63 protein-coding genes and 1 other RNA gene (1 of these 64 running past the window's edge) are annotated in these 56090 nt (G+C 43.5%); 38 read left to right on the top strand and 26 right to left on the bottom strand.

All coding sequences use genetic code 11. The features are described from left to right. Together CRENPOLYSF2_RS13580 and CRENPOLYSF2_RS13575 are read left to right on the top strand one after the other, a co-directional pair. A protein-coding gene (locus CRENPOLYSF2_RS13580; protein WP_087144485.1) for a TPM domain-containing protein crosses the window boundary here: on the top strand, positions 1-282 show its 3' end. It extends 570 nt beyond the left edge of the window; 282 of the gene's 852 nt are visible here — the last part of the coding sequence; its start codon lies off the left edge, out of view; it ends in the stop codon at positions 280-282. Beyond that, on the top strand, positions 276-782 hold the full coding sequence (locus CRENPOLYSF2_RS13575) for a TPM domain-containing protein (RefSeq protein WP_087144484.1): 507 nt from the start codon (positions 276-278) through the stop codon (positions 780-782). Before CRENPOLYSF2_RS13580 ends, CRENPOLYSF2_RS13575 begins: the two co-directional genes overlap by 7 nt. Positions 783-887: 105 nt before the next feature. On the opposite strand, the gene CRENPOLYSF2_RS13570 is transcribed toward CRENPOLYSF2_RS13575, so the two are convergent. The 10 genes from CRENPOLYSF2_RS13570 to CRENPOLYSF2_RS13525 all read right to left on the bottom strand — a co-directional run bounded on the left by CRENPOLYSF2_RS13570 (position 888) and on the right by CRENPOLYSF2_RS13525 (position 7229). Continuing rightward, on the bottom strand, positions 888-1553 hold the full coding sequence (locus tag CRENPOLYSF2_RS13570) for a Crp/Fnr family transcriptional regulator (RefSeq protein ID WP_087144483.1): 666 nt from the start codon (positions 1551-1553) through the stop codon (positions 888-890). Positions 1554-1676: 123 nt separating this feature from the next. Beyond that, positions 1677-2081: RNase P RNA component class A (rnpB, locus tag CRENPOLYSF2_RS13565), an RNA gene on the bottom strand. 153 nt (positions 2082-2234) lie between these two features. After that, the gene (locus CRENPOLYSF2_RS13560; protein WP_087144482.1) at positions 2235-2681 is read right to left on the bottom strand and encodes a hypothetical protein; all 447 of its coding nucleotides are present in this window, start codon (positions 2679-2681) and stop codon (positions 2235-2237) included. Between the two features lie 34 nt (positions 2682-2715). Further along, positions 2716-4098, bottom strand: coding sequence for a class II fumarate hydratase (locus CRENPOLYSF2_RS13555; RefSeq protein ID WP_087144481.1), 1383 nt, complete (start codon positions 4096-4098; stop codon positions 2716-2718). Beyond that, on the bottom strand, positions 4091-4342 hold the full coding sequence (locus CRENPOLYSF2_RS13550; protein WP_087144480.1) for a glutaredoxin family protein: 252 nt from the start codon (positions 4340-4342) through the stop codon (positions 4091-4093). Before CRENPOLYSF2_RS13550 ends, CRENPOLYSF2_RS13555 begins: the two co-directional genes overlap by 8 nt. Before the next feature lie 79 nt (positions 4343-4421). Then, positions 4422-4646, bottom strand: a complete 225-nt coding sequence (locus CRENPOLYSF2_RS13545) for a DNA cytosine methyltransferase (RefSeq protein WP_245807998.1) — start codon at positions 4644-4646, stop codon at positions 4422-4424. Positions 4647-4702: 56 nt separating this feature from the next. Beyond that, positions 4703-5143: a hypothetical protein gene (locus CRENPOLYSF2_RS13540; RefSeq protein WP_140396870.1), complete on the bottom strand. Its 441-nt coding sequence runs from the start codon at positions 5141-5143 to the stop codon at positions 4703-4705. Continuing rightward, positions 5122-5538, bottom strand: a complete 417-nt coding sequence (locus CRENPOLYSF2_RS13535; protein ID WP_087144477.1) for a HEPN domain-containing protein — start codon at positions 5536-5538, stop codon at positions 5122-5124. The genes CRENPOLYSF2_RS13540 and CRENPOLYSF2_RS13535 overlap by 22 nt, the downstream gene beginning before the upstream one ends. A gap of 26 nt (positions 5539-5564) precedes the next feature. Next, positions 5565-6663 (bottom strand): peptide chain release factor 2 gene (gene prfB / locus CRENPOLYSF2_RS13530; RefSeq protein ID WP_140396869.1). Its coding sequence is split into 2 segments (ribosomal slippage): positions 5565-6587 and positions 6589-6663, totalling 1098 coding nucleotides; the frame shifts between segments, so codons are not numbered across the junction. Positions 6664-6995: 332 nt separating this feature from the next. Then, a complete protein-coding gene (locus CRENPOLYSF2_RS13525) occupies positions 6996-7229 on the bottom strand; it encodes a hypothetical protein (protein ID WP_087144475.1) in 234 nt (77 codons plus the stop codon). Between the two features lie 444 nt (positions 7230-7673). Between CRENPOLYSF2_RS13525 and CRENPOLYSF2_RS13520 the strand changes: the two genes are divergently transcribed. The 21 genes from CRENPOLYSF2_RS13520 to CRENPOLYSF2_RS13420 all read left to right on the top strand — a co-directional run bounded on the left by CRENPOLYSF2_RS13520 (position 7674) and on the right by CRENPOLYSF2_RS13420 (position 19982). After that, positions 7674-8978, top strand: coding sequence for an NAD(P)/FAD-dependent oxidoreductase (locus CRENPOLYSF2_RS13520; protein ID WP_087144474.1), 1305 nt, complete (start codon positions 7674-7676; stop codon positions 8976-8978). A gap of 32 nt (positions 8979-9010) precedes the next feature. After that, the gene (locus CRENPOLYSF2_RS13515) at positions 9011-9541 is read left to right on the top strand and encodes a YcxB family protein (protein WP_087144473.1); all 531 of its coding nucleotides are present in this window, start codon (positions 9011-9013) and stop codon (positions 9539-9541) included. A 52-nt stretch (positions 9542-9593) separates the two neighbouring features. Next, positions 9594-10559 carry an ABC transporter substrate-binding protein gene (locus CRENPOLYSF2_RS13510; RefSeq protein WP_087144472.1) on the top strand — a complete coding sequence of 322 codons (966 nt, stop codon included), beginning with the start codon at positions 9594-9596 and terminating at the stop codon, positions 10557-10559. Positions 10560-10600: 41 nt separating this feature from the next. Then, positions 10601-10951 (top strand): hypothetical protein, encoded by a 351-nt coding sequence (locus tag CRENPOLYSF2_RS13505; protein ID WP_087144471.1) that lies wholly within the window; start codon positions 10601-10603, stop codon positions 10949-10951. Between the two features lie 2 nt (positions 10952-10953). Then, the gene (locus CRENPOLYSF2_RS13500; protein WP_087144470.1) at positions 10954-11694 is read left to right on the top strand and encodes an ABC transporter permease; all 741 of its coding nucleotides are present in this window, start codon (positions 10954-10956) and stop codon (positions 11692-11694) included. Further along, a complete protein-coding gene (locus CRENPOLYSF2_RS13495) occupies positions 11694-12422 on the top strand; it encodes an ABC transporter ATP-binding protein (protein ID WP_087144469.1) in 729 nt (242 codons plus the stop codon). The genes CRENPOLYSF2_RS13500 and CRENPOLYSF2_RS13495 overlap by 1 nt, the downstream gene beginning before the upstream one ends. Positions 12423-12520: 98 nt before the next feature. After that, entirely contained in the window at positions 12521-12802 is a 282-nt protein-coding gene (locus CRENPOLYSF2_RS13490; protein ID WP_087144468.1) for a hypothetical protein, read from the top strand. A gap of 96 nt (positions 12803-12898) precedes the next feature. Then, complete coding sequence (gene hisB, locus CRENPOLYSF2_RS13485) at positions 12899-13492, top strand: imidazoleglycerol-phosphate dehydratase HisB (protein WP_087144467.1); 594 nt, start codon at positions 12899-12901, stop codon at positions 13490-13492. Positions 13493-13544: 52 nt separating this feature from the next. After that, on the top strand, positions 13545-14186 hold the full coding sequence (gene hisH / locus CRENPOLYSF2_RS13480) for an imidazole glycerol phosphate synthase subunit HisH (protein ID WP_087144466.1): 642 nt from the start codon (positions 13545-13547) through the stop codon (positions 14184-14186). A gap of 29 nt (positions 14187-14215) precedes the next feature. After that, positions 14216-14947, top strand: a complete 732-nt coding sequence (gene hisA / locus CRENPOLYSF2_RS13475) for a 1-(5-phosphoribosyl)-5-[(5-phosphoribosylamino)methylideneamino]imidazole-4-carboxamide isomerase (protein ID WP_087144465.1) — start codon at positions 14216-14218, stop codon at positions 14945-14947. Between the two features lie 6 nt (positions 14948-14953). Beyond that, on the top strand, positions 14954-15418 hold the full coding sequence (locus tag CRENPOLYSF2_RS13470; protein WP_087144464.1) for a HEPN domain-containing protein: 465 nt from the start codon (positions 14954-14956) through the stop codon (positions 15416-15418). Further along, a complete protein-coding gene (locus CRENPOLYSF2_RS13465; RefSeq protein ID WP_140396868.1) occupies positions 15400-15720 on the top strand; it encodes a hypothetical protein in 321 nt (106 codons plus the stop codon). The genes CRENPOLYSF2_RS13470 and CRENPOLYSF2_RS13465 overlap by 19 nt, the downstream gene beginning before the upstream one ends. Positions 15721-15730: 10 nt before the next feature. Beyond that, entirely contained in the window at positions 15731-16507 is a 777-nt protein-coding gene (gene hisF, locus CRENPOLYSF2_RS13460) for an imidazole glycerol phosphate synthase subunit HisF (protein WP_087144462.1), read from the top strand. Between the two features lie 2 nt (positions 16508-16509). Continuing rightward, entirely contained in the window at positions 16510-16779 is a 270-nt protein-coding gene (locus tag CRENPOLYSF2_RS13455) for a DUF4160 domain-containing protein (RefSeq protein WP_087144461.1), read from the top strand. A gap of 3 nt (positions 16780-16782) precedes the next feature. Next, a complete protein-coding gene (locus CRENPOLYSF2_RS13450; RefSeq protein ID WP_087144460.1) occupies positions 16783-17028 on the top strand; it encodes a DUF2442 domain-containing protein in 246 nt (81 codons plus the stop codon). After that, positions 17028-17417 (top strand): phosphoribosyl-AMP cyclohydrolase, encoded by a 390-nt coding sequence (hisI, locus tag CRENPOLYSF2_RS13445; protein ID WP_087144459.1) that lies wholly within the window; start codon positions 17028-17030, stop codon positions 17415-17417. Before CRENPOLYSF2_RS13450 ends, hisI begins: the two co-directional genes overlap by 1 nt. Then, positions 17410-17727 (top strand): phosphoribosyl-ATP diphosphatase, encoded by a 318-nt coding sequence (locus CRENPOLYSF2_RS13440; protein ID WP_087144458.1) that lies wholly within the window; start codon positions 17410-17412, stop codon positions 17725-17727. The genes hisI and CRENPOLYSF2_RS13440 overlap by 8 nt, the downstream gene beginning before the upstream one ends. Before the next feature lie 28 nt (positions 17728-17755). Continuing rightward, positions 17756-17965: a twin-arginine translocase TatA/TatE family subunit gene (gene tatA, locus CRENPOLYSF2_RS13435; protein ID WP_087144457.1), complete on the top strand. Its 210-nt coding sequence runs from the start codon at positions 17756-17758 to the stop codon at positions 17963-17965. A 2-nt stretch (positions 17966-17967) separates the two neighbouring features. Beyond that, complete coding sequence (gene tatB / locus CRENPOLYSF2_RS13430) at positions 17968-18297, top strand: Sec-independent protein translocase protein TatB (RefSeq protein ID WP_336469733.1); 330 nt, start codon at positions 17968-17970, stop codon at positions 18295-18297. Then, on the top strand, positions 18287-19081 hold the full coding sequence (tatC, locus tag CRENPOLYSF2_RS13425; RefSeq protein WP_087144456.1) for a twin-arginine translocase subunit TatC: 795 nt from the start codon (positions 18287-18289) through the stop codon (positions 19079-19081). Before tatB ends, tatC begins: the two co-directional genes overlap by 11 nt. 124 nt (positions 19082-19205) lie before the next feature. Further along, complete coding sequence (locus CRENPOLYSF2_RS13420; RefSeq protein ID WP_087144455.1) at positions 19206-19982, top strand: pentapeptide repeat-containing protein; 777 nt, start codon at positions 19206-19208, stop codon at positions 19980-19982. Between the two features lie 47 nt (positions 19983-20029). On the opposite strand, the gene CRENPOLYSF2_RS13415 is transcribed toward CRENPOLYSF2_RS13420, so the two are convergent. The 4 genes from CRENPOLYSF2_RS13415 to CRENPOLYSF2_RS13400 form a co-directional block, all read right to left on the bottom strand. Further along, complete coding sequence (locus CRENPOLYSF2_RS13415; protein ID WP_087144454.1) at positions 20030-21190, bottom strand: DEAD/DEAH box helicase; 1161 nt, start codon at positions 21188-21190, stop codon at positions 20030-20032. A 257-nt stretch (positions 21191-21447) separates the two neighbouring features. Then, positions 21448-22890 carry a nitrogen regulation protein NR(I) gene (gene ntrC, locus CRENPOLYSF2_RS13410; RefSeq protein ID WP_176371129.1) on the bottom strand — a complete coding sequence of 481 codons (1443 nt, stop codon included), beginning with the start codon at positions 22888-22890 and terminating at the stop codon, positions 21448-21450. Continuing rightward, on the bottom strand, positions 22883-23932 hold the full coding sequence (glnL, locus tag CRENPOLYSF2_RS13405) for a nitrogen regulation protein NR(II) (RefSeq protein WP_087144497.1): 1050 nt from the start codon (positions 23930-23932) through the stop codon (positions 22883-22885). The genes ntrC and glnL overlap by 8 nt, the downstream gene beginning before the upstream one ends. Positions 23933-24222: 290 nt before the next feature. Then, complete coding sequence (locus CRENPOLYSF2_RS13400) at positions 24223-24648, bottom strand: hypothetical protein (protein WP_087144452.1); 426 nt, start codon at positions 24646-24648, stop codon at positions 24223-24225. 293 nt (positions 24649-24941) lie between these two features. On the opposite strand from CRENPOLYSF2_RS13400, the gene amoC reads away from it, so the two are divergent. The 8 genes from amoC (at position 24942) to CRENPOLYSF2_RS13360 (ending at position 32480) form a co-directional block, all read left to right on the top strand. Then, complete coding sequence (amoC, locus tag CRENPOLYSF2_RS13395) at positions 24942-25694, top strand: bacterial ammonia monooxygenase, subunit AmoC (protein WP_087144451.1); 753 nt, start codon at positions 24942-24944, stop codon at positions 25692-25694. Positions 25695-25831: 137 nt separating this feature from the next. Beyond that, positions 25832-26575 (top strand): bacterial ammonia monooxygenase, subunit AmoA, encoded by a 744-nt coding sequence (gene amoA, locus CRENPOLYSF2_RS13390; protein ID WP_087144450.1) that lies wholly within the window; start codon positions 25832-25834, stop codon positions 26573-26575. Between the two features lie 132 nt (positions 26576-26707). Beyond that, positions 26708-27952, top strand: a complete 1245-nt coding sequence (amoB, locus tag CRENPOLYSF2_RS13385; protein WP_087144449.1) for a bacterial ammonia monooxygenase, subunit AmoB — start codon at positions 26708-26710, stop codon at positions 27950-27952. 306 nt (positions 27953-28258) lie between these two features. Next, complete coding sequence (locus tag CRENPOLYSF2_RS13380) at positions 28259-28834, top strand: TerD family protein (protein ID WP_087144448.1); 576 nt, start codon at positions 28259-28261, stop codon at positions 28832-28834. Positions 28835-28890: 56 nt separating this feature from the next. Next, the gene (locus CRENPOLYSF2_RS13375) at positions 28891-29466 is read left to right on the top strand and encodes a TerD family protein (protein WP_087144447.1); all 576 of its coding nucleotides are present in this window, start codon (positions 28891-28893) and stop codon (positions 29464-29466) included. Then, positions 29459-30724, top strand: a complete 1266-nt coding sequence (locus CRENPOLYSF2_RS13370; protein ID WP_245807997.1) for a vWA domain-containing protein — start codon at positions 29459-29461, stop codon at positions 30722-30724. Before CRENPOLYSF2_RS13375 ends, CRENPOLYSF2_RS13370 begins: the two co-directional genes overlap by 8 nt. A gap of 125 nt (positions 30725-30849) precedes the next feature. Next, positions 30850-31449: a TerD family protein gene (locus tag CRENPOLYSF2_RS13365; RefSeq protein WP_087144446.1), complete on the top strand. Its 600-nt coding sequence runs from the start codon at positions 30850-30852 to the stop codon at positions 31447-31449. A 5-nt stretch (positions 31450-31454) separates the two neighbouring features. Next, complete coding sequence (locus tag CRENPOLYSF2_RS13360) at positions 31455-32480, top strand: ATP-grasp domain-containing protein (RefSeq protein ID WP_087144445.1); 1026 nt, start codon at positions 31455-31457, stop codon at positions 32478-32480. Between the two features lie 58 nt (positions 32481-32538). Here the strand turns inward: CRENPOLYSF2_RS13360 and CRENPOLYSF2_RS18610 are convergent, their stop codons facing one another. Continuing rightward, positions 32539-35115 (bottom strand): beta strand repeat-containing protein, encoded by a 2577-nt coding sequence (locus CRENPOLYSF2_RS18610; protein ID WP_140396867.1) that lies wholly within the window; start codon positions 35113-35115, stop codon positions 32539-32541. Between the two features lie 833 nt (positions 35116-35948). Here CRENPOLYSF2_RS18610 and CRENPOLYSF2_RS13350 point away from each other — a divergent pair. Then, complete coding sequence (locus tag CRENPOLYSF2_RS13350; protein ID WP_087144444.1) at positions 35949-37253, top strand: Lcl C-terminal domain-containing protein; 1305 nt, start codon at positions 35949-35951, stop codon at positions 37251-37253. Between the two features lie 59 nt (positions 37254-37312). Here CRENPOLYSF2_RS13350 and greA read toward each other — a convergent pair whose 3' ends face one another. From greA to CRENPOLYSF2_RS13295, 11 genes are all read right to left on the bottom strand, one after another. Beyond that, positions 37313-37789: a transcription elongation factor GreA gene (gene greA, locus CRENPOLYSF2_RS13345; RefSeq protein WP_087144443.1), complete on the bottom strand. Its 477-nt coding sequence runs from the start codon at positions 37787-37789 to the stop codon at positions 37313-37315. Positions 37790-37991: 202 nt separating this feature from the next. Then, the gene (gene carB, locus CRENPOLYSF2_RS13340) at positions 37992-41210 is read right to left on the bottom strand and encodes a carbamoyl-phosphate synthase large subunit (RefSeq protein ID WP_087144442.1); all 3219 of its coding nucleotides are present in this window, start codon (positions 41208-41210) and stop codon (positions 37992-37994) included. A 47-nt stretch (positions 41211-41257) separates the two neighbouring features. Continuing rightward, positions 41258-41623 carry a type II toxin-antitoxin system VapC family toxin gene (locus CRENPOLYSF2_RS13335; RefSeq protein ID WP_087144441.1) on the bottom strand — a complete coding sequence of 122 codons (366 nt, stop codon included), beginning with the start codon at positions 41621-41623 and terminating at the stop codon, positions 41258-41260. Further along, positions 41620-41856 (bottom strand): hypothetical protein, encoded by a 237-nt coding sequence (locus CRENPOLYSF2_RS13330; RefSeq protein ID WP_087144440.1) that lies wholly within the window; start codon positions 41854-41856, stop codon positions 41620-41622. Before CRENPOLYSF2_RS13330 ends, CRENPOLYSF2_RS13335 begins: the two co-directional genes overlap by 4 nt. A gap of 56 nt (positions 41857-41912) precedes the next feature. Then, positions 41913-42485, bottom strand: coding sequence for a Uma2 family endonuclease (locus CRENPOLYSF2_RS13325; protein WP_087144439.1), 573 nt, complete (start codon positions 42483-42485; stop codon positions 41913-41915). Between the two features lie 23 nt (positions 42486-42508). Then, on the bottom strand, positions 42509-43642 hold the full coding sequence (carA, locus tag CRENPOLYSF2_RS13320) for a glutamine-hydrolyzing carbamoyl-phosphate synthase small subunit (RefSeq protein WP_087144495.1): 1134 nt from the start codon (positions 43640-43642) through the stop codon (positions 42509-42511). 139 nt (positions 43643-43781) lie between these two features. After that, positions 43782-44912 (bottom strand): hypothetical protein, encoded by a 1131-nt coding sequence (locus tag CRENPOLYSF2_RS13315; RefSeq protein ID WP_087144438.1) that lies wholly within the window; start codon positions 44910-44912, stop codon positions 43782-43784. A gap of 292 nt (positions 44913-45204) precedes the next feature. After that, the gene (locus CRENPOLYSF2_RS13310; RefSeq protein ID WP_087144437.1) at positions 45205-45951 is read right to left on the bottom strand and encodes an HAD family hydrolase; all 747 of its coding nucleotides are present in this window, start codon (positions 45949-45951) and stop codon (positions 45205-45207) included. After that, entirely contained in the window at positions 45923-47125 is a 1203-nt protein-coding gene (locus CRENPOLYSF2_RS13305) for a phosphoribosyltransferase domain-containing protein (RefSeq protein ID WP_087144436.1), read from the bottom strand. Before CRENPOLYSF2_RS13305 ends, CRENPOLYSF2_RS13310 begins: the two co-directional genes overlap by 29 nt. Before the next feature lie 7 nt (positions 47126-47132). Continuing rightward, entirely contained in the window at positions 47133-48827 is a 1695-nt protein-coding gene (locus tag CRENPOLYSF2_RS13300; protein WP_087144435.1) for a glycoside hydrolase family 17 protein, read from the bottom strand. A 10-nt stretch (positions 48828-48837) separates the two neighbouring features. After that, positions 48838-50502 (bottom strand): alkaline phosphatase, encoded by a 1665-nt coding sequence (locus CRENPOLYSF2_RS13295; protein WP_087144434.1) that lies wholly within the window; start codon positions 50500-50502, stop codon positions 48838-48840. 313 nt (positions 50503-50815) lie between these two features. Between CRENPOLYSF2_RS13295 and CRENPOLYSF2_RS13290 the strand changes: the two genes are divergently transcribed. The 6 genes from CRENPOLYSF2_RS13290 to CRENPOLYSF2_RS13265 all read left to right on the top strand — a co-directional run bounded on the left by CRENPOLYSF2_RS13290 (position 50816) and on the right by CRENPOLYSF2_RS13265 (position 56040). Continuing rightward, a complete protein-coding gene (locus CRENPOLYSF2_RS13290) occupies positions 50816-51334 on the top strand; it encodes a C40 family peptidase (RefSeq protein ID WP_245807996.1) in 519 nt (172 codons plus the stop codon). Between the two features lie 263 nt (positions 51335-51597). Beyond that, positions 51598-53049 carry a magnesium transporter gene (mgtE, locus tag CRENPOLYSF2_RS13285; protein ID WP_087144433.1) on the top strand — a complete coding sequence of 484 codons (1452 nt, stop codon included), beginning with the start codon at positions 51598-51600 and terminating at the stop codon, positions 53047-53049. A 102-nt stretch (positions 53050-53151) separates the two neighbouring features. Then, positions 53152-53973, top strand: coding sequence for an ABC transporter permease subunit (locus CRENPOLYSF2_RS13280; RefSeq protein ID WP_087144432.1), 822 nt, complete (start codon positions 53152-53154; stop codon positions 53971-53973). Beyond that, complete coding sequence (locus CRENPOLYSF2_RS13275; RefSeq protein ID WP_087144431.1) at positions 53970-54887, top strand: ABC transporter ATP-binding protein; 918 nt, start codon at positions 53970-53972, stop codon at positions 54885-54887. The genes CRENPOLYSF2_RS13280 and CRENPOLYSF2_RS13275 overlap by 4 nt, the downstream gene beginning before the upstream one ends. An 8-nt stretch (positions 54888-54895) precedes the next feature. Continuing rightward, on the top strand, positions 54896-55399 hold the full coding sequence (locus CRENPOLYSF2_RS13270; RefSeq protein WP_087144430.1) for a hypothetical protein: 504 nt from the start codon (positions 54896-54898) through the stop codon (positions 55397-55399). Beyond that, positions 55396-56040, top strand: coding sequence for a class I SAM-dependent DNA methyltransferase (locus tag CRENPOLYSF2_RS13265; protein WP_087144429.1), 645 nt, complete (start codon positions 55396-55398; stop codon positions 56038-56040). Before CRENPOLYSF2_RS13270 ends, CRENPOLYSF2_RS13265 begins: the two co-directional genes overlap by 4 nt. Positions 56041-56090: the final 50 nt, after the last annotated feature.

The following is a 56090-nucleotide window of genomic DNA, read 5'->3' as shown; positions in this document are numbered from 1 at the left end:
TCTGTGTTGTCGTCTATTTTTGGTCGCGTCATGGGCGGTACGCTTGCAGGTATTGGTAGTGCTGTATTAGTCTCTGTATTATTTGGCTTGGGTATAGCCGCTGTTATTGTCGGCATTATGGTTTTCTTTATGATAGGTGTCGGTGGTAACGGCGGTGGCTGGTCAAATGGTGGCGGTGGTTTCGGTGGCAATTCTCGCTGGGGCGGCGGTTCTTCTGGTGGTGGCTCTTGGGGCGGTGGTGGCGGTGGTTTTGGTGGCGGCGGAGCGTCAGGCTCATGGTAATTAAACGTTGGTTACGGCATGCGTTTATGCCACCTTGGCGGTGGCGTATTATTTTTCCTAAGGCTGTGCTTAGCGCCATTGAGATGACGATTAGACAGTCAGAAGCGCAGCACCGTGGTGAGATTCGTTTTGCTATTGAAAATGCTCTTGCACCTGGGCTGGTATGGAAAGGCTTATCCGCGCGACAACGCGCTACCGAAGTATTTTCAAATCTACGGGTGTGGGATACAGCAGAAAATTGCGGGGTGTTAATCTACTTAATGCTGGCTGATAAGGAAGTTCATATTATTGCTGATCGTGGCATTACTCAGCAGGTGTTGCAAAACGAGTGGGATGCTATTGCAGAAGGCATGCGCCAGTATTTTTTAAAAGGTGACTTTCAAAGTGGCTCGATTGATGGTATTGAGCAAATTACTTTATTATTAGCGCATCGGTTTCCAGCTGGCGCAGATCACAAATACAACGAATTGCCTGATCGTCCGGTTATTATCAGACAATGATCGAAATAAGGTAGTTTTCACGAAAAAATATCCCAGATAAACTTTCGTGTTTTTTGTGGACAATCCTTTTGGTAAGTTCAGTATTAAAAAATAAGCAGCGCTTGATTACCAAGATGCAGGCAGTTTTTTTTCAATGATCAGGGTTTTTTCTTCAAGAATGATATAGCCGCCTTTGACCAATTCTTGCATAATTTTATTAATCATTTCTCTGGATGAACCGACCATTGTGGCTAATTCATATTGTGTAGGTCGAGCGGTTATAATGTACATATCACCGTACGGGCGAGCCATATCATTTAACACTTTAATGGTTCTTTCGTAAACATTCGATAAGGCTAGTTGTTTTACTTTTTGCGTCAATGCTCTGATTTTTTCCGACAATACCCCCAGTAAGCTAATAGCGACCTCAGGGTGTAGGGTTAGCCACTGAATAAAATCGTGTTTAGAAATAATGCCGCACAGTGTTTTTTCCAAAGCAAGTACAGATGCGGAACGCGGCTCATCACTTAATAAGGCAATTTCACCAAAATAAGAACCGGTTTCTTGAATGAGCAAGGTAACTTCTTTGCTTTTGTTATCTGTACTGAATACACGTACTTTGCCGGACAGAATAATGTACAGAGAATGCGTTTCATCGCCCTCGGTAATAATGACTTCTTGTTTGAGAAATTTTACAGCTTTAGCTTTTGATGCTAAAACCTGTAAGGCATCACTTGGTAATGTTGCGAGGAACGGGATTTTTTTAAGACCTGAATAAACTTCTGATTGCACAAACTCACCTTTTTTACAAAGAAGTAGTATCAATGCTTTATAGATTACAGGGTGTTGTGACGAAAAGCGATATTTTTTGACGCATGCACAGTTTTTAAAATACTGCTGTGGATAGATAAGTTAAGAAAGAGTCAGTCTATAAGCCGGGTTCTGTCGAGAGCAGCCATTCATCTAGGCCGAAAGTCACCTGTCGGCTCAAGCAATCTACCCAGGAACCGCGCGGGCCACGCGTCTGTTCCTCTATTTGATCTTGCTCCAGGTGGGGTTTACCATGCCACCTCTGTTACCAGCTGCGCGGTGCGCTCTTACCGCACCATTTCACCCTTACCCAGCCCCTGAATTATCTCTCTTCTCTACAACCTTACGGTGGTTGATAAGTGAAAAATTCAGAAGCTAGGCGGTATATTTTCTGTGGCACTTGCCGTAGGCTCACGCCTCCCAGGCGTTACCTGGCACCTCGCCCATTGGAGCCCGGACTTTCCTCTACCTTTATCTTGCGATAAAAATAGCGACTGCTCAACCGACTCTTTCTGGGTGGCATTATAGCATGTTTAGCGCAGTGAGCGTGTTGCCAAATATTGGTTAAGTAGACTTTATTATGCTCGACGCGCGTCTGCACCATTTCTGCCGGCAGCTTAGTTGATTATTGGCCTCATTAAATGGATAACCAAAAATAGCAGATTACTCGGTAGGTTTTAAGTTGATACCCTCAAGATGTTGTTCGATATTTTTTCCAGAACATTGCACAGTAGCTTTCACGTTGTTGTTAATTAATACATTGACACCTGCTTCAATGGCGTGTTCAGGGGTAATTCTATCCACACCCCAAAACACACTGTAAGTGGTGTTGCCATTGGGAATGTCTACGGCGTAGGACATGTAGCGTCCAATGCCTGCCCATTGGAAGGTTGATGCCTGCTGACGTAATATTTTAACCTCAATTTCTGGTTTAGCGGGTGGCTTGCCAAAGCTATATGCAATAGTGCTTTTGGTCTCGCAAACTTCGATGGTTTTTGCTTTTGTGGTCATACAGGAAAACACGGTTTTACTACCGTTTGTACATTTAGCGTAGGCACTTTGGGCAGACAACAGCGCCGCCGCAAGGTAAATAAAAACAATACGTTTCATGGTTATCCTTTGTCGTGGTTAGCGCGTTTACAGCTTATTGATTGATGCCACCTTGGGTTAAGTGCGCCGGATTCAATAGTTTTTCTAATTCGGCAATGGATAGTTCGGTCATTTCAGCGGCAACCTCAATAATGGGGCGTTTTTGTTTATAGGCGGCTTTGGCCACTTCAGCCGCTTTGGCATAGCCAATAATAGGATTTAACGCAGTGACCAAGATAGGGTTTTTGGCCAAGGTTTGTTGCAAATTATCTGTTTGCACTGTAAATCCTGCAATGGCCTTATTGGCTAGTGCGGTGCTGACATTAGCCAGAATGTCTATGCTTTGCAAAATATTATAGGCAATTACTGGCAACATCACGTTGAGCTGGAATGTGCCCGATTGTCCCGCGATAGTAATCGTCGCATCGTTGCCGATTACTTGTGCCGCCACCATTGCCACCGCTTCTGGAATTACTGGGTTAACCTTGCCAGGCATAATGCTACTGCCTGGCTGTAAAGCAGGGAGTTCAATTTCTCCTAGGCCTGCTAATGGCCCGCTGTTCATCCAGCGTAAATCATTAGCGATTTTCATCAAACTAACCGCTATTACTTTAAGTTGACCGGATAACTCCACTATTGCATCTTGGGTGCTTAAGCTTTCAAAAAAATTATTATTGGCTTTAAACGGTAAGCCGGTGTCATCACTTAAATAATGGGCGAACAATGTGGCAAATTCAGGATGTGCATTAATGCCTGTACCAACCGCTGTGCCGCCTTGCGCTAATTTATATACTCTGGGTAAGGTGGCATTAATACGGTCTATACTGTTGCGAATTTGTAGCGCCCAGCCAGCTAATTCTTGGCTCATTTGTATTGGCATGGCATCCATTAAATGCGTACGCCCTGTTTTTATCACGTCGTTTAATGATGTCGCTTTGTGTTCAATGATTTCGGCCAGATGTTGTAAAGCAGGCAGCAAGTGTTGATGACATTCCAGTGCTGCACTGACGTGGATGGCCGTTGGGATAACATCGTTACTGCTTTGTCCCATGTTCACATCATCGTTGGCACTGACGGCTTTTCCGGCGATTTGGCTAGCAAGGCTTGCCAGCACTTCGTTGACGTTCATATTGGTGCTAGTACCAGAACCGGTTTGAAATACATCAATAGGAAATTGTTCGGCATGTTGCCCTGCAATGATTTGCTCTGCTGCCTGCATAATGGCATTACCAGTAATGGTATCCAATTCGCTTAAATTTATATTAACACTGGCGGCGGTTTTTTTAATCAGTGCCACCGTTTTAATAAATGCCGGTGGCATGGTTAAGCCACTGATGGGGAAATTTTCAACAGCACGTTGGGTTTGTGCGGCATACAGCGCATCTACCGGCACTTGCAGTTCACCCATGCTGTCTTTTTCTAAACGGAATTTAGTCATTTGCTATTATCTCGGAAATAAATGCCAATACAGTGGCGACATCAAAAGGCCAGCCCAGTTCTTTTTGCGTAACGGGATGGCGTAATACAGGGATGCGGGTTGCGTAAAGGGCTTGCCATTGCGTCTGCTCGGCAATATCAATGTAATCTGTCGTTATATCATATTCAATCTTAGCGCTGGTGAGAATAGCATCCGCCAGTTCGCATAAATGACAGCCAGCAGTACCCAAAAGTTGTAGTTGCATAGCAGTGGTGTTTGGGCATTTTATTAGCATAATTCATTAAGCGCAGACGCGTTGTTTTCTAAGCTATTTAATAATGTAATCAAGCTATTTCCCAACTGCCTTCAATTACACGCCAGTTGGGTCGATTAATTCGTAAAGTAGCACACGCTTGCTTATCAATTTCATTCAGCATAACGGCCTTGAAACCCGCCTTCTCCAGACCTAATGCAAGTCCACCTGCACCGGCAAACAATTCTACAGAAACATAATTTTTCTGAGGAGCTGTACTTTTAGCGCGGATTTGAATTGATTTATGGCAACTCAAAATCGGAATAAATCAACATCACTGATAAAACGTAGGCCGTAATGTCCTCTACTCATCTAAGCCACAGCTGTATTTTCTGGTGTCAATAGCGTCCAATCCATTCGATAAAGGTACATATCTTCAATAGATACATCACCAATAATATTCCTACCTAACCGGTTATTTTCAAGTAAGGCTTTCCCTAAATTACTGTGCTGTATTGCCCGAATAATACGATTATTAGTATTAACTACTTGAATGTCATGTAAAGAAATGATCTCTTCATTAGGGTTGGCGGAGTCATTAACATCATTAATCCGCTTGTAGTACTTTCTAGGTCCTTCGCTTTCAATAAGTGATGAAACTATCGTCAATGCCCAGGTCTTTTCTTCGGCATCTAATAACCAAAAAGCCGCCGCTACCTGTGCATCCGCTTCATCTAATCGTTTGATTAACGCAGCACCCGCCAACAGCATCTCGTTAGAAAACCATTGCGTTATAAATAATTCTTTAGCCACGGTAGTATTCCTGATTCATTATCGGTAATGGCATTAAAGAGGTCGTAAGCCTCTTGTTCGCCAATAGTGCATTCATAGCGAGACTCTTCTGACCACCTATTAACAACCGCCCAGTTCAGTTTTACGTCGCTACTGAGATTCTCTTGTTCAGTGAGTTTTTGCTTCAAACCCGCTGTAATAAGCAACTTGTTAAGATTATGCGTGTAACTGTCATTGGCCAGCTGTTTATTTGGAAAATCAAATTCTTTAACGTGTTTAGCAATACACGCCTTTAATGTACATTCCAGCGCGTAGCCTGCCAAATAATACGCACCCTGATAACAATCCGTAGCCAAAAGAATCTCGGCTTCTTTAATTCTGATAGCTGCTAAATGTTCAAGTTCATTTTTGTTCATTAGACGATTATATTCACAAGAATAACTTACAGGCCGCTCTTCAAACTTGCTTCAATAAACTGATCCAAATCCCCATCCAACACTGCCTGCGTATTGCCGGTTTCCACGCCGGTACGTAAATCCTTAATACGCGATTGATCCAATACATAAGACCGAATTTGGCTACCCCAGCCAATATCAGACTTGGTATCTTCCAACGCCTGTGCGGTTTCACTGCGTTTGCGTATTTCCAGTTCATACAATTTGGCTTTCAACTGTTTCATCGCGGTATCGCGGTTTTTATGCTGTGAACGATCACTTTGGCATTGCACGACAATGCCAGTCGGGTTATGCGTCATGCGCACCGCCGATTCCGTCTTGTTAACGTGCTGGCCACCGGCACCACTGGCACGGTAAACATCAATACGAATATCCGCAGGGTTAATGTCAATATCAATATCATCATCAATCTCAGGCGATACAAACACCGATGCAAACGAGGTATGACGGCGATTGCCGGAATCAAACGGTGACTTTCTCACCAAACGGTGAACACCGGTTTCGGTACGTAACCAGCCATAGGCATACTCACCTTCAAAGCGGATAGTAGCGCTTTTAATACCGGCCACATCGCCATCAGATTCTTCGATTAACTCAGTTTTAAAGCCACGACTTTCACCCCAACGCAAATACATGCGCTCAATCATTGAAGCCCAATCTTGCGCCTCGGTGCCGCCAGAGCCGGATTGAATATCCAAAAATGCGTTGTTGGCATCCATTTGGCCAGAAAACATACGCCGAAATTCCAGATCGGCCACGCGCTTCTCAAAATGTTCCAGATCATCAACGACTGTGTTGACAGTATCTTCATCCTCTTCTTCCACTGCCATTGCAAGCAGTTCTTCCGCATCGGCAAGACCGCGATCCATATCGTTAATTGTGTTGACCACAATTTCTAACTGACCACGCTCTTTACCCAAGGTTAAGGCTTGTTCAGGGTTATCCCAGATTTTAGGGTTTTCCAGCTCGCGTAATACTTCTATTAAACGTTCGCTTTTGTTGTCGAAGTCAAAGATACCCCCTCAGCGCATCGCTGCGGCTTTTAAGATCGGCAATTTTGTTTTTAATCGGATTTATTTCTTGCATGGGCGTTAAAATTCGTGGGCGTGCGTGGATAAAATAAAGCCTACGATTATAAACGATAAGATTATCTGAGGATAAAGAACTTAAAATCAGTGACGGGACGATTCAGTTATTCGGTGGGTAGGCAGTACAAAACCACTTGTTCTACAGCAGGGAAATTCGGTTAGACTGATATAGGTGAGACACATTTACCATAATCCACAAAAATCTGACAGATGTATTCAATTATTAACTGGCATTACGCAGGGATTATCTTGCAAACCAATTATGTCTTGCATACTGAGCGTGACGACCTGTTAAGCACGCTCATCTAGCATTAATTACAAATTCGACACTTAGCCGCCGTCTCCTATGTTCTCCCACATATAAAAACTGGTTTTAACCACTTCTCGTTTACGTAATTGTTGTGCGGTTATGCGGTATTTTTCCCGTAACTCACCCAGTTCTTGAGCACACTTTTTTGCCACTGTTGCTGCTGCCTGCTGTTTTTCAGTTAGCAAGCTGATTTGAATATTGTATTCGTTGAGTTGAATTATTAATGCTTGGATTTCTTCATCTTTTAGGTTCATAACACATTCCCGAGACTGATAAATCTAATACAAAGTGATAATAACTATCGTTTAGCTATAGCGTGTGGGGGCTTGTAACGCATTAAAGCCTGGTTGTAATTTACTCGCAATGATTGCTGGTATGCAATGACATATTAAAATCATTTCATGACAACATGATTTATATCCGACAATCAGAATGGTAATTTTGCTGTCTCACGTTACCCATCTTATCTGGCTGGTAACAATTGACTTGGCTGGTGTGTTTTGATTGTTGCCGAACCGTTGTCCAATTGTTATGAATGCAGGTGATTTTTTTAATTCAACAAATAATTTTTATCAATTATCAGCTAAAACAGCCAAGCCCAAGTTGATTGGATATAATGTCTCTGAAGAAAAGGGAATGCAGTCTGTTTACAGCGTGGAAAGTAGAATATTGACGATACATTAACGCGAGGGGGAGTGATGGCAGATAACGTTGAAAAGCACAAAATCGTGATTGTGGGCGGGGGAGCAGCAGGGCTTGAGCTGGCTACCAGCTTAGGTAAAAAATTGGGCAAAAAAGGTTTAGCGGACATTACCTTGCTGGATGCTACTGCCACCCATATCTGGAAGCCGTTGCTGCATGAAGTGGCCGCAGGCACGCTGGATGAATCCGAGCAAGTTGATTACCTGGCACAAGGCTATCGCAACCATTTCCGTTTTCGCTTAGGCAAAATGGAGGGCTTGAACCGGCAGAAAAAAGAAGTGTATGTGGGCGCTACCGTCAATTCAGAGGGTGAGCAGATTATTCCTAAACGGACAATCAGTTACGATACCTTGGTGATAGCGGTGGGCAGCGTCAGTAATTCCTTTAATGTGAAAGGCGTTGCGGAACATTGCATGTTTTTGGATACCACCACACAAGCTTTCAAATTTCAAAAACACTTGCTGGAAACCTACATTAAAAATTATGTCGGTAATGAAGGTAAATTGGTTAAACCGTTGTCTATTGCCATTATTGGTGCGGGTGCAACTGGCGTAGAATTAACGGCGCAACTGCACGAAGTGACTAACGTGTTGGCTACTTATGGCTTGAGAGATGCCAATGATGTCAAATTGTGCATTATTGAGGCTGCCAATCAGTTATTGCCTGCATTACCGGCTAAATTAGCCGCCGCTACCCAGCAGCAATTGGTTGCGTTAGGTGTGGAGCTTAAATTGGGACGGCGCGTGGTAGAAATCACTCCCGCAGCCATTGTGACCCAAGATGGCGACTATATTGTGGCTGATCTTAAGGTATGGGCAGCGGGTATTAAAGCCCCCGACTGGTTAAAAGAGTTGGATGGATTGGAAACTAATCGTATTAATCAACTGGTAGTGGATAACACCTTAAAGACAGCGGACGATAGCATTTTTGCGATGGGTGATTGTGCCGCTTGTGTGTGGAAAGGCCGTGACGGAAACGTACCACCCCGCGCCCAAGCCGCGCATCAGCAGGCATCGGCGTTATGTAAATCGCTAATTAATCGTTTGAATGGTGAGGCTTTGGTTGAGTTTGTTTATCATGATTATGGTTCGTTAGTATCGTTGGGCAAATATACGACGGTAGGTAATTTAATGGGTAACCTCATGGGCTCTGTTAGTGTGGGAGGCTTTATTGCCCGTGTGTTTTATTTGTCTTTGTATAAAATGCACCAGGTATCTATACATGGCTATTTTAGAACGGCCATGCTCACGCTTTCCAATCTGTTTAGACGCAGTGCTTTTGCCAAGATAAAAATGCACTAACCTTTTAATCCTCATATTAAAAATAAAAATCCATGTTTCAAGTTGAATACGAATTTAGAGAAGAAGATTTAGTCCATTTTAACCAAATGCGTTTTATGCTAACCGATGAATATAAAAGCAGTATCAAAAAAAATCGTTGGTTAGCACCGGGTATTATGACAATGATTGCCAGCTTTTATTATTATTACTACCATGATTTGACCTCGGCGGGTTATATCATGGCGGTGGCTGTGCTGTGGAGCTTATTGTCGCCGCGTATTATTTTGCTAGACGTGCATCGTAAGATTCTCAGTGGCTATACGGCTAAAGAAAAAAAATTAATGTTCGGTACTTATACACTGACAATTGATCCGCACAGTCCAAACCATTTGCTGGAAAAATCACCGAGTGGCAATAATAAAATGGCCTGGGCGGATATGGTTAGATTGGAATATGGCAGGCGCTACGTATATATTTACTTGGATTTAACGACAGCTTTGGTTATTCCGGTAGCAACGGTTAAATCGGGCGATCTTGAGGAGTTTTCTAAACAAGTGGAAAAAATGATTGATCGGTTTGCGTAACTTGTGTTTCTCGTGCTTTTTGTAAGCAATAAATAATATCAGTGATTAATCTATGAAATTAACGGCTTTTGTTTTCGGCTTAGGGCTGTTGTTATCCGGTGCTTGTTTGGCGGTTGAAAAAACCACCTTGCGCATCGGTGTACAAGTAACCGGTACGGTAGCGTGGGAGTTAGCGGCCATGCAAGCTGATCCGGCTTTTGCAGCCCACAGTTTTCAACTGGAGATACACCCTGTCGCCACCGCTGAAGCCGGTAAAGTCGCCTTGCAGTCCGGTGCGGTGGATATGATGGTGTCTGACTGGATTTGGGTGTCCAAACTGCGTGCTACGGGTGCTGATTTTACTTTCTATCCGTATTCGACCGCAGCCGGAGGTTTGGTCGTGCCAGAAAAAAGCACGATCCAGTCCATTAAAGATTTGCCCAAAAAACGCTTGGGCATAGCTGGTGGTGAGTTGGATAAAAACTGGTTGTTCTTGCAGGCGTTGGCTGCCAAGGAAAACATCAAGCTGAATGCGTCAGTAGAAAAAGTGTTTGCTGCGCCACCATTGATTAATGAACAGCTTAAACAAGGTCGTGTCGATGCGGTATTGACCTATTGGCATTTTGCCGTGAGTTTGGAAAGTGAGGGCTATCGGCAGATTATTGATGGCAAAGCCATGTTAAAAGGCTTGGGCATAGAAGAGCAAGTCCCTATGATAGGTTATGTGTTTAAGGACAGTTGGGCTAATGGCCATAAACAAGCACTCAGTGATTTTTTTAAGGCCAGTAAGCAGGCCAGGGATGGTTTGTGTACCTTGGAACCGGCTTGGCAAAAAATCATTCCGTTATTGAAGACAGATAATGTGGCGACACAAGGCAAGCTGCGTCAGCGCTATTGTGAGGGTAATGTTACTCAGTGGGGCGATAAAGAACAGCAGGCGGCAGGGCGTATTTACAGTTTGCTACGCACATTAAGCAATAACCAGCTGACGGGTGATGCGGACAGTTTAGCGCCGGGTACGTTTTGGTCATTGCCTTGATAGTTTGTCGATAAATTAACAGATGATTCAATTCAGCTAGGATGTTTGAAAGACGACACGAAAAACTCGCGCATATCTCGGTTTTTGCCAAGCGCATGGCGATGTCTTTGGTAATGGCCAGTGTTTTGATCGGAGTCGCCTTATCCATCGGTATCGTGGGCTACCATCATCTGGCTGGATTTGATTGGGTAGATTCTTTTTTGGAAGCTTCGATGATTTTAGGTGGCATGGGACCTGTCAGTTCCTTGCCTAGCACCGATGCAAAATTGTTTGCCGCTTGTTATGCGCTGTTCAGTGGCTTGGTATTCGTGGCGGCAATGGGCATGGTTCTAGCGCCTATTACCCATCGGATGTTGCATAAGTTCCATATTGATGACGAGGATTTGCGCTAGTTATGCCGAATAAGGCCTTGTCCATCCTGTCTGCGATGATTTTTTTGGCGCTTTGGCAGGGCTTGGCCAGTTATTTGCACTCGCACACCTTGCCGACACCTGTCGTCGTTGCGATGGTATTTTGGAAAGAATGCCGCTCAGGGCAATTGCCGTTTCATTTAGGAGTAACCTTGCTGCGTTTGGTGGTCAGTTTCACTATTGCCATGAGTTTGGGCTGTGCCATTGGCATTATGCTTGGGCGCAGTAAAAAATTGGACAGCTTTTTTGATAACTGGTTGGTTATTTTCCTGAACGTGCCGGCCTTGGTGACTATTATCCTGTGTTACGTGTGGTTTGGCCTGGTGGAATCGGCCGCGATTTTGGCGGTGGTGGTGAACAAATTGCCCAATGTCATCGTCACCATACGGGAGGGCACCAAAGCGCTGGATCAGGATTTGCTGGACATGGCGCGGTGTTACCGGTTCAGCCGCCGCAAGATCTTGCAGCATGTTATCTGGCCACAATTGCATCCGTTTGTCATGGGCGCTACCCGCACCGGTCTGGCGCTGATCTGGAAGATCATTTTGGTAGTTGAGTTGTTGGGGCGTAGCAATGGCATGGGCTACCAACTGCATTTGTTTTTTCAGCTATTTGATGTGGCAAGTATTTTGGCCTATACCGTGGCTTTTGTGTCTGTTATCCAGCTAATAGAACTCACCATACTTAAACCGCTGGACAGAAAGTCGCAGCAGTGGCGGCGTTGATGGCCGATATTCACATCACTATTCACAACAAAACCTTTGCGACCGCCACCGAGCCGACGATTGCCGATTTCACGTTGTCGCTGGTTTCAGGTGAGTTTGTGTGTCTGGTCGGTGCCTCCGGCTGCGGCAAAACCACCTTGCTTAATATCATTGCCGATTTAGATTATGATTACGACGGTGATATTGTGGTCGGCCAGCAACACAAATCGCCCAAGATTGGTTATATCTTCCAAAATCCACGCTTACTGCCGTGGCGCACGGTGCGGGAAAATATTGAGCTGGCGTTGCCTGATGATTACGCTGGCGATGTGGTTGACAACTTGTTAGACATCATGCAACTCACTCCCCACCAGCATGTGTATGCCGACCGCCTGTCGCTGGGTATGGGGCGTCGGGTGTCGATTATTCGTGCCTTTGCGGTCAACCCCGAATTGTTGCTGATGGATGAGCCGTTTGTCTCGTTAGATCCGCCTACCGCAAGGCAGGTGCGAGCCTTGTTGCTGCAACTGTGGCAACAGCGCCCCCATACCGTGTTGTTTGTCACCCACGATTTACGTGAGGCGATTACCCTGGCTGACAAGTTGATTTTCCTGTCTGCTAACCCTATGCAGATCATCAGTGAGGTGCTTGTAGCCATCCCGCGCAATGAGCGAAATAACGAACTGGCGGTGGAAAATTTCCGTCAACAACTGCTTAACGAGCACCCAGATATTAAACAGCTGTTGTAATGCGGGGTTTTTCAGTAAAAACGGTTGCGGAAAGCCTTAAAATATTCGATACTCTCAATGAGCTGGCTTTGTTATAAAACTTTGGAGATTAATTGAGTATGAAAAAAGCACTTATCTTAGGATTAGCAATCACTGCCTTAAGCCCTTTTGCTGCGATTGCTGCCGACGACCCATACCCCGCATCACATTTTGAACCCAGTGTTGTTTATATGGATGAGCAATTGACAGCGCAATCTGCTGCGCCTACTGCCGCACAAGATGGCCATGACCACACCCGTTGCCCCGATAAATCTGTTCATGCAGAAGCGGCTGCAGCGCCAGTGGAAGTTGATCCAAACTATCCCGCGTACAACTTTCAGCCTACGGTTATTTATCCGTAAAACTAGCTTGATCTAGCCACGCTAGCCTTAGTTTAATGCGCTGGACTATCACCGCTAAAACTGCCCCAAACCACTTGTGATGCTATTACTGTAAACATGGAACAACGTACTGCCGAGGTTGAGCGCAACACGCTCGAAACTCAAATCACTGTCAGCATCAATCTGGATGGCACTGGCAAATCCTCATTTGCCACCGGTGTGCCATTTTTGGATCACATGATGGATCAAATCGCCCGGCATGGACTGATCGATATTGATGTCCGTGCCAACGGCGATCTGGAAATTGATGCCCACCATACTGTAGAAGACATCGGCATTACCTTGGGGCAAGCCTTTGCCAGGGCGGTTGGCGATAAAAAAGGTCTGCAACGTTACGGCCATGCTTATGTGCCACTGGATGAAGCCTTGTCGCGGGTAGTGGTGGATTTTTCCGGCCGCCCAGGCTTATTTTACGAGGTGAAATTCACCCGTGGCATGATAGGCCGCTTTGATGTCGATTTGTTCCGCGAATTTTTCCAAGGCTTCGTCAACCACGCCGGTGTCACTTTGCACATCGACAATTTGAAAGGCGCAAACGCCCATCATATCGCCGAAACCATTTTTAAAGCCCTGGGACGTGCATTGCGCATGGCAATTACCGTCGATCCCAGAATAGCCGGTATCGTACCGTCCACCAAAGGCAGTCTTTAATTAGGAAGCCTTTGGGGTAGCTTGCTCACCCTTTATAAATTTATTCGTCATTATGTCTTCAGTTGCTGTTATCGATTATGGAATGGGTAATCTCCATTCCATCGCCAAGGCGCTACATGTTGTTGCTCCCGAAACCGATGTCCACGTTGTCTCCGATGCGGCCAGCATATTGGCGGCAGATCGGGTAGTGTTCCCTGGGGTAGGGGCTATACGTGATTGTATGCAGGCACTTGAGCATACCGGTTTGTCCGAGGTTATAAAAATCGTCGCGCAAACCAAGCCGTTTTTGGGGATTTGTTTGGGAATGCAGGCTTTGCTTACTGACCATGAAGAAAATGGCGGCACAGCAGCTTTAAATATCTTGCCTGGCCATGTTGTGCATTTTGCCAAGTCTTTGGCTGATAGTAATGGTAATCCTTTAAAAATCCCGCACATGGGCTGGAATCAGGTACATTATAAAGTGCATCCATTGTGGGAAAATATCCCGCAAGACAGCCGGTTTTATTTTGTGCATAGCTATTTCGCTAAGCCCAATGATCCAACTATGGTCGCGGCCAGTACGCAATACCCCGATGATTTCGCCTGTGCCTTGTCACAAGATAATGTGTTTGCCGTACAGTTTCATCCCGAAAAAAGTCAGGCCGTCGGTCTGCAATTATTAAAGAACTTTTTGCACTGGAATGGTCAAGCCTGATTGTTCGTCGCCAAGGATACCCTTAAGTTATGTTACTGATACCCGCAATTGATTTAAAAAACGGCAAGTGCGTAAGATTACGCCAAGGCCGCATGGAAGATGACACGGTTTTCTCCGACGATCCGGTTGCGGTCGCTGGCAAGTGGGTGGCGCAGGGCGCAAGAAGAATCCATTTGGTTGATTTGGACGGCGCATTTGCCGGTAAACCCAGAAACGCTGATATTATCAATGCCATCGTGGCGGCTTTCCCTGATGTGCCGGTGCAAATCGGCGGCGGTATCCGTGATGAAGACACGATCCAGGCTTATTTGGAAGCCGGTGTGGAATACGTAATTATTGGCACTAAAGCGGTGAACGAACCGCATTTTGTCCGTGATATGGCCAGGGAATACCCGCGCCGCATTATTGTCGGCCTGGATGCCAAAGACGGTAAAGTGGCGATTGACGGTTGGTCGAAGCTGTCTAAGCACGATGTTATCGACATGGCGAAACATTTTGAGGCCGATGGTGTCGAAGCGATTATTTACACGGATATTTCCAGGGATGGCATGATGCAGGGGGTTAATGTGGAAGCCACGGCGCGGTTGGCTAGGGCGATTACCATCCCTGTTATTGCTTCCGGTGGCATCACCAATATTGATGACATTATCGCCTTGGGTGCGGTGGCGGATGACGGCATCATGGGCGCTATTACTGGCCGCGCTATTTATGAAGGTACGTTGGATTTTGCCAGTGCGCAGCAGTTGGCCTTGCAGTATTAATACTTTGTGAAAAATCCAGCACAAATCCGCCAACTGGCTTTTGAACGGCTTGAAGAAGCACAAATATTAGCCCAAAATGGTAAATACGATGGTGCGTTTTATCTGGCGGGCTACAGTGTTGAGCTTATGCTGAAAGCTAAAGTGTGCGAGAGATTGGGTATCGATAATTTGTTCGATGAGCAAGCACAAAGTGGTCATGGTATTAATGAAGTCAGGAAAGCGTTGAAAACACATGATATTACTGTCTTACTTATTTTCAGCGGCTTAAAAAATTTGTTTGATAGTGAAAAAAGCCAAAAATTAGAATTAATGGAAGCAAACAGTGTTTTATTTTTGGCATCCGGCAAGTGTATTTGGAATGAACAAAGCCGTTATAAGGCTCCTGGTTCACAAAATTCTGATGATGTTAAAAAATTAATTAGTTTATTAAAAGGTAATGGGGGGTTGCTGCAATGGATAGAAAAGAGCTAATGGTCGCACTCCAACCGTTTAAACAACAATGTGAAACAGAAGGTTATACGCTAGGTGATATGGTATTGGAAGAAGCTTACCCTGGTGTTATTCCAACATCATTTATTGTTAAAGTTGTTGCTAAAGGGTGGTTACGGCAAATATCTTGTTCTGATGCCTTGCATAGATTGCTTAAAATTTTATGGGCTACAACTGAGGCTAAAATCAGGGAAAATATTTTTACTGTTGCTATCTATGATGAGCAAGAATCCCTGCATTGTTGGGACGAAGAGACTGATACACAAATTTTAAAAGCTTTATAAATATAATGACATGAGCCTAGCCAAACGTATTATTCCCTGTTTAGATGTTGATAATGGCCGCGTCGTTAAAGGCGTTAAGTTTGTTGATATCCGTGATGCTGGCGACCCTGTTGAAATTGCCAGGCGCTATGACCGCGAAGGTGCGGATGAACTGACCTTCCTGGACATTACTGCCACCCACGACAATCGCAATACGATGGTGCATGTGGTGGAGCAAGTGGCCAGCCAAGTGTTTATTCCGTTAACTGTCGGTGGTGGCATTAGAACGCTGGACGATATACGCCGGATGCTCAATGCTGGTGCGGATAAAGTCGGTATTAACAGCGCCGCCGTATTTAACCCTGAGTTTGTCCGCGAAGCTGCGCAGCGTTTTGGTTCTCAGTGTATTGTGGTGGCGATTGACGCTAAAAAGACCAGTGCTGTGGGTGAACCTGACCGCTGGGAAATATTTACCCACGGTGGCCGCAAAGGTACAGGCATTAACGCCATTGAGTGGGCGATAAAAATGGTTGATTACGGCGCGGGAGAAATCCTGCTCACCAGCATGGACAGAGATGGCACCCGTGAAGGTTTCGATTTGCCGTTAACGCGGGCGATTAGCTCAGCTGTCACAGTGCCGGTGATTGCATCGGGTGGTGTTGGCAATCTGGATCATTTGGCTGAGGGTGTGCTTGAAGGTAAAGCCGATGCCGTGCTGGCGGCAAGTATCTTCCATTTTGGGGAATATACCATTGAACAGGCTAAACAGCAGATGCGTTCTCGTGGTATTGAGGTCAGGTTAGCTTAGCCATGCCAGCGATCTCGATGTTCTACGGCATTATCATTTATATGTATTTTAATGATAATAAACAGCATAAACTGCCTTATGTTCATGTGAAATATCAGGATGATGAGGTTATTGTTGTTATTCCAGAGGGTGATGTTTTGGACGGCAGCATTCCAAAAGCCAAAATGAAGTTATTGCTAGCATGGATGGAAATACACCGTGATGAATTAATGGCAGACTGGCAACTTGCGGTTGCTGGCGAACACCCTTATAAGATTGAACCGTTACGTTAAGCTATGAACCCCCGTGTAAAAGCCGTTAATTCAACCAATAATTATCAATTGATGTTAGAGTTTACCAATGGTGAGCATTGTCTTTATGACTGTAGGCCTTTGTTAGATTTTGGCGTGTTTAAAGAATTGCAGGATATACAGTATTTTAAACAAGTTGACGTTAGCGCCGGAACGGTATCGTGGCCACATGAACAAGATATTTGTCCCGATACACTTTACTTAGATGCCATAAAAGTTGATAAACATTAATGAACTGGTTGAATAAAATCCGCTGGACAGTAGACGGCCTAATCCCCGTCATTGCACAACAGGCCGAAACCGGCAAAATACTGATGTTCGCCTGGATGAACGCTGAATCATTGCAATTAACCGTGCAGGAAGGCTATGCGGTGTATTGGTCGCGTTCACGCAATAAACTGTGGCATAAAGGCGAAGAATCGGGGCATCGGCAAAAAGTTGTCGCGTTGTTTATGGACTGTGACGAAGATGTGTTGCTGCTTAAAATTGAACAAGAAGGTGGTATTGCTTGTCATACCGGCAGGGAAAGTTGCTTTTACCGGCAATTGGTTGATGGTCAATGGCAAGCGGTTGAGCCTGTGTTAAAAAACCCCGATACTATTTACAAAAAACATGAATGATACATTAGATCAACTTGACCACATTCTGGAGCAACGTAAAAACGAATCTCCTGACAAATCTTATGTATCTAGCCTGTATAATAAGGGTCTGGATCATATTCTTAAAAAAATTGGCGAGGAAGCCACCGAAACAGTTATTGCTGCCAAAGATGGCGATCCGCAAAAAATTGTTTATGAAACAGCAGATTTATGGTTTCATTGCATGGTGATGTTGGCGCAACAAGGTTTGAGTTCGCAAGATGTGTTACTGGAATTGCAGCGCCGCTTTGGCTTGTCTGGTTTGGAAGAGAAGTCTCAGCGTGATAAATAGGGTATTAGTCGATTGACGGGAGTATAAAATGGGCATTAGTGTAACTAAGTTATTAATTATATTGGCAATTACTATTATTGTATTTGGTACAAAACGCCTTAAAAATATTGGTGCTGATTTGGGTGGTGCTATCAAAACTTTTCGCAAAGCCATTAAGGATGGCGAAGAAGTATCGGCTAATGCCAGCGAAGATGTGATTGACGGCGAAGTTGCTGCTAAAGACAAAGATAAAGTCTAGCCATGATTGAGAATATAGGCTTTTCGGAGCTATTGATGGTAGGCTTGGTTGCTTTGTTAGTGATTGGGCCAGAACGTTTACCCAAAGTGGCGCGATTACTGGGCTTTTGGATAGCAAAAACCCGCAATATCGTCGCGTCAGTAAAAGAAGAAATAAAGGAAGAATTTCACGCTGAGGAAATTCGTCAGATGCTAAAAGAGCAAGCGGGTAGCTTAGAAGATTTACAAGGCGTGCTTGATGAAATGGACAGCAGCGCCCATAATCTTAAAACTTCATTCGACAAACGCGCGCAGCAGATAGAACAATCTATTAAATCCCCGCATGAAAAATAATTTTGAAGAGGCGACGGAACAGCCTTTTATCAGCCATTTGATTGAATTGCGTGACCGACTTTTACGTATTGTATTATGCGTATTAGCGGTATTTTTAGGGCTTTCCAGCTACGCTAATCAAATTTATACCTATTTAGCGGGGCCGCTGCTAAAACACATGCCACAAAATAGCACGATGATTGCTATTGAAGTGGCATCGCCGTTTTTTATTCCGTTTAAATTGGCGCTGGTTGTCGCTATTTTTATTTGTGTACCGTTTATTTTGTACCAGTTTTGGGCATTCGTTGCGCCAGGCTTGTATCAGCGTGAACGACGGATGATTTTTCCGTTGTTAATTGCCAGTACGTTGTTATTTTATTCGGGTGTGGCGTTTGCGTATTATGTGGTTTTTCCGCTGATATTTGGTTTTTTAACGGCTGCTGCACCGGTAGGTGTTGCGGTTATGACCGACATCAGCAAATATCTGGATTTTGTTTTATCATTGTTTTTTGCTTTTGGCGTGTGCTTTGAAGTACCTATTTTTACTATTGTTTTGGTGTGGTCGCGCTTGGTGAGTCGTGCGTCGTTAGCGGAAAAGCGGCCTTATGTGATTGTGGGTGCATTTATTATTGGTATGTTACTGACACCACCTGATGCGATATCACAAACATTACTGGCTGTGCCAATGTGGATGTTGTTTGAGATTGGTTTGTTGTGTTCGCGCTTGGTTGATAGAAATGATGAGGAAAGCTTCTTTGATAATGACAACAATGCCCTAGAGTATTTTGACGATAACGATAATTAACTTGCCTGTGTGGGTGTAGGATTTGTACTCTGGACACATAAAAAACAGGGGTAAGTGTTGAGTGACAGTAATTAAAGCCCGTGTGATACCATAAAAATATTGATTCCAGACTGAGGGTAATACGATGAAATTTCCGGTTTTTTGTTTGGGTATAGCAACATTGATGAGTTCAGTAGCGGTAGTTGCTGCCGATCTTGAGCGCTCAGAAGTAGAGCAGCGTCTGGCCAAAGCAGATGCCACCCACAAAGCGGATTTAAAGCGCAAAGATTTGACCGAAATGGATTTGTCGGGTCTGGATTTTAGACAGGCCAATTTATGGGGTTCGGATTTACGCCGTGCTAATTTGAGTAATTGTAATTTGTCCGGATTGAATCTGGATTTAACTGTGATGACCAATATTAATTTGGCCGGTTCTAATCTATCTAAAGTCAGCGTATTTGGCGTACACATGAACAGTGCTAATTTAGCTAACGCCAATCTGTCAGAAAGTCGTTTTATTGCCAATTTGGATCGCTCCAACCTCAGCCATGCCAATCTGGAGAAAGTCAATTGGGGTGTGGATATGAAAAACCAATCAATGGGCGTGATGCGGGTGAGTCTGAACGGGGTTAATTTATCCGGCGCTAATATTAAAAATGCCAATCTGGATCGTGCTTTAATGCGCCGTGCCGATTTAACAGGCGCACAATTGCAAAAAGCCAATTTGTTTGGCGTTGATCTGTCCGGTGCTGATTTAAGCAATGCCGATTTATCCGGTGCCGATTTAACAGCAACCATTTTGGTGGATACCAAGTTTACCGGTGCGGATTTGAAGGGTGCGCATTTCAGTAGTATTTCTGATAAAACGCTGCTGAAGAGCATTGCCACCGGTAAGAATTTTGATCAGGCGATTTTTAAATAAATCCTGTCATTAAGGCCGCAGCTGTCTGCTGCATGGTTTACGGTGCTTTAAAAGCCAGCAACACACTCTCGATCCAAACGCATTTTCATCCGTTTTTCAATAACCCGAAAATGTGCTTCATCCTCATCACACAGTAACGAAATCGCCAAACCACTTTGTCCTGCACGCCCTGTTCTGCCTATGCGATGTATGTAATCATTCGGTGAGCGGGGTAAATCGAAGTTAATGACCGCTTCTAATTGTTCAATATCAATGCCGCGTGCGGCCAAATCGGTGGCGATTAATACCCGACATTCGCCTTGTTTGAATTTTTTTAATGCCAGATTACGTGCTGATTGGGTTTTGTCGCCGTGCAATGCCATTGCATAAATATCAGCTTTACCCAGCTTTAATACCAGGCGATTACAGGTGTTTTTGGCATTGGCAAATACTAAGACCTGCTGCAAATCACCGTCATTAATAAGATGCGCTAATAAGATGTTTTTGTGTTCTTGCGTGACGCTAATCACGCGTTGCGTTATAAGCGCTTCTGCTTGCGTTGCGCTGTCTATGTGTACGGGGTTTATTAATAGTTTTGCAATCAGCTGATCTACTTCGGCAGGAAAAGTGGCTGAAAAAAGCAGATTTTGGCGTTTTTTAGGCAATAGTTTTAGAATTTCATTCAGTTCCTCGCTAAAGCCCAGTTGCAGCAAGCGATCAGCTTCATCCAGTACCAAACAATTTAAATCAGCAAATTTAATGGCATTTTGCTCGACTAAATCCAGCAAGCGTCCTGGGGTTGCCACCAGAATATCCGCACCACCACGCAATGCCAGCATTTGCGGGTTAATACTGATGCCGCCGTGGGCGCAGATGATTTTAACTTTGGGTGTTATCGCGCTGGCATAATCGCTAATCGCCTCAGCAATTTGTATGGCCAGCTCGCGGGTGGGCGCTAAAATGAGTGTGCCAACTTGATTACCCGTGCGGGTTGATGGGCGCTGCTCTCGGTGCTGTACTATTTTTTGCAGCAGCGCTAAGCCAAAAGCGGCGGTTTTGCCAGAACCGGTTTGAGCTTTGGCGCGTAAGTCTTGTTCGGTTAAAATGACTGGGATTGTATCTATTTGAACGGGCGTTGGTTGCGTATAGCCGCGTTGTTGGATGGCGGTTAATAATGCGTTTGACAAGCCTAGGCTTGTAAAATTAATGGGGGTTGCGGCAGGTTGCATAGCTTGGTATATGGGGCGGAAGATTGGTTAAAGCTTGCATGATAACCCGTGAAATTAAATTATAGCTACCAGTAAGTCTTTGTGCTTATACCGGCGCAGGGTGATTGCTGCTTAAATACGGGTGCTTGGTTGTTCTTTTAAGTGTGAGGTATGCTTTGTTTCATGTGAGACTCACGAGGTTTTTAAAGCCTCGTAGGTCTGCAATTTTTCCGACAAAACAAATATGACTGAGTGCTGGGTTTGTTGTCGTACTTAAATTAGTTGTCATAGCCAGAACTGTTAGCGTCTAGGTTCAACTCCTTGATTTTCCGAGTCAGTGTATTTCTGCCATAGCCTAAAAGAATGGCTGCTTCATGGCGTTTACCGTGCGTAAAATCCAAAGCGGCTTTGATTAAAATAGCTTCTATTGTTGGAATTATGTGTTTGGCAAGTTCCGGTTTTTTAGCGGCGAGTTGCTGGTTAATCGAGTTTTTTAAACTAATTTCCCAGTTGTCTGTATTGAGCGTTTTTTCTGGTGTTTCGTTAATTAATTCGGGTGGTAAATCGTGTACATGAATCTCTCGACCTGGCGCCATAACCGATAACCAACGACAAATATTTTCCAGTTGTCTGACGTTACCTGGCCAGTTAAAAATACTTAAAAATGTTTGCGCTTCTGGGGTCAGAATCTTAATTTCTGTATTGAGTTCTTGCGCAGCGTGTGCCAAAAAATGTTGCAACAACAGTGGAATATCTTGTTTGCGATCCCGTAAGGGTGGGATATGTACGCGTATGACATTTAAACGATGAAATAAGTCCTCTCTAAATCGCCCCTGTGCCACTAGTGCTTCTAAATTTTGATGTGTTGCCGTGATAATACGCACGTCAACTTTAATCGCACTATAGCCCCCTACCGGATAGAATTCACCATCGGATAATACTCTGAGCAAGCGAGTTTGCAGTTCTGCTGGCATGTCGCCAATTTCATCTAAGAATAATGTACCGCCGTTGGCTTGCTCAAAGCGTCCCATGCGTCGTGTCTGTGCGCCGGTAAATGAACCTTTTTCATGACCAAATAGTTCTGACTCCATCAAATCTTTTGGAATAGCAGCCATATTTAACGCAATAAATGCATTTTTGGCACGCGGGCTATGACGGTGCAAAGCTTTAGCGACCAGTTCTTTGCCCGTGCCGGATTCGCCGTTAATTAAAACTGTAATATGAGAGCGTGCCAAACGACCAATAGCGCGAAATACTTCTTGCATAGCTGGGGCTGCACCGATAATTTCTGGCGTGGGTAAAGGTGTTTCTTTACGTGTTGTCAGGTTTAATTTTTCACTGTCTTGATGGTGGCTGTGTAGACAGGCACGATGTGCAAGATCGACGACATCTTTAATATCAAATGGTTTGGGTAAGTATTCGAAAGCACCACTGTGAAAAGCCGAAACGGCACTTTCCAGATCGGAATGTGCGGTCATTACAATGACAGGTAAGTCAGGATGACTAATTTGTACTTTGTTCAGCATTTGTAAGCCATCCATGCCGGGCATGCGAATATCGGTTAACAGCGCGTCAGGCGATTCTTTTTGCAAAGCCGCGAGTAAGCCGTTGGCATTTTCAAAGCTGCGAGTAATAAAATCTGCTTTTTGCAGGGCTTTTTCAAGTACCCAGCGTATTGATTTATCGTCATCAATAATCCAGATAGTTTCTGTGTTAACCACGCTCATTCTCCAAAGGTAAAAGTATTGAAAACACGGTATTGCCCGGTTCGCTGGTGCATTCAATCAGTCCGTTATGTTGGTTAATCAGTGCTTGGGCAATTGAGAGACCTAATCCAGTGCCTTCGGCTCTGCTGGTAATCATCGGGTAAAAAATTTGATTCATAATGTCAGGATCAATACCGGTACCGGTGTCGATAAGTTCACATTTTATAGCTAATTTGTAGTGTTTACGACCGATGGTCATATGTCTAAAAATGCGTGTTTTTAATGTTAGTTGACCTTTGCCGTACATGGCTTGTACGGCATTGCGAGCAATGTTTAAAGTGGCTTGAATTAATTGGTCTTTATCGGCTTTTATGTCCGGAATGCTAGGGTCATAATCACATTTTATAATGATTTGTCCGTTGGATTCGGCATCTATTAATTGTCTAACGCGCTCTAAAACTTCATGGATGTTTAGGTATGATTTATTTGGTAATTTATTAGGCCCTAGCATTTTATCCATTAAGCCTTGTAATCGATCCGACTCAGCAATAATTACACGGGTATATTCTTTTAAATCAGGATTGTTAAGTTCTAAATCAAGTAGTTGTGCGGCACCACGTAAGCCACCAAGCGGATTTTTAATTTCATGTGCTAAACCACGCACCAGTAGACGTGCGGTCTGTTGTTGTGTCAATAACTGTTCTTCTTTAGAAATGCGCAGTTGATTATCGACTTGTTGCAGTTCTAACAGAATTTCGTTGATACGATCATTTTCAAATATTGGTGTTGCGATAAGGTTAATAGTGATGGTATGTGTCAGTTTGTCTAGTATGAGTTCACGCTCTACAAAGGGTTCTGCGGATGCAAGGCATTGTTGTAAATTGGTTAATAGCGCTGCATCTGCTTGCCGAAATAGGTCGTAAGCAGTTAAGCCTAATAAATGCCTAGCGCTATCAGCTAACAAAATTTCACCGGCTGAATTGATATAAGTCAGGCGAAGCGTGTCATCAAACAGTAAAATGGCGACATTAAGGTGATCGAGGATGCGTTTATACATAATTTTAGTTTTTTGTAGAATCTTAGATAACACTAAGCAATTTACACGCCATCTAAAAAGTAGCTGATAAAAACGTATTGGCGGGTGGCTTAGCTGTGCGGGTCTGCACTTATATGGGGATTGTCGCACCAATTTGGCGCGGTTGGCGTAAAGATTGTGCGGTGGGTAAAAGGTGGGGAGATGGTTTTATCTAATCAGAGGGCTGTAAATGTATATCATGTTGTTTGGTTAAGCGGATTGTCAATTAGGTGCATTTAACAATCCGCTAATTTTTAGTGCTAATGGTGTGGTTATAATCCGTCTAAACCTGTTATGCCGTTTATCGTCCAGTTCTCAAAATCGGCAATGCCTTCTTGGTCGTCGCCATTATTATAAGTTATTTGGCATGCGTATTCATTTGTTGTTTTTGCGCTACCCACCACGTTAAAATTGGAGCGAATCATAAATTTATAGCCACCAAAGCCCCATGCTTTCGTCGGTTTGTCAGGAAAACTGATTGAAACATCTTTACCCAATTCTGCTTTTACATAAGTGTTGCAGTGATTAAATGCGATTGCTGTGAGTGGCGTATCTAGGCTATGTAAGCTGGGTTCATCTTTACTATCAACAAGAAAAGCATCCGATGCAACCACTTCCATGACTAAGGGTAGTAAAACAAAGCGCATGAAGGCGATTAAAACTCCCAATCCTACAATTAAAAGCAAGTATTTTTTCATAAGATTTTATAATAATTTTTATAGTTAAAGAATTAAGGGCAACTTACCCTGATAATATCAGAAATCAAGTAGTTAAAGGTAATAAAATTTATAGTGCGAGTGATGTGAAAAAAAATATTTAAGCTGTAGTGTGAATAGGCTTGACAAGGTTAATCGAACTGGTAGACTTTGAGAGCACCAAAAGAATTTGGTGTCTTTTAAATCCGAATATTTTGGTTTAATTGGGTAAAAAGGACTTGTTACTATCGACACTGGCTATTATAGCTAGGTTTAATCATTTTTAGGAGATAGAAATGGCAGCTACAACTGAATCAGTGAAAGCTGATGCTGCGGAAGCACCGCTGTTAAATAAAAGAAACCTGATCTTTGCAGTCGCAATTTATTGCGTATTTTATGCATGGGTTCGTTGGTATGAAGGCGTTTACGGCTGGTCTGCTGGCTTAGATTCTTTCGCACCTGAGTTCGAAACATACTGGATGAACTTCCTGTATATCGAATTTGTTTTAGAAGTATCAACTGCTGGTATTCTATGGGGTTACCTGTGGAAATCACGCGATCGTAAAGTGATGTCAATCACTCCAAGAGAAGAGTTGAGAAGACATTTCCATCATTGGGTTTGGTTAGTTGCTTACGGCGTTGCTATTTACTTCGGCGCTAGCTACTTCACTGAGCAAGATGGTACTTGGCATCAAACTATTGTTCGTGACACTGACTTTACACCAAGTCACGTTATCGAATTTTACTTGAGCTACCCAGTATACATTATCACTGGCGGCGGCGCTTTCTTGTATGCAAAAACAAGATTGCCTACCTACCAACAAGGTAATTCAATTCAATACATGGTTGCTACAGTTGGACCTTTCATGATTCTGCCAAATGTTGGCTTGAATGAATGGGGTCACACTTTCTGGTTTATGGAAGAGTTGTTTGTTGCTCCTTTGCACTACGGCTTCGTATTCTTCGGATGGTCAGCTTTAGGTGTATTAGGTGTTGTAAATATAGAAGTTGCTGCACTTGCAAAACTTCTGAAAAAAGACTTAGCTTAATTTAAGCCGAGCTTTTGCTGTAGTAACTATCTCCTTGGTTGTCTCTTTACTGAACTCTGTAAAGGGAAAGTTTTGAGACAACCTTAAGAGAAGATAGTTTTAATAAAAATAATTTAATCCTTTTTGGAGGTAAAGCTATGAGCGCATCTCAATCAGCTGTACGTTCACGTGCTGAAGCTGTAAAAGTTTCACGTACGTTTGACTGGCTAATTTGTTTTACACTTTTCTTCGTTGTACTTGGTGGTTACCACGTTCACTTTATGCTTGTTGCAGGTGACTGGGATTTCTGGGTTGACTGGAAAGATAGACGTCTTTGGGTAACAGTATTGCCAATTATGGCTATTACTTTCCCTGCTGCTGTTCAAGCTGTTTTGTGGTGGAGATATCGCATCGCATTCGGCGCTACACTTTGTGTTATGGGTTTGTTGTTCGGTGAATGGGTAAATAGATACTTCAACTTTTGGGGCTGGACATACTTCCCAATCAACTTTGTATTCCCATCACAATTGATTCCAGGCGCTATCGTTCTTGACGTTATTTTAATGATGTCTGGTTCTATGCAGTTGACTGCCGTATTAGGTGGTTTGGCTTTCGGTTTGTTGTTCTACCCAAGTAACTGGCCTGTTATCGCTCCATTACATCAACCAGTTGAATACAATGGTATGGTAATGACTTTGGCTGACTTAACAGGTTACCATTACATCAGAACTGGTATGCCTGAGTATATCCGTATGGTTGAAAAAGGTACTCTGAGAACCTTCGGTAAAGACGTTGCTCCAGTATCAGCGTTCTTCTCTGGTTTCGTGAGTATCATTGTATATGTATTGTGGCACTTCTTTGGCCGTTGGTTCGGAAGCACCGCTTTCACAACTGCATCATAAGAAACGTTTATTGATTCGTTAAGAATCATTGATTAAGAACATGTACATAAAAACTGGTTAGAGACGATTATTTAATAACGGCTACTGGCTAGATACTCAAAACTATAGATTCTCTATTATAGAGGAGGATATATGAAAATGATTAAAGACAAGATTGCTAAATTGTCCTTTGTCGGCGTGTTAGTTGGTGTTACAGCAGCAATGTTCTACGCTCCAACAGCAGCAGCTCATGGTGAAAAGTCTCAAGCAGCGTTCATGCGTATGCGTACTATTCACTGGTATGATCTTAATTGGTCAAAAGATACCGTTGCTGTAAATGACACAATGACTGTTACAGGTAAATTCCACGTTTTCAAAGGATGGCCTGAAACTGTTGATTTACCAGAATCATCATTCTTAAACATCGGTACACCAGGTCCTGTATTTATTCGTGCAGGGTCTTGGATCGGTGGTCAGTTAGTTCCACGTTCATGCAGTTTAGAATTGGGCGAAACCTATGAATTCAAAGTATTGTTGAAAGCACGTCGCCCAGGTGATTGGCATGTTCACAGTATGATGAACGTAAAAGGTGGTGGACCAATCATCGGACCAGGTAAATGGGTAACTATTACTGGTTCTATGAAAGATTTCAAAAACCCAATTACTACTTTGACTGGTGTAACAGTTGATTTAGAAAACTACAACATAGACAACATCTACTTCTGGCATGCCTTCTGGTATGCAATTGGTTTGGCTTGGATGGTTTATTGGATGCGTAAGCCAATATTCATTCCACGTTTGATTGCTGTTGAAGCTGGTAAAGCGGATACATTAATCACTCCAACTGATAAGAAAGTCGGTATTGCTTTTGCTGTTGGTACAATGGCAATCGTTGCGGCTACTATGGCTAGCACAAACGCTGCTTACCCAATTACAACCCCGCTGCAAGCTGGTTTGTTACGTGGTATGAAGCCGATTGAAATGCCTGCTCCAACAGTTGCAGTTAAAGTTGATGACGCTACTTACCGTGTACCAGGTCGTGCTATGCAAATGACACTGACTGTTACTAATAATGGCGATTCAGCTGTTCGTTTAGGCGAATTCAATACTGCTGGCGTACGTTTCTTAGATCCTGCTGTTCATGAAGATGAAACTGGATACCCAGATGACTTGTTGGCTGAAGAAGGGTTGACTGTTAGCGATAACAGCCCACTTGCTCCAGGCCAAACAAGAACTTACCAAGTTACTGCGTCTGACGCGGCTTGGGAAGTTTATCGTCTAGCTGACTTGATCTACGATCCAGACAGTCGTTTCGCCGGTTTGTTGTTCTTTACTGATGAATCTGGCAACCGTCAAATGGTTACTGTAGATGCTCCATTAATTCCATCATTTATCTAATCAATGAAATTTGCTAGCAATGTATAATTGCTAGTTAAAAGGAATTGAAACCCTCGCTATCTTTTAGGTAGCGGGGGTTTTTTATTTTCAGACTTTTGAAATATTTTTATTACAGTTAGATTAGTTTTTAAAGTAGTTGTAGTTGCTATGCAAAAAGTCGATTAATGGGTATTATTGGTTGTAGAGAACTGTTGATATAGGTAATATCGTATTTGTACGGATAGCTCAAAATACTCTTCTATACTTTGTTATGAACAAAGTCATGAGGAAATTATTTTTTAAAAATAACTAATTGGAGTTCGATTTATGGGTATTTCATTAAGTAAAGGCGGTAATATCAGTCTGTCAAAAACAGATCCAATGTTAAAAAATATCATTGTTGGCTTGGGATGGGATGCAAGACCTACCGATGGCATTGATTTTGATCTGGATGCCAGTGCCTTTATGGTAAAAGAGGATGGTAAAGTACGTTCAGACAGTGATTTTATTTTTTATAATCAAACAAAATCGCTGTGTAGTTCAGTAGAGCATACGGGCGATAATCGCACGGGTGCAGGTGATGGTGATGATGAATCTCTGGTTATCTTACTAGATAAAGTACCAACCGATATTCAGCGCATTGTGTTTACAGTGACTATTCATGATGCCGAAGCACGTAAACAAAATTTTGGCCAAGTATCTCATGCCTACGTCAGAGTGGTTAATCGTGAGACTGATAACGAAGTTGCGCGTTACGATTTAAGTGAAGATGCGTCCATTGAGACAGCGATGATTTTTGGTGAAATTTATAAAAATAACGCAGAATGGAAATTTAAAGCGGTTGGCCAGGGTTATGCGGGCGGGTTATCTGCTTTAGCAAAACAATACGGTATTAATATTTAACGTGGTTAAGTAAATCACATTAAAATTCACTATATTTATATAACACGGAGATTTTTATGGCAATATCATTGAGTAAAGGTGGTAACGTTAACCTTAGCAAAGAAGTTCCAGGATTAAATAAGGTTGTGGTTGGCTTGGGTTGGGATGCACGCGCTACCGATGGTGCGGCGTTCGATTTAGATGCCAGTGGATTTTTGGTAAAGTTGGATGGTAAAGTTCGCTCGGACAGTGATTTTTGTTTTTATAACAATAAAATTGTTGCTGACGGTGCGGTACAGCATGCAGGCGATAATTTGACTGGTGCAGGCGATGGTGATGATGAATGCCTTAAAGTGGAATTAAGTAAAATACCCGCTGATTTAGATAAAGTGGTTTTTGCAGTAACTATTCATGATGCGGCAGAGCGTAAGCAAAATTTTGGTCAAGTGAATCGTGCCTATATTCGAATTATCAACGAAGAAGGCGGTCAAGAAATTGCGCGTTATGATCTCAGTGAAGATGCATCGATAGAAACAGCGATGATTTTCGGTGAAATTTACCGTGTTGGAACAGATTGGAAATTTAAAGCGGTTGGTCAAGGTTTTGCCGGGGGCTTAGGGCCATTGGCCTCATCGTTTGGAGTCAGTGTTTAATCAAAGTATGGAAATTCGTCGTGGTCAACGCGTGTCGATAACAGAATTGTGTCAGTGCGCTAACACGCAAGTATTGCATGTTGTGTTATCGATTTCTGGTATACAAGACACGGTTGATTTTGCTTGTTTTGGTTTAAATAACCAGCAAAAATTGTCAGACGATCGTTATATGACATTCTATAATCAACCGAACAGTCCGTGTGGTGCTGTTAAGTTGATAGCCTCTGCGTTGGGTTCGAGTACATTTTTATGTGATGTGGCTGTGCTACCTCAAACCATTGATCGCTTGGTGTTTACTGCGGCATTAAATAGCACCGAAACTATGCACGATATTCATAACGGTTATGTGTGTTTTCTGAGTGCTAATCAAGAGGTCGCGCGATTTTCATTTTCAGGTTCTGATTTTCACGATGAAAAAGCTTTAATGCTTGGTGAGCTTTATCGTAAAGATAATACCTGGCGTTTTAATGCTATTGGACAAGGTTTTACGGGCGGTTTGGCAGCATTAGTGATGCACTTTGGTGGTGATGTTATTGACGCGTTGCCACCACCGGTTAGTCGTATTTCATTAGAGAAAAAAGTGGCGGCACTAGCACCAAAATTGGTAGATCTTGCCAAAAAAGCCACTATTTCACTGGAAAAACATCGATTGTCTGCAACGCTTGCTCAGGTCGGTTTAGTGTTGGATGCCTCAGGATCAATGTACGCACAATACGATAAAGGCAAAGTACAGCAAGTTATTGAACGCTTGTTACCTTTGGCCGTGCATTTTGATAACGATGGTGCCTTGGATGTGTGGGCATTTTCTAATAAAGTTTTGGCATTGCCCCCTGCAACCTTAAGAAATTATGCTGATTATATTGCCAGTGCTGAATACGGTTGGCGACAGTGGGGCATGATGGGCATTAATAATGAACCCGCAGTTATTGAGCAGGTTGTTAAACATTATCAAAACACGACACTGCCAATTTTGATTATTTTTATCAGTGACGGGGGCGTAAGCCAGAACACCGTCATTAAAAAACTATTAGTAGAAGCGGCAAAGTTGCCCATTTTCTGGCAATTTGTCGGCATCGGTGGGCGAAACTACGGTATTTTAGAAAAACTTGATACCTTGCCTGGCCGTGTTGTTGATAACTGTGGTTTTTTTGCTTTGGATGATATTAACAGTATCAGTGAGCAAGACTTGTATGAGCGCTTATTAAGTGAGTTTCCACTTTGGTTGGAAGCGGCTAAACTTAAAGGCATTATTCAATAATAGACGATTTGATCTTTTGAGCGTGATGGGTCGCCATTAACAGTAAATTGTTCAAAAATTGAAATCGTGATCTTAAAAAAATAACTAACTTTCTCTATTTAATTCCCTATTAGGAGTATTACACAATGGCTATTAGCTTACAAAAGGGTCAGAAAATTTCGTTGACCAAAGACAGTGGTGCTGCGTTAACCAAGGTTATTATGGGATTGGGATGGGACGCTAAAAAAACTGCCGGTGGCGGGCTAATGAAAGGTTTTTTTGGTGGTGGCGGTGCCAGTGAATCTATTGATTTAGATGCATCATGTGTTATGTTTAATGAGCAAAATAAACTCGTAGACACAGTTTGGTTTAAGCAATTAAAAAGCCGAGATGGCAGCATTTTACATACGGGTGATAACCGTACGGGTGATGGCGATGGTGATGATGAACAAATTATTGTGTTACTAGAAAAAGTACCCTCTGACGTTAAATCATTGGTTTTTACGGTTAATTCGTTTACTAATCAAACATTTAACGCTGTTGAAAATGCCTATTGCCGTTTGGTTGATGGCGTGAATAACACTGAAATTGCCCGCTATACCCTGAGTTCACAAGGCTCTCATACTGCACAGATCATGGCTAAAGTGTATCGTCATAATGGCGAGTGGAAAATGCATGCGATTGGTGAAAATGGTAATGGTCGTACTATTGACAGTTTGTTACCGCAAATTGTTGTGCATTTATAAGTTATATGCGAATTTGGTTTAATAAGACATTCTCAACCATAGACGGGGTATTTAGAAATCTACGGCAATCACACTCTACGGGTGATATAACGCTGATTTGCACACAAACATACCCGATGGCGACAGCTTTTTTAGCCGCCGATGAAAATTATCTTGAACCTACAGATTTAACCGCTGAAGACTACTTGTCTTGGTGTGTGAATTTTTGTCAGCAATATAAAATTGATTTGTTTTGGCCAGGTAAGGAAGCCGCTTTGATTAGCGCACAGCATGCGGTATTTAATGCTATGGGTGTGCAGGTGATGTCAGTTGCTGATTATGAAACTCTCAGCTTATTACATAATAAAGCCCACTTTTACCGTGATTTACCGACCAGTGTCGCTAAAGTTATGGATTTTGTTGCCGTCAATAACAGTGAGGCGTTCGATCGGGCTGTTGTAACATTATCCGCCCAGCATGAAAAACTTTGCATTAAGCCCGCTGTTTCAGTTTTTGGCTTGGGTTTTAGAATTTTGGATACAGCGCGTGACAGTATTACGCAAGTTTTAAAAGGCGTTGAATACCAAATCCCCTTGCAAGAGTTGCGACAAGGCATGCTGAATACACCGCAATTTGATACTTTACTGGTTATGGAGCATTTGGCTGGCTATGAGTGGAGCGTGGATTGTGCGGGGCGACACGGAGAATTATTGTGCGCGGTGCAAAGAAAAAAAATGCCACTAGCAGGGCATGGGCAAATTATTGATAATAATTGCGAAATACAAGATATGGTATTGCGTTTAACGCAATATTATCGTCTTAATGGCATATTTAATATCCAATTTAAAGAAGGTGTGCAAGGTGTGCGCTTGTTGGAAATTAATGCGCGGCCATCGGGTGGCTTTGGTATGGCGTGTTTATCGGGGGCTAATTTGGCGCATATTGCATTGCAAGCCATAAAAGGAGCCGCGATTCCACAACCAAGCATTCGTTACGGCCTTAAAATAAGTGAGATTAATACGCCAGTCATACTGTTGGATGCGGCATATTAAACGAAGAGACAGACACGAACAGATAGAACATCTGTTCGTGCTGTAAAGTTAGTGTATGTTAAGCAACAATATTAATATTGTCGGCTGTCAGTGCAATGCCCACACTAATACCCAACAACTGGATAGGTGCAGTAGCACCATCACCATCGCTATCAAATGATAATGCCCCAGTATCTTGGTTGTAAATAAAGTGATGATCCACTGAGGTTGCGGATATTGAGGTAAATTGGCCGATATCTAATTTGCCGCTGGTTAAATTTAAACCGAAAGCACCGGCAGAAATTTCGATGATGTCGTTTTCTGTTAAAGAAAAGTCGCTGATTTTATCTAATAAGCCATCGGGTGCAGTGTTAAAAACAAAGCTATCTGTGCCAGCCCCGCCATGCAGCGTGTCTCTGCCTAAACCACCGATTAACCGGTCGTTACTTAAGCCGCCTATTATGTTGTCATTACCGTCGCCACCCATCATGATAGTTGCGTTGATAGAGCCGGTGGCATCTAAAAAGTCGCTGCCTTCACCGCCGTTTAATGTATTAGACGCGTTAGATTGTTTAGCGAAAAGCACATCGTCACCTGCGCCGCCTAACAATGTAGTCGTGCCGGTATTTCCTGAGACAGTTAGCCTATCATCACCGTCACCGCCATTAAGCGTATTGATACCCGTGCCGTTGCTCATTGTTAATGTGTCATTGTCAGTGCCACCGTTTAACGTGTTATTGCCGGTGCTGCCAGAAGACGATAGCGTATCGTTACCTGCTTCGCCGTCTAACGTATTGTTTCCTGAAGCATTGTTGTCAATCAATAGTGCATCTGCGCCGTTGCCGCCAAGTACGGTATTATCACCTGCGCCACCATTGAGTTTATCATTACCCTCGCCGCCTTTTATGGTATCGTTAAAGTTGCTACCAGTAATAGTCAGAATCTCGATATTTGTAAATTTAATCTGATCGGTATCGGTGATAATGCTGCCAATTGTATTGTTTATTGGATCAAAAGACATAGATAGTGCCGTACTGGCATTATTGTAATCAACAATAAGCGTGTCTTGTTGGTCACCACCGTCTACTGTTTGTATGGCTGAGGCTGTGTTACCCGCAGACAGTGTAATGCGATCATAGCCCTCAGCGCCCAGCAAGGTGTTAGAGCCTTTTGGGGCGAGGAGTATTAAACGATCATCGCCCAGGCCGCCATTAATACTGTTGTTGCCGCTGGTATTGTTGCCGTTAATAAAATCATTGCCTGTGCCGCCATCTAGGGTATTATTACCGCTGGCTGAATCCATACGAATAGTGTCATCATCGTCTCCGCCGGTTACGGTATTGTCGCCGCTGGCCATTTCAATATCAAAACGGTCGTCACCGGCACCACCTAGCAATGCGTTTTTGCCTACAGAGCGAATGGCTGAAAAACTGTCAAGACCGATGCCACCGTCCAGCGTACTATTGCCGGTTGAGTTATCTATATTAAGCAAATCATCTCCACCTTCACCGGAAAGCGTGTTATCGCCATCGCTATCAATCAAGAGGTCAGTATCATCACCGCCGTGCAAGGTATCATTGCCTACGCCGCCATTTAAAGTATCTTCACCGGCAAGGCCTAGTAAAATATTATTACCCGCATTACCGCGTAATATATTATCTACTGCATTGCCAGTACCGTTAATGTTTGTTGAGCCAGATAAGGCAAGATTTTCAAAGCGATCAGCCAAAGTATAGCTAATGTTTGTACTAACAGTATCGGTGCCACCGGTATCGTTACCCGCCGCATTGTCTTCACTGATGACATCGCTAGCAGAAGTTACGTAATAAATGTCATTGCCTGCGCCACCGAACATTTTATCTTTACCTGCACCACCAACAAGTATGTCATTGCCTGCATCGCCTTTTAAGATGTCATCGCCAGTTTTGCCGTATAAAACATCATTGCCCTCTGCGCCGGTAAGGGTATTGTTATTTGCGTTGCCTGTTAACGTGTTGTTAAAACTGTTGCCAGTACCGTTAACAATTGCGTTACCTGTTAAGGTTAGGTTCTCAAAAAAACTACTTAATGTGCTTGAAAAAGGTGTGTTGATTGTATCGATACCGCCTGCATCATCGCCGGCAATAGTGTCTTCGCTGACGACATCGTCGGCATTGTCGATAAAATAGCTGTCATTACCTGCACCACCAAACATTTGATCTACACCTGTACCGCCATTCAGCATATCATTGCCTTCACCGCCCTCTAAGACATCATCACCTGCCATGCCATAGAGATCGTCATCTCCAGCAGCGCCAATGAGTAGATTATTACCGGCATTGCCGGTTAGGGTATTGTCCAGATTATTACCTGTGCCGTTAATAGCGCCTGTACCGGTTAAAATTAGATTTTCTAAAAAATTTTCCAATGTAAAAGATATCGACGTTTTTATTGTGTCTGTGCCTCCGGCATCGCTGTTATCGGTATTGGTTTCGCTGGCAATATCACCTACACCATTAATAATATACGTATCATCTCCTGCGCCACCAAACAGTTGGTCATTACCACCGCCGCCATTGAGAATGTCATTACCTTCTAATCCATAAAGGATTTCGTCAGCTAAAGTCCCGGTTAAACTATTGTTACCGAAACCACCTTTAATTATTATGGCCATCATTTGTCTCCAGAGTGTTGTTTTTGTTTTACGAGCTTATTGTGTCCAATTAAGCTTAGCAAAAACGGAATTTTAAAGGGAATTGGATCTCGAACATCGTGTACGAGACTTTGGTAGAATCACCTAACAAATGGCGCTCAATTGAAAGCTGGTGCTTATTATTTTGATAATTCAGGATGAGGCATTCTTTTTTCATCCGGTAGGCTTTATCTAAACAAGCCAGTTTGATAAGCTTAATGCTTTAAGGCAATAAGCTCAAAATTGAATGACACCAAATCATTAGGTAGTCCTTATAGAGTTAAGCAAAATACACACCAAGATTATTATTGTTTATATAATCAGTTTTGTAGGATTATTGAGTGTCTTTTATACGCTGATTTAATGACTTCTTCGTAAATTAATCAGACATTGATTTATACTCATAATGACTGTTAAAGTTTTTCTTATTTATGAATAATGAGTCATGTAAGGCAATGATATATATAATTGAGTTTGTAAAAATAACCGACGTTAACTGTGTTGTATAAGGTAAGTATATTTTATACGATCATCACGTTTGTAAGCTTTTATTTTTAGTTAGTGAGTAGAGTTTAGTAAATTAGGCTAATCCACAAGCAAGGATACATTTTATAGGCTACTCATATATGGATAACCGTATGAGCGAAGCAGATTATTTAGCCAGCGAGCCGAATTTTGATCTTTGCTGTGAATATATTAATGGTTGCGTTGAAAATGAAGACATGAATTTAGACAAAGTATTTCTATTTCTGAGGCGGCTGAGGTTTTAGAATCGCTCGATTCTGCTAATATGTAAGCATTCAGTCGTGTGGTAACAGGTGAAACTTGGCTTGGTTACTGCCGCCAATAATAAAATAAACCATATCATGTCGGCACTTATTATTACCGTGCTTAAGCTGTTGGGCTCTATTGTATCAGGGGGGCTACTTTTTCAGGCTTTTGTCGCGCACCATCATTCAAGCCTCGTCACCAAAATTGCCGGTATTGTTGTCAGTATAATGACATTTTTAATGTTTGTTATTGATGTTAAAGAGGTTTTTCCTGATGATGAAGCCGATAAAACCGAGCAAATTTATTGGGAAAGTGTAGAAAAACACCCCAGTGCAGCCGCCTATCGTACGTATCTAAATCAGTACCCTAACGGAAAATTTATAAGATTGGCGCGTACCCAAATAGCCGATTACGCAGAGTTAATGCCCACAGCTGAGCTGTATCAAGCATTTGTGTCGACCCCAAAAAATCTAACAACGCAGGACACAGCCAGTATTGAGCAACTGTATTGGGCAAGTGTTGAAAGCCATCCCAGCGTTGAATTATATCGAGATTATTTAAAACAGTATCCGAAGGGTCGGTTCGCTGATATTGCGCGTACCCAACTGAACAGTTATATGAAAATGTCGCGTGCAGTAAACCTACCGACTGAGCATGTTGAAATAGTAGACGATGCCGGTAACGCTGAAAAAATATATTGGCGTAGTATTCAAACGCATCCCAATATTGAATTATATCGAAATTATTTACAGCAATACCCTAGTGGCCAGTATGCAGCTATTGCACAGAAGCAGTTAGAATATAATACAAAAACGCAGCGTCAGCAGCGTATTGAAGCTTTGCAAACTAAACACGACAGCTCAGCGGGTTGGCAAGCAATAGCACATTATCAAGTGAAGGACGGTTTGGTAAAAGACACTAAAACAGGCTTAATGTGGATGCGGTGTAGCCTGGGACAAAATTGGCAAGGCAAAAGTTGTACCGGTGCGGCAACAAGCTATTCATGGGAACAGGCAATGAATAGCTTTAAGAACGTTGATTATGCAGGTTATACCGATTGGCGTGTGCCCACACGAGAGGAGTTGAAAACTTTAGTGTATTGCAGCAGTGGTAAAACCCACGCGGTAGGCGAAAAAACCTTGAACGCCTGTGATGATAATTCCGTCAGCCCGACTATTGTGACAGCAGCATTTCCAGAAACACCGGCGTGGTTTTGGTCGTCATCGCCATATGCAAGCAGTAGCAGTTATGCATGGTATGTTTTTTTTGGCTATGGGTATGACGACTGGAGCTATAAATACAGTGACTATCAGCTTAGATTGGTACGCAACACACAGCCCGTTTTGGATTAATCAGTGTTTTAATTATTGCGGGTATTTCCGCAAGCTAACAGTTTAATTGAGTTAACCGATCAGATATATTGAATATTGATGATTTCATAATCGATATTACCGCCTGGCGCTTTAACTGTTACCACGTCTTCCATTTCTTTGCCAATTAAGGCACGCGCAATCGGCGAGCCGATAGAAATACGGCCTTCTTTAATACTGGCTTCATCTTCGCCGACAATTTGATAAACAACGCGTTTTTCTGATTCAATGGCTTCTAATTCTACTGTTGCGCCAAACACTACTTTGCCATTGGCATCCACCTTAGTGACATCAATAATTTGTGCGTTGGACAATTTGCCTTCAATTTCGCCAATACGGCCTTCAGCAAAGCTTTGTTGCTCTTTAGCGGCATGGTATTCGGCATTTTCTTTTAAATCACCGTGCGCTCTGGCAGTGGCAATGGATGCAATAATGCGTGGTCGTACCACGGATTTTAATTCTTCTAATTCGGCACGTAATTTTTCTGCACCTTTAACGGTGAGGGGTACTTTAATCATGGTTTACAGCTCCAAACAGGTATTATTTTTCAATGCCAGTCAAGATAAAGAGTAAGCCGTTCATGGTCAGCCCACAACCAGGCTTTGCTAAGTCCAATTGTGCCATGAACGACTTAAACGTCCGCCCTGCCAAGCTTCTTCAGGACGAACGGTTAAGTCCCGCTCATTATCTCAGTTACGTGTAAAAACTTTATTTTAGCTATTATGACAAGGTTTTATGCAAATCTTGCAGACTGTTGACTTCGCCTGCATCCAATTCGCCTAAAGCATAACACGCCGCCTTTGCACCGGCCATCGTTGTGTAATAGGCGATGCGATGTTGCAAGGCTTCGCGGCGCATGGTGAAGGAATCCGAAATAGCTTTTGCGCCTTCTGTAGTGTTAATAATGAGCTGAATTTGATCATTCTTAATCATATCCACCGTGTTCGGGCGACCTTCGTTAACTTTGTAAACAATCTCACACGGAATACCCGCGTCTTTAATGTATTTGGCTGTGCCACCGGTAGCGACAATCTGATAGCCCTTACTGACCAGCATTTTAGCCACTTCTGGGGCTTTGTGCTTGTCCGCATCACGAATGCTGATAAGTACTTTACCTGTGGCATTCAAGCTAACGCCTGCCGCGCGTTGCGATTTGGCAAACGCCTCACCAAAAGTTTTGCCCACACCCATGACTTCGCCGGTGGATTTCATCTCAGGGCCTAATAATGGGTCAACACCTGGGAATTTAACAAACGGGAACACCGCCTCTTTAACCGAAAAATAACTCGGAATACGCTCTTCGGTAATGCCTTGCTGTGTTAAGGTTTGCCCTACCATTACCCGTGCCGCAATCTTGGCCAATGCGTAACCGGTGGCTTTGGAGACAAACGGCGCGGTACGCGAAGCCCGTGGATTGACCTCCAGCACATAAATATCTTCACCTTGCACGGCAAACTGGGTATTCATTAAACCTCTAACACCCAAGGCTTCAGCCAAGGCATGGACTTGCTCACGCAGTCTGTCCTGAATAGCAGGTGCTAGTTCATAAGGCGGCAAAGAACAAGCCGAATCGCCTGAATGCACACCGGCTTGCTCGATATGTTCCATCAAGCCGCCAATCAAGGTGTGTTCACCGTCGTAAATCGCATCGACATCCATTTCTACCGCATCATCCAAAAACCGATCCAGCAATACCGGCGAATCATGGGACACAGACACCGCTTCTTTCATGTAGCGGTTAAGGCCTTCTTCGTTAAAGACAATTTCCATCGCACGGCCACCCAATACATAAGACGGGCGCACCACCAGGGGATAGCCCAGCTCTTTGGCGGCATTAATGGCTTGTTCGGTGGAGCGTGCAGTGGCGTTAGGCGGTTGCTTCAGGTTTAAACGTTCCAGCAATTTCTGGAAGCGCTCACGGTCCTCCGCCAAGTCGATGGAATCCGGTGAAGTGCCAATAATCGGCACGCCAGCGGCTTCCAAGGCACGCGCCAGTTTCAGTGGGGTTTGGCCGCCGTATTGCACAATCACGCCTTTGGGTTTTTCCAAATGCACAATTTCCAGCACGTCTTCCAGCGTTAACGATTCAAAATACAAACGATCTGAGGTGTCAAAATCGGTGGACACGGTTTCAGGGTTGCAGTTGACCATGATGGTTTCGTAACCGTCTTCACGCAAAGCCAAAGCCGCGTGGACACAGCAGTAGTCAAACTCGATGCCCTGGCCAATCCGGTTGGGGCCACCGCCAAGTATGATGATTTTTTCCTTGTCGGTAACTCGCGCTTCGCACTCTTCTTCATAGGTTGAGTACAAATACGCAGTATCGGAGGAGAACTCCGCCGCGCACGAATCGATGCGTTTATACACCGGATGCAGATTTTGTTTATGGCGAACATTACGGACTTCGTTTTCTGAGGCACCCAATAATTTCGCAATGCGAATATCGGAAAATCCCTTGCGTTTAAGCTTGTACAACTCACCTTCTTTTAAGGTCGACAAGGTTTTGGTGGATAGGGATTGTTCGGTAATGACCAAATCCTCAACCTGCGCTAAAAACCACGGGTCAATTTTACTGGAGTCGTGAACTTCGCTAAGACTCATGCCGCTACGGAAGGCATCGGCAACATACAGCAAGCGATTGGGGCCAGGATGACGCATTTCGCGGCGCATTTTATCGCCCGCATCCGGTGAGGTTAAATCGGTAATTTCATCCAGGCCGCTGATACCGATTTCCAAACCGCGCAAGGCTTTTTGCAGCGCTTCCTGGAAGGTGCGGCCTATGGCCATCACTTCGCCAACCGATTTCATTTGCGTGGTCAAGCGGTCATCGGCTTGCGGGAATTTTTCAAAGGTGAAGCGCGGTACTTTAACCACCACGTAATCAATCGACGGCTCAAAAGAAGCCGGTGTTGCTCCGCCGGTGATTTCATTTTGCAGCTCGTCCAGTGTGAAACCCACCGCCAATTTTGCCGCCACCTTGGCAATCGGAAAACCGGTAGCTTTAGAGGCCAAAGCCGACGAACGTGATACCCGTGGGTTCATTTCAATGACGATCATGCGGCCATCGACGGGATTAATCGCTACCTGTACGTTGGAGCCGCCGGTATCGACACCAATTTCCCGCAATACGGCAAGCGATACATTACGCAGAATTTGGTATTCTTTGTCGGTTAGCGTTTGTGCGGGGGCAACCGTGATGGAATCGCCGGTATGCACGCCCATTGGGTCAAAGTTTTCAATGGAGCAGACGATGATGCAATTGTTTTTGTGGTCGCGTACCACTTCCATTTCGAATTCTTTCCAGCCCAGCACCGATTCTTCAATCAACAGTTCTTTGGTGGGCGATAAATACAGACCGCGTTCGCAAATTTCGACGAATTCTTCCTTGTTGTAAGCGATACCGCCGCCGCTGCCACCCATAGTGAATGAGGGGCGTATGACAGTGGGATAACCCACTTCCAGTTGTGCGGCGAAGGCTTCTTCCATAGAGTGCGCGGTTTTGGATTTGGCGACTTCAAAACCAATGCGGCGCATGGCCTGGTTGAATTGTTCGCGGTCTTCGGCCATGTGGATGGCTGCTTTGGTGGCGCCGATCATTTCCACGCCGTATTTGGCCAGCACGCCGTGTTTGTCCAAATCCAAGGCGCAATTTAACGCGGTTTGGCCACCCATTGTGGGCAAGATAGCATCGGGGCGTTCTTTGGCGATGATTTTTTCTACAGTTTGCCAATCAATAGGTTCGATATAAATCGCATCGGCCATATCAGGGTCGGTCATGATAGTGGCAGGGTTGGAGTTGACCAGAATGACACGGTAGCCTTCTTCGCGCAGGGCTTTGCAGGCTTGTGTGCCGGAATAGTCAAATTCGCAGGCCTGGCCAATAACAATGGGGCCTGCGCCTAGGAGTAATATCGATTTTATGTCGGTTCTTTTGGGCATGTTCTACCGTTTGTTTTAGTGTGTGTTGGGTTTTGGCGAGAATATCATTACAAAATAGGGTTTATGACCTTTAGATTTTTGATACTTAAGAAATCATCCACATTGCGCGTTACTATTGTCGCGTCGTAAAGCAAGGCAGTCGCGGCAATAATGGCATCACCTAAAGACATTTTTCGTTGCTGACGCAGAATAATCGAGCTATCAATAATAGTGTTATTTATGGCAATCAATTTTATAAACTGGAAGCAGCTTGTGAAATATTGCATGGCTTTATCATCCAAACGATGAAAACCTAATACTTCAAGTTGGGTAATTTTTGAAGCATAGCTTTCTTTATCAAAAATAAGGGGGCGCAAATAAGCATATTGTGTTTGTTGCGAATAAATAAGAATGTTGCTGTCCAATAACTTCATTCGCTGTCAAACGGTAAATATCTATCTTGGCGGCTTTTATTAAATTCTTGCAGTAAGCTATTAAAATCTACTACATCAACACCTTGTTCAATAACGCGGCGGTGGAAATCAAGACTGTCGGGATTAATGTCTTCTTTTTTTAGCATTGTGTAGCTGATACCTAAACGTTGCAACAAAGGCAATAAAAGATTTTCATCCTCGTTATTTTTAAGTTCTAAAGTTATTTGTAACATGTCGCACCTCCGTCAATTCATTGATGCATTAACGATTTACTAATAAGACCGTAGCATCAGCCATCAAATACCACATCCTCATAAATATCAGTCAAACTCAAAACTGCCTGATAGTTTTCACATTCAACTGTGATCGTTTCATGCGCTTCCAGCAGTGCCGATTGCCACTCGTCCTGGCTATTACGGACAAAATATTCAACGTTTTCTCGATTAGCGCTCACCAGTAAGTAATACCGCAAACTGGGTATTTTTTGATAAGCCCAGAGCTTTTCGCGCCGATCCGTTTTGTTTGTGCTGGGGGATAACACCTCAGCAATGAGACAAGGTTGTTGCTTAAAATGTTCCCCATCATCCTGACGATGGCAAGCCAGCATAACATCAGGGTAATAATACGCTTTTTGCCAGGCAATTTTCAGTTTCATGTCACTCATGAAAACACCGCAATGTCCACCGCGAGCTGCCGCCCGTAATTGAAAAAACACATTGCCCGCGATACGGTTATGGTTCTCGCTTGCCCCAGCCATCGCATAAATTTGCCCATCAATATATTCATGACGCACGTTGGCAGTCAGTTCAGCAACTAAATATTCTTGCTCCGATAAATAAGTGATTTTTCGCAAAGTTGTCATGGCAATATCTGATAATACTAATGTTAAGCTGACTTCGCCGCATCCATCTTGGCAATAAACCAATCAAACAAAAACTCCACATCATGCGGGCCAGGGCTGGCTTCAGGATGTCCCTGAAAACTCATGGCGGGGCAGTCGGTGCGTTCTATACCTTGCAAACTGCCATCAAATAACGAACGGTAAGTCGGAATTAGATTATCCGGCAAACTGGCTTCGTTAACTGCAAAGCCGTGGTTTTGGCTGCTGATCATCACTCGGCCAGTAGCCAGCTCTTGCACGGGATGGTTGGCACCGTGATGGCCGAACTTCATTTTTTCGGTTTGTGCGCCACTGGCCAAAGCGAGTAGCTGATGACCCAAGCAAATACCTAACACTGGAGTTTGGGTAGCAAGAATGGTTTTAATGGCTTCAATAGCGTAAGTACACGGCTCAGGATCGCCAGGGCCATTGGACAAGAACACACCGTCCGGCTGCATGGCCAACACCACATCGGCTGGCGTAGTCGCTGGCACTACGGTAATGCGACAACCGCGCTTGACCATCAATCTTAAGATATTACGTTTGATACCAAAATCGTAGGCAACAACATGCTTGGTGAGGTTTACGCCGGGTTGATGGCCTGCTTGTAAATCCCACACACCTTCTGTCCATTCGTAAGACTTGGCAGTGGTAACTTCTTTGGCTAAATCGAGGCCTTTTAAGCCAGAAAAGCCAGCGATAGCTTGTTGTGCGGTTTCGATATCAACAGTTTCGCCAGCAATAATACAACCGCGTTGCGCACCTTTGTCGCGCAATAACCGAGTGAGCTTGCGGGTGTCTATATCGGCAATAGCCACCACATTATGTTTCAGCAAATAATCTTGCAAAGACATTTCATTGCGCCAATTACTGGTCAGCAAGGGTAAATCTCGGATGACTAAGCCACTGACAAACACGCCCGCCGATTCGTCATCTTCGCTGTTGGTGCCGACATTGCCTATGTGCGGATAGGTTAATGTGACGATCTGTTTCGCATAAGACGGATCGCTGAGAATTTCCTGATAGCCGGTCATCGCGGTGTTAAATACCACTTCACCCACTGAGCAACCGTCAGCGCCTATCGATACGCCGTTAAATACTGTGCCATCTTCCAATACCAATAATGCCGACTTGCTCAAACACGCCACCTCAAATGTGCAAAACGGGATGAATCCTGCGACTCATCCCGTCATAAAATGTGTAAACTGGGATACTATACAAAATTATACCATGTTGATCATCAACAATTTTAAGTTTCAGCCTTGGTTTTGTAAACTATTATGGCAGGTAGGCCTTGTTACCAAACTGACGCTCAACGTTAGCCACCTGATTAAGCAGTAGCCGCAAGTTTTGTTTGAGTATAGCAACGTATTCTGTTGGTTTTAGATTGTTATATAACCCCAAATCAACCACAAAAGTTTCTGCATTTTTGTAGCCTAGAAAACCTTTGGATGGGGTCACCAAAAAAACATACAGCGCTCTTAATTGTTGAATTGTTTTGCGGTCATAGCGACTAAAATTTTTGAGATTATGCACTACTTGCGTTGTATTTTTTTCTAATGTAGCACCGCCATTATCTGTGGAATAAAAATGCGCTATACCCGTATTATCTTTTGCTAAAACAACATTAGCACCGCTGTAACGATCCCATTGCTGAAAGATAACATCCAAGGTCATGATGATTGAATACTCGCGTGCCAATTGCAGTAGATTGGCTTTATAACCTGATAGAAGAGTAAGCTTTTGACTGGAACTGGGTTGTGTATTGCCAGCCTGCAAAGCGGCGATGATAGCGTTGTTTTTTCGAGGCAAATTATTTTTTATGTCGGCAATGGCATCGTAAGCCATGTTTGTATCGAGTTTTTTGGCTTTTAAGCAACCTTTCAGTGGCTTGCCGGTTGCAATGTCTTGCAAAACGTGTATTTTGTTTTCAAGACGATTGCCTACAGGAATAACTGTATTTTGCAGTAAAAACTTGAATGCCTGTCTTGCTCGTGCCCCTAATGCATAGCGAACGGCAGGCCGAAAAATATGATCGTAGCCTAAGATAGCCGCTAGATTAAAATAGGCAATTTCAGTGTAAGGATTGCCCGATGCGTTGCTTGACGCGAATGTGCCATAGGCTTTGTAGCCGTCTTTATCGGTAGGATCTGGCTTTCGGACTTTTAAATACACAGATGAACTGCCTGAGAGTTCATTCAGTTTAAATACGGGGTTATCTAGGTCGACACCTCGCCATTTTTTCATCCATTTTGTGGTTTCACTTGCTAACGGTTTCCCTTGACGCTGAAGTCTTTCAAGAATGGGAAATTGTTTGATAGTATCAGCATAAGCATTGTCAGTGACTACACTACCTAAGGTTACTGTAGCAGTTATGCTAAGTATAATGCGGATTTTTATAGAAATCATATTTGTACTAGCCACAACCAAATAATTTGAATGCACTTTATATCTCTTGTATTAACATGGCGACTAACAGACTCAATGACGTATTATCACTTGAGTCAGATCGAGCTTGCTTTGTGTCGCCCACACAAGTAGGCCTAGCAGCATAATGATATAAATTGCTTTTACATACAATACGTATAAATGCTTACAGTGTTTTTATTTTGCATTGATAACAAGTGACGTGTAGATTTGTAATACTTTAGATGAGCAGATTTTGCCAGATTAAGTGCAGTACCTCGCCGAAATAATCTGCTTAAGGAATGAATGTTTTGAACAACTGGGTATTGGTTGGAATCAGTGCATAATCACAAAGTGCCAAAAACGCCGCATCAGATTGACTATCACCGGCGGCAAAAGTGATTAGCTCGGAAAATTGCTGTTTATAACGTGCAATCAAATACGCCACCGCATCCTGTTTATTGATTATTTTGGGTAAAATCGCCAAATTATTGCCGTTTAAATGCCAATACAGACTGCCATCAACAAAATGCTCGTGTGTTTTTATAGCGTGCAATATCGGTAGCAATGCAGCTTCGATGCCGGATTTATGCTTGATAACGCCATACCACGTCATATCAAAGTCATCAACCAATCTGAGTTTAAAGCCTGTATCTGACGCACAAAACGCTGTAACCTGTTGCCAAACGGCCATTAATTTCTCAACGTAAAATGGCAATGCAGCTTGCATTTTAGCCATCCACAGCGCATCTATATTGCGTTGCTTATCTAAAATAACCGCACCGTGATTTAACACCACGTCTTCCTGAAACGGTAAATCAACACGGCCAAAGGCATGAAAATCTCGTGCGGTTACCGCCACCATTTTAAAATCTCTGGCCAACCACTGCCACAACCATTGCTGCTTAGCGGTAGCAAAAGAATTGGGCGTACCGTCTGGTAAAGTAGCGCGTAACTTTAAGTGCGGATAATCGTCCTCGGCGCATTTTTTGAGCGTTTGAAACAGCGTATCGTCAAGGTCTAAAAAAATGTAAGCTTGCATGGGTTGAGTGTGCCGGAAGGTCTATGCGGGCGCTGATAGCGTGCCATTGATCAAGCAGTGTGCGCAAAGCGTGGCACAACGGTGTTTCATGGCACAGGATAATTTCTTGATACGCGCTGGGGTCAAGGTTGTAGATAAAATTAGGGATCTGGTCATCGTAATTATCTTCAAATTGAATGACTGAGGTTATGGCATTGCTGACGTGAATCGGCGAGCGCGTGGTACTTTGCACTTTTACCTTATAGCCGTGCCGTTCCAGTTCGCGGCCAAGCAAGTAAGCAGGCACGTTGCATTCACCCGATCCTAGAATCAAAACCGGACGTATCAAGGTGTCGCTGGTTGTTGCGGGTTTAAAGAAGTTCAGTAAGGCATTAACAATATCACTGTCGAGTGTAATTGGCGCATTTAAGCCTTGTCGTCCTGGCCAACCGAATAACTGTTTTTTACAGCGGCCATTACCCAATACGTTGACCGTTATAGCGGCCAATGCGGGATTATCGTGTTCTTCAAAATGAAAACAGCCTTGCCTGAGAGAAACCCACTGTACCAGCACGCCGGCTTCTGTTTCTAGGGCTTTGCGATCAATCGGGTTGGCAAAATTAACCAGGCTGACAATAAACACTTTGCACAGATTAGGGTTAATGGCTTGGTAAGCTTGAATCAAACGTAAAAAGGTTTTACCGGTGCTGATTTCATCATCAATTAATACCAGGGTTTGCGCATGATAAAACTGCTGCTGGCGTTCTTCTGTATCGGGATAATATAGGAAGAAATCGGTGGCATGGCTGTGGGCTTCTGTAAATTCCAAACGTTTCACACCGTCGATATGGTAGCGGGTGGTTTGTATAAACAAGCTGTTGCGCACGCCTTCACGATAAGCGGCGGCAAAGACACCGTAGCCCAAACCAGTAGCGGTTTCTGCCATGCCTAGCCAGAGAGATTCGCCAATGAGACTGTGTTTAAGCAAGGCACGCGCTAAGGCACGGTAAGACCAACTCATCATGCGCGGTGCTACTGGATGGTGTTTACCCAAGATTTTGCTGACCAACAAAAATTTTCGTTTACTACTGATCCGTGCCGCAAAACCCAATAAACGGCTGAGCGGAATACGTCCTGGTTCAGTAGTGATATGTAAAAAACCGGTGTCTAAATTGATAGTGAGTGTGGGTGACATGTAGGGATTAGTGTAGGCGGCGAATGGGTTGTTTACACAGTAAAAAAGCAGCGGCCAAAATTATCAGGCTAACCAGCCATTCAACCAGTTGCAGATTGGTAATAGTAAACACAAATGCCCGTCCGAAACGCTGGATAAACTCAGGGTGTTCAGCGACAAAATCTCTGCCCACCATAAAAGAACGAATTTCGCCAAACAGTAAGCCCACCACCATCGCCAGTAAACCGTAGCCGATAATTTTATGATGCACCACGATACGTTGATTGCCCAGGAGAACGTCAAGCGCAAGGGTTTTTTCTGGTAAAGGCTTATTGGCTAAATAGTGCAGAATCATTAAACCCAGTAAGCCTAGCACAGGAAGCGCTGTTAAGCTAAAGGGGAAGCTGATATAGCGGCCATCGGTGGCTAAGTCGAAGGTTCTGTTCAGGGCTAAGATCACCAAAAACAGATACAGGCCGTATAACCATAGCCCTGTTTTAGGGTTGGTTTGTTTAGTAAGTATATGGCTGGCACGCTGCATTAATAACACCACCAGCGCCACATTTAAACTGACAGCGGCAAACGATTGCCAATACTGTGTATTGTTATAGCTGGTATACCAAAGATGGCAGGCCAAACTTACCAGCACCAGTAATAATAGGTGTGAGAACAGTAAAAACACCGCGTGCTGTGAGATACTCAGTGCGTGTAATTTTTTACGATAGCATAGCGTCACCGCCAGTAACAGCGCACAGGTATAGCCAAATTGCGTTAACCAATTGACATTCTCGTAGACTTTACCCGTGAGCGGAAACACGTCATGCTTGCGATCTGCGGTAAAAATGCCCCAGTTTGCACCGATCACGCCTTCTAACGCATCTTTCCAGGGTTGGTTAAAGGCTTCGACAATGTTGTAATCAAACTTATTTTCGGTAGCCACTTTAAGCAAGCCTCTAATAAACTCGGCTTCGTTGCTAACGCTAGGCACGGCCCAGCCACGTTGTCGTCCTGCACTTGGCCAGCCGGATTCCCCAATCAAGATTGGCTTGCCTGGGGCAATGCTTTCGGCTTCTTTACGAACAATATTATAAATTTTAGCGATATGTGCCGGCGCTTGGCTAACGGGAATCGGCTCGTCTTCCCAGTATGGCAAGATATGGATAGTGATAAAGTCTACTTCTTTAATTAACTGGGGATTTTTCATGTACATCGACCAAACATCGGCGTAAGACACCGGCTGTTTAATGGCGGCTTTCACTTCGCGGATATAGCCAATCAGCTCTTCCGGCTCCATCTCACCGCGCAATAACACTTCGTTACCCACAATCACCCGTTTAACAACATCGGGGTAAGTATTGGCCGCGTGAATTAATTCTGCAATTTCGGTTCGAATGTCTTTTTTAACAAAGCCTATCCACGCACCTTGAATCATTTCCAAACCGTGTTTTTGCGCCAAAGACGGAATGGTATTCATCACCCGCGCACTGGAATAAGTGCGCACAATATGGGTTTTTTGCGCTAATAAACGCAAATCTTCGTCAATTTGCTCAGCGCTGGGGAATTTTTCTTCTAAAGGACTTTGCCCTGTACGAAACGGTGCAAACGACAAGCTGTTAAGCTTGCCTTGTGGCACGTCTTGGCCTACATTCTGAGGTAAGTTGATTAACCAAGCAAACAGCCCGTTAACTAACATCACTAGACTAACAATTACAAATATTCTCATAGCGGATTATCTACTCCACGACATTGGCTGGGGGAGGCGGTTTATTACAAACAGCATTAGCATGGGAGCATTGTAGGGCATCCAGTGCTAACTGGCCTAACTCCGTGTGGTGTAAAATCTTCTTGAACTGAGCAGTGATATGTTTTGGTCCTTGTGTAAAAACGTATACCGGTGTGCTGGTGTGGCTGCCGGTTGCCCACACTGCACTTTGCTTTGTGGCGACGGCTTGTGCCAGCAAGTTTTCACGATTATCCATATCGCCTATAAAAAATGCTGCGTTAACAGGCATTATAGGGGTGTTTTTGGCTATTTTAGATTGGTCAGAATGATAATTAGGCTTAATTTTGGTTTTTAATATGTTAGTCGCATCTGTTTCGGTAATAGCAAATGATGTGTCATGATTTACTTTTTTAACCAGTGTTTTAGCGGTCTGCTGGTTTTTGGGTAAAGCCGTAAACTCGGCAAAAATATCATGATAACTGCGTTGTTGTGCGTACAGTTTGTCTAATATCATCGGATCACCAAAATTAAACTTAGGTTGAAATAGCGTGCCACCGGCAAAGGCACTGCCCGATAAATGACGACCTTTGGGTGGATTAGCATTGGAATAGCTGAAACCAAAGCCACCGGTTTCATGGTCAGCAGTGACAATAATTAAAGTATCATTGCGCTTGGCTGCCCAATCCAAAACTGTATTGAGCATGTCATTAAAACGTAACATTTCGTGTAATAACAAACCGGTGTCATTATGGTGGCACGCCCAATCAATTTGTCCTGCTTCTACCATCAGGAAAAATCCTTTTGGATTAAAATCCAGAATTTCCAACGCTTTTTGCGTCATTTCTGTTAGCGTGGGTTCGGTGTGTTGGGCAGTGTTTTTATTGTGCGCTTCAATAATACCATTTGCCATACTGGAATCTGCAAATAAGCCCAACGTTTTACCGCGTGCTTGTTGCATTTGCGTGCTGTTAAACGCCAGCGTATAGTTTTTTTGTTGTGCTACAGTCAGCAAATTTTTATTGTCTTTACGCTCAGATGTTACTGGAAAACTGTGTTTTATTAATTGTGATAATTGCGCATGCAGTGCTGAGTGTTTATCGTTGGCGTGCTGGGGTATCCAATTATTAAAACCACCCGAGAACATCACATCTGGTTCTGCGGCTAATAAATCGTCGGCAATGTCATTTTCTTGGCTACGATGGGTTTGGTGTGCAGCAAAGGCCGCCGGTGTCGCATGGGTAATTCGCGTGTCAGAAACCAATCCTGTCGCTTTACCCAGACGTTTGGCGTGTTCGATAATATTGGTTTGTGGATTACCGTCTTTGTCTAGCCCGAGCATTTCTGAACCGGCAAATTTTCCCGTGGCTATTTGGCTGGCTGATGCAGCAGAATCCACTACTAAGGCATTATCGGGATAGCTTAAAGAAATGCCCAATTGACCGTTATTAAGCACGCGATCCAGTGCCGTGCGGCGATTTTTAATAACAGAGTTGGGCGCTTGTCTTGCATAGGATAATAATAGGCCGATCTGCTGTGGCCCCATACCATCGCCAATAATCAGAATGACATTTTTTAGTGGTGGTTCGACGCTTAGGCGCGGTGTTAAATCGGCACAACTTGATGCTGTAAGGCTTAAAAAACAACTGAGCCAGCGGATGTATTTTAATGTTGGCATTGAGTTTGTTCTCTAAACTGAGTTAAGCGCCTGCTAAGTACAACAATAATACGAAGTAGCTGTATTTTAATGGATATTGATGTCTTTTGCCAATGAGCTGGCGTTTTATTAATTATTGGATTCAGCAGAAAATTATGTCGTATCGTGTTCAATATTCTGTGCAGCATACTGCCACGATCTATACTGATAGAGAGTTGATTGCTATTAAAAACGCGCTCCAAACAGATGAGAGAAAATCAAATGTCACTTTGTTAGCCGCGCTTTTTATAACGGATGTCAACTACGAAAAACTTTTATTAGCAGGGTTTTTATTATGGACAGATATGAGATTAAAACAAACGATAATACGGGCAGTTATTTATATGGATTTATGCGCTTTAGTGTCTTGGTGGGTGTCGTGCTGTTGTTTTCAGGCTGCGCCAGTTCGCCAGACATAAAACCTGGTGTTATTGGGTCTGTCAAAAATAAAGCAGCTATTGTTGATTACGCATTAAGCTTAGAAGACACGCCTTATCGCTACGGAAAATCTTCGCCAGAAGAGGGTTTTGATTGCAGCGGTTTTGTTCAGCATGTTTATAAACAATATGGCAAATCGTTACCGCGTAGAGCGCAGGATATGGCGCACGTATTGCCAGCGATTACAAAAGCCGAGCTGATGCCTGGCGACTTGGTGTTTTTTAATACCAATGGTAGAGCCTATTCTCATGTGGGTATTTATATTGAGGATGATGAGTTTATTCATGCGCCCAGTCAGCGTACCGGTAGGGTGTTGGTATCCGATCTTAATAATCAATATTGGCGTAAACATTTTACAGGGGCACGGCGGCCTTAAGTGTAGGTTTTACTGTGTTGATTATTCAATTCGTTGATTTGAAAAATCAATGTAAAAGATGTTTTTAAATTTTCCTACGTGCTTGGTAAGTGTTTTTTTAAAGGCGAATAAAGACATACAAAAAAAGGTTATCTAAGCCTATTTCCTGCGATAACGTGGTTTTATTTAAAATTGAATTACAATAACGCTGTAAACACATTATTTGTGTCGTTAACGGTGTCGTTAATAACCGCTATCGATCCACCTTAAGTAGACCCTACGTTATGGCATCTTCCAACACACTCAGTCCCACACAATTTTTACAGCAGCAATTACAAGAAATTGTGACGCTGCTTGAAAAGCAGCAGCTAGAAAAATCATTAGTAGAGCGTGGGCCTATCATTAATCATGATTTGGTCGAGGCTGTGCTTAATAAACAACAACAAAATCGCTTACAAGAAAAATTCGATCTCTTGCATCCTGCTGATATTGCTTATATTTTAGAGTCTCTGCCGTTAGATCAGCGCCAGATTGCCTGGGATGCCATAAAAATAGACGATGACGGCCATGTTTTACTGGAAGTGTCTGATGCGGTAAGGCAGACGTTAATATCCAGCATGGAGGCGGAAGAAATTGTTAATGCCGCTGGTAAATTAAATACCGATGAAATTGCTGATTTAGCCGCTGACTTACCTAAGCGAGCCATGTTGAAAATTCTGCGTTCTTTAAATAATAAAGAACGTAAGCACTTAAACGATATTTTATCTTACCAAGAAAATCAGGTTGGTTCACGCATGGATTTGGGCATGATTGTTATACAAGATGACCTGAATTTAAAAGCTGTTGCCGCTTACATTCGTAAACTGGGTAAGCTGCCTAAGCATACAGATAAATTTTTTGTTGTTGATCAGCACGGTATTGTAAAAGGTATTTTACCCATACACCGATTATTGACGCATTTGCCGGTGCAGTCGGTGGCCGATGTGATGATCAGCGATTTTGTACATTTTCAGGCTGGGCAAGAAATCGCCGAGGCTTCACGGGCTTTTGAGCGCTACGATCTTATTTCAGCGCCAGTTGTTGATAGCGACGGTCGTTTGCAAGGTCGTTTATGTGTAGACAGTATTGTCGATTTCATCCGTGATAAAACTGACGAAGACATGCTTGCCAAAGTAGGGGTGTCCGAAGAAGAGGACTTGTTCTCCAGTGTTTGGAAAAGCGCTAAAAATCGTTGGGGTTGGCTGCTGATTAATATTGCCACGGCATTTGTTTCCACGCGTATTATTGGATTGTTTGAAGATGTGATTTTACAATTGGTCGCGCTGGCTTCGTTGATGCCAATTATCGCCGCAACGGGGGGTAATACAGGTAATCAAACCAGTATTTTGATTATACGATCGCTGGCATTAGGCCAAATAACACCGGTTAATAAACGCCGGTTGATTAAAAAAGAACTGACATTGGCTGCGCTAAACGGCACATTGATTGGATTTTTAGTGGGTTTTTTAGTGTGGTTGTTGTATCGAGATTTGGCGCTGGCGGCGGTGATGGCAATGGCCATGTTTATTAACTTAATCGTTGCGGTTTCGGTGGGTTTAGCTATCCCGTTATTGCGCTATAAGTTTGGTAAAGATCCGGCTATTGGTACCAGTGTTATGTTAACGTCAATTACCGATTCTATGGGTTTTTTTATTTTCTTAGGTTTAGCGAGTTTATTTTTAATTCACCGTGTTTAATGTGTCGTAGCGAATACGTTGTAATTACGCTAGAATCTAAAGCAATACACGCAGTGTTTTAGATGGCAAGTCCTCATGACTCAACGGAATTAAAATAAAATTATGCACTCCGGCTTCTTTAACCAGCTCTTACTTATTAGCCAATTTGAACTGAAAAGGTTTTTTGCAACCCGCAAAGGCCTGCTGTCTTTGCTAACCTTTGCCGTTGTTTGGTATGTTATCTTGCGGTATCCGTTGCGTTTTGCTGCCGATATGCTCATAAAAGGTCAAGGGTTTATTGAGGGCTCTAGTTTTTTTGATTTTATTGGCCTGAGTTCTTTACACCACTGGGCTATCCCAGAATTTGCAGTTTATTGGCATTTTGCCTTGTTTATCTTTCCTATGTTAAGCATTAACCTGGCCGCCGATCAAAGCTGTTCCGATCGAGAACGCGGTACATTGCGTTTTATCGCTTTACGCAGTAGTCGTGACAGTATTTTCTTTGGACGATTTTTGGGTGTTATGCTGATACAGATGCTATTAATTAGCATGACGGCATTAGCAACGCTGGCTTTGGTAGTTTACCGTGACGCTACACTTTTTTCTGCCGCATTAGCTAATCTGTTAGCCATTGTTGTTAATGTTGCTTTGGCGATTTTACCTTTCACCGCCATGATGGCGGTATTGTCTGCCAAAGTTAAATCGGTGCGCCAAGCAACGTTGTGGGCTATTTTAATTTGGACGTTTCTTGCGGCTATTATCAGTGGCTTGGCGCATTATTTGCCGGTACTGGACTTTTTTAAATGTTTGATTCCAGGCTATCAAATAGCCGATTTAACCAAGTTGTCGGAGTGGAAAACTTTGCAATTGGCTTATATTCCTATTTTGCAAGCCTTGGTTTTATTGGGCTTAGGTCGTTGGTTAATGGTAAGGCAAACATTATGAAAACAGCGATTATTCAATGCCGACAATTAAGCCATGTTTATTCGGGCAAACTTGCACTTAGCAATCTCAATTTTGAGTTAGAGGCGGGCGAACCTATCGGTTTAGTTGGTCCAAACGGTGCGGGTAAAACCACGTTGTTGAGTATTCTATGCGGCTTTTTACGGCCAACATCAGGTAAAGTTAGCTTGTTTGGCTACTCGCCTGGCGCAACGCAGTTGATTGGTAAGGTGTCTGCTTTGCCGCAAGATGCGCGATTAGATCCAAGCTTTACTCTTATAGAACAATTGGTTTTTTATGCGCGTTTACAAGGATTAACTCGGCAGCAAGCAATCTCAGAAGCCAATCGTGTACTGGAGGCGGTAACGCTCAGTGATATAGCACACAAAAAGCCGCAAGTGCTTAGTCACGGTATGGGTAAACGGGTGGCAATTGCCCAAGCTTTAATAGGCAAGCCGGCATTGGTATTGCTGGATGAGCCTACCGCTGGCTTAGATCCCGTTAATGTCCGTACTGTACGTTCAATTATTGCCGAACAATCAACAGAGACAACTTTTGTTATCAGTTCTCATGATTTAACTGAGCTGGATCGCTTGTGTCAGCGGGTTTTATTATTGGAAAAAGGGATTTTGCAGCCAGAATATGCCACGATAAACGAGCAGCAAGCCAACATCCGTTTTATAACGTTGCAAATGGAAGCGTGTCCGGCAACAGAACTTATGGCTAAACTTCAGCTTTTAAACGGTGTTGAGCAAATTACTAACCCACAAAAAAACGAATTTATTATTACCTATAATTCAGACCTAGAAGCCAATATGGATATGCAGCTAATGCAGTGTATCAGTGCTAATCAGTGGCGTTATCGGCAGTTGAGTCATGGTAAATCATTAGAAGAGAAGTTGTTTTTTAGAGAGTAGTATCAATTGTGTCGCTATTAATTTTACAAATCATTATTAAGCAATGGGACAAAAGCCAAAGAAGTCCAGCCGATGTTATGCAACGTTCTGCTATTGGCCATCAACACGCTGTATATTTTCCGCCCGCGCTATTTGTTTTAGATAAACGCTGTGTTATTGATCAGCACGGTGATGACCGACAAGGCAATCGAGTGAAGCCTCCTGTGGTGAGCAATGAGCTACTGATTTTCGACCGTTTTTATATAAATACAGTAGATCAAAGTCTTGCTTATTGGGCTAGTAAAGTAGACAGCCTGCCTCACATGGTTGGCTCACTCAACAATCAATGGTTACAGTGCCAATATAACTGTCGGTATAGCGTGTTTCAATCTGGGCTGTATTATTGGCTGTATGAAGACGTTATTGTAAACGTGGCCTGGCTAAAGCATTTTGATGCGGATGTGTTTTTAAAATCAGCACCTGCGCTGGTCTACCGCGATATAAGCGATTGCGATACGCAAAGAAAAGCATGATAGCCAACACCGCTGAATTAAATACTATAGAAACGCTGACGCTAAGCCATTACAATCAAAATGCCGATGCGTTTTGGCAAGGCACTAAAGACCACGATGTCAGTCAAAATTACGCCGCTTTCTTAGCGCCGTTGCCAAACAATAAGCAACTGGATATTTTAGATTTTGGCTGCGGGCCTGGTCGAGATGTGGCGTATTTTAAAACACGGGGACATCGTCCTGTGGGTCTTGATGGTAGCGAAGTATTTTGTACAATGGCGCGTGTCTACACGGGCTGCCCCATTCTGCATCAAACCTTTCTGAGCCTCAGCTTAGCACAGCACGCTTTTGACGGTGTGTTTGCCAACGCGTCGTTATTTCATGTGCCCAGTACAGAACTACCACGGGTGCTTTTAGACTTGCATACAGCCTTAAGGCCAGAGGGCATATTGTTTATATCTAATCCGCGCGGTAATGGCGAAGGTTGGTCTGGACAGCGTTACGGGCATTATCTGCAATTAGAGACCAGTAGATTATTTTTGCAAACCGCAGGCTTCACTGTGTTGAACCATTATTATCGACCTGCCGGTAAACCGCTAGCAGAACAACCGTGGCTGGCCATCGTAGCAAGAAAATCATCCGCATTAACGGGGTGTGATTAAAAGTGCGGGGAATCTCATGCAGCTGCTGCGATTGGCAAATTACGCCAATA

Origin of the sequence: Crenothrix polyspora (assembly GCF_900163755.1) — a bacterium.
GTDB classification, from domain to species: domain Bacteria; phylum Pseudomonadota; class Gammaproteobacteria; order Methylococcales; family Methylomonadaceae; genus Crenothrix; species Crenothrix polyspora.
The sequence above is the reverse complement of the archived record's forward strand: the minus strand, read 5'-3'. Positions and strand labels throughout refer to the sequence as shown.

Coding starts and splice junctions, on each gene's coding strand:
- CRENPOLYSF2_RS13400 (WP_087144452.1), bottom strand. CDS start 24,648: ATGAAAAAATACTTGCTTTTAATTGTAGGATTGGGAGTTTTAATCGCC.
- CRENPOLYSF2_RS13325 (WP_087144439.1), bottom strand. CDS start 42,485: ATGACAACTTTGCGAAAAATCACTTATTTATCGGAGCAAGAATATTTA.
- CRENPOLYSF2_RS13380 (WP_087144448.1), top strand. CDS start 28,259: ATGGGTATTTCATTAAGTAAAGGCGGTAATATCAGTCTGTCAAAAACA.
- greA (WP_087144443.1), bottom strand. CDS start 37,789: ATGATTAAAGTACCCCTCACCGTTAAAGGTGCAGAAAAATTACGTGCC.
- CRENPOLYSF2_RS13375 (WP_087144447.1), top strand. CDS start 28,891: ATGGCAATATCATTGAGTAAAGGTGGTAACGTTAACCTTAGCAAAGAA.
- CRENPOLYSF2_RS13535 (WP_087144477.1), bottom strand. CDS start 5,538: ATGAACAAAAATGAACTTGAACATTTAGCAGCTATCAGAATTAAAGAA.
- hisF (WP_087144462.1), top strand. CDS start 15,731: ATGAGCCTAGCCAAACGTATTATTCCCTGTTTAGATGTTGATAATGGC.
- CRENPOLYSF2_RS13420 (WP_087144455.1), top strand. CDS start 19,206: ATGAAATTTCCGGTTTTTTGTTTGGGTATAGCAACATTGATGAGTTCA.
- CRENPOLYSF2_RS13330 (WP_087144440.1), bottom strand. CDS start 41,856: ATGTTACAAATAACTTTAGAACTTAAAAATAACGAGGATGAAAATCTT.
- CRENPOLYSF2_RS13520 (WP_087144474.1), top strand. CDS start 7,674: ATGGCAGATAACGTTGAAAAGCACAAAATCGTGATTGTGGGCGGGGGA.
- amoB (WP_087144449.1), top strand. CDS start 26,708: ATGAAAATGATTAAAGACAAGATTGCTAAATTGTCCTTTGTCGGCGTG.
- CRENPOLYSF2_RS13335 (WP_087144441.1), bottom strand. CDS start 41,623: ATGAAGTTATTGGACAGCAACATTCTTATTTATTCGCAACAAACACAA.
- CRENPOLYSF2_RS13440 (WP_087144458.1), top strand. CDS start 17,410: ATGAATGATACATTAGATCAACTTGACCACATTCTGGAGCAACGTAAA.
- CRENPOLYSF2_RS13360 (WP_087144445.1), top strand. CDS start 31,455: ATGCGAATTTGGTTTAATAAGACATTCTCAACCATAGACGGGGTATTT.
- CRENPOLYSF2_RS13295 (WP_087144434.1), bottom strand. CDS start 50,502: ATGCCAACATTAAAATACATCCGCTGGCTCAGTTGTTTTTTAAGCCTT.
- CRENPOLYSF2_RS13280 (WP_087144432.1), top strand. CDS start 53,152: ATGCACTCCGGCTTCTTTAACCAGCTCTTACTTATTAGCCAATTTGAA.
- CRENPOLYSF2_RS13300 (WP_087144435.1), bottom strand. CDS start 48,827: ATGAGAATATTTGTAATTGTTAGTCTAGTGATGTTAGTTAACGGGCTG.
- CRENPOLYSF2_RS13415 (WP_087144454.1), bottom strand. CDS start 21,190: ATGCAACCTGCCGCAACCCCCATTAATTTTACAAGCCTAGGCTTGTCA.
- tatB (WP_336469733.1), top strand. CDS start 17,968: ATGATTGAGAATATAGGCTTTTCGGAGCTATTGATGGTAGGCTTGGTT.
- CRENPOLYSF2_RS13555 (WP_087144481.1), bottom strand. CDS start 4,098: ATGACTAAATTCCGTTTAGAAAAAGACAGCATGGGTGAACTGCAAGTG.
- CRENPOLYSF2_RS13275 (WP_087144431.1), top strand. CDS start 53,970: ATGAAAACAGCGATTATTCAATGCCGACAATTAAGCCATGTTTATTCG.
- CRENPOLYSF2_RS13310 (WP_087144437.1), bottom strand. CDS start 45,951: ATGCAAGCTTACATTTTTTTAGACCTTGACGATACGCTGTTTCAAACG.
- CRENPOLYSF2_RS13365 (WP_087144446.1), top strand. CDS start 30,850: ATGGCTATTAGCTTACAAAAGGGTCAGAAAATTTCGTTGACCAAAGAC.
- amoC (WP_087144451.1), top strand. CDS start 24,942: ATGGCAGCTACAACTGAATCAGTGAAAGCTGATGCTGCGGAAGCACCG.
- amoA (WP_087144450.1), top strand. CDS start 25,832: ATGAGCGCATCTCAATCAGCTGTACGTTCACGTGCTGAAGCTGTAAAA.
- mgtE (WP_087144433.1), top strand. CDS start 51,598: ATGGCATCTTCCAACACACTCAGTCCCACACAATTTTTACAGCAGCAA.
- CRENPOLYSF2_RS13465 (WP_140396868.1), top strand. CDS start 15,400: ATGGATAGAAAAGAGCTAATGGTCGCACTCCAACCGTTTAAACAACAA.
- CRENPOLYSF2_RS13305 (WP_087144436.1), bottom strand. CDS start 47,125: ATGTCACCCACACTCACTATCAATTTAGACACCGGTTTTTTACATATC.
- hisI (WP_087144459.1), top strand. CDS start 17,028: ATGAACTGGTTGAATAAAATCCGCTGGACAGTAGACGGCCTAATCCCC.
- CRENPOLYSF2_RS13495 (WP_087144469.1), top strand. CDS start 11,694: ATGGCCGATATTCACATCACTATTCACAACAAAACCTTTGCGACCGCC.
- CRENPOLYSF2_RS13500 (WP_087144470.1), top strand. CDS start 10,954: ATGCCGAATAAGGCCTTGTCCATCCTGTCTGCGATGATTTTTTTGGCG.
- tatC (WP_087144456.1), top strand. CDS start 18,287: ATGAAAAATAATTTTGAAGAGGCGACGGAACAGCCTTTTATCAGCCAT.
- CRENPOLYSF2_RS13315 (WP_087144438.1), bottom strand. CDS start 44,912: ATGATTTCTATAAAAATCCGCATTATACTTAGCATAACTGCTACAGTA.
- CRENPOLYSF2_RS13450 (WP_087144460.1), top strand. CDS start 16,783: ATGAACCCCCGTGTAAAAGCCGTTAATTCAACCAATAATTATCAATTG.
- CRENPOLYSF2_RS18610 (WP_140396867.1), bottom strand. CDS start 35,115: ATGATGGCCATAATAATTAAAGGTGGTTTCGGTAACAATAGTTTAACC.
- carB (WP_087144442.1), bottom strand. CDS start 41,210: ATGCCCAAAAGAACCGACATAAAATCGATATTACTCCTAGGCGCAGGC.
- CRENPOLYSF2_RS13525 (WP_087144475.1), bottom strand. CDS start 7,229: ATGAACCTAAAAGATGAAGAAATCCAAGCATTAATAATTCAACTCAAC.
- CRENPOLYSF2_RS13575 (WP_087144484.1), top strand. CDS start 276: ATGGTAATTAAACGTTGGTTACGGCATGCGTTTATGCCACCTTGGCGG.
- hisA (WP_087144465.1), top strand. CDS start 14,216: ATGTTACTGATACCCGCAATTGATTTAAAAAACGGCAAGTGCGTAAGA.
- CRENPOLYSF2_RS13265 (WP_087144429.1), top strand. CDS start 55,396: ATGATAGCCAACACCGCTGAATTAAATACTATAGAAACGCTGACGCTA.
- CRENPOLYSF2_RS13490 (WP_087144468.1), top strand. CDS start 12,521: ATGAAAAAAGCACTTATCTTAGGATTAGCAATCACTGCCTTAAGCCCT.
- CRENPOLYSF2_RS13290 (WP_245807996.1), top strand. CDS start 50,816: ATGGACAGATATGAGATTAAAACAAACGATAATACGGGCAGTTATTTA.
- CRENPOLYSF2_RS13510 (WP_087144472.1), top strand. CDS start 9,594: ATGAAATTAACGGCTTTTGTTTTCGGCTTAGGGCTGTTGTTATCCGGT.
- CRENPOLYSF2_RS13455 (WP_087144461.1), top strand. CDS start 16,510: ATGCCAGCGATCTCGATGTTCTACGGCATTATCATTTATATGTATTTT.
- hisB (WP_087144467.1), top strand. CDS start 12,899: ATGGAACAACGTACTGCCGAGGTTGAGCGCAACACGCTCGAAACTCAA.
- glnL (WP_087144497.1), bottom strand. CDS start 23,932: ATGTATAAACGCATCCTCGATCACCTTAATGTCGCCATTTTACTGTTT.
- tatA (WP_087144457.1), top strand. CDS start 17,756: ATGGGCATTAGTGTAACTAAGTTATTAATTATATTGGCAATTACTATT.
- hisH (WP_087144466.1), top strand. CDS start 13,545: ATGTCTTCAGTTGCTGTTATCGATTATGGAATGGGTAATCTCCATTCC.
- CRENPOLYSF2_RS13550 (WP_087144480.1), bottom strand. CDS start 4,342: ATGCAACTACAACTTTTGGGTACTGCTGGCTGTCATTTATGCGAACTG.
- CRENPOLYSF2_RS13505 (WP_087144471.1), top strand. CDS start 10,601: ATGTTTGAAAGACGACACGAAAAACTCGCGCATATCTCGGTTTTTGCC.
- CRENPOLYSF2_RS13515 (WP_087144473.1), top strand. CDS start 9,011: ATGTTTCAAGTTGAATACGAATTTAGAGAAGAAGATTTAGTCCATTTT.
- CRENPOLYSF2_RS13560 (WP_087144482.1), bottom strand. CDS start 2,681: ATGAAACGTATTGTTTTTATTTACCTTGCGGCGGCGCTGTTGTCTGCC.